Origin of the sequence: Micromonospora salmantinae (genome assembly GCF_022230905.1) — a bacterium.
Lineage (GTDB): Bacteria > Actinomycetota > Actinomycetes > Mycobacteriales > Micromonosporaceae > Micromonospora > Micromonospora salmantinae.
The window spans coordinates 1-56,155 of the sequence record NZ_JAKKFG010000043.1; the positions used below are offsets into that span (position 1 = coordinate 1).

A 56,155-nucleotide genomic window follows, 5' to 3' on the forward strand; every position below is an offset into this window, starting at 1 on the left:
CCAGACCCAGACCCAGACCCAGGCCCGGGGCCGGGGCGTGATGCCGCAAACGATTCAGCTCCAAAGGGGTCGAGGGAGTGGGTCATCCACCGGTGGGCGAGGTTGTCCACAGCGTTATCCACAGCTCCGCGCAGGGTGTTGATAGCACGCCGACCAGCCGGGAACATCGGTCCGTGACCGAGGTGAGTGACCACACCGACGAGGCCGGCGGAGCCGATCTCGGGCGGGCGCTCCGCGCGCTGCGTCGGCGGGCCGATCTGAGTCAGCGGCAGTTGGCCGAGAAATCCGGGGTGCCACAGCCGACGCTTGCCCGGATCGAGTCGGGGCGGGCGCTCGATCCCCGATTCCGGACAGTGGAACGTCTCGTCCAGGCCGCCGGCGGGACGTTGGCCGTTGGCGTCCCACCAGCCATCTCCGGCGTCACCGCACCCACACCGGTTCCGCACGACGACATGCGCGACGAGGCGGGCCGCCGATACCCGGCTCACCTGGACGTCTGGCCGGTGCACGAGCCGCGGGACTGGCCCGGTGCCTGGTGGGCGGAGTGGTACCGGTTGCCGCCCGAGCGGTATCCGCTCCCGCTGCCACCGGCCGCGTACGAGCTGAACCGGCGCTATCGCGACAATCGGCGGTGGGCTGCCGAGGTCCGGCGGACTGCGCGGGTGCGTCGGGTGATCAGTAGCGACCTGCCGGCTACCTGCTGGCGATACGTCGCCGAGCTTCCCGACGGCAAGCTGGTTGGTGAGCTGCGGGCCCATGAGCGGAGCCCATTCCTGGAGTACGGGGAGTGGCATCCGCACCTGCCGGAGCGGGAGATGGTGCTCGACGGCGTGCTTGTCGACGCGCGGTACCGGCGGTTGGGGCTCGGGCGACGGCTGGTCACCGCGCTGGTGACCGGGATGCGCGAGGCGGGCATCGACGACGCGGCCGCCATCGCCGAGGGATCCGGCACCGACCTGCTGCTGGCGTGCGGCTTCGAGTTCGAGGCACGCCGCCCGGCCGCACTGCGCCTGGGCCACCCGGGTAAACGCTCCTTCTCCTGAGCGTCGCCCGGGTCAGCGCAATGCAGGTTGAGCGCAGCGCCGGGTCAGCGCAGCTCAGCGCAGCTCAGCGCAATGCCAGCTCAGCGCAGTGCTGGGGCTGCTGCGGTCAGGGCGGCCAGGGCTTCGCGCAGCCGCCAGGCGTCCCGGTCGCGGGGGCCGATCGGGTTGGAGATGGTGCGCAGTTCGGCGAAGGGCACCCCGGCCTGCGCCGCGGCGACCGCCACGCCGTACCCCTCCATGGCTTCGGCGACCGCTTCCGGATGCCTCCGGCGCAGCTCGTCGGCGCTGGTCGTGGTGCCGGTGACGGTGCTGACCGTGAGCACCGGGCCGGCCGTGGCCGTCGGGAGGGCGGCTCGCAGTGCCGCCAGCAGGCCCTGGTCCGCCGGCACCCTGCTGCCCGCACCGAGCAGCGCGGGCGGCATGCCCAGCTCGTCGACCGGGATGAAGCCATCGGGCGACTCGGCGCCCAGGTCGGCGGCGATGCTGGCGGTGCCGAGCACCGTGTCGCCGACCTCGGCCCGCCCGGTGAAGCCGCCGGCCACGCCGGCGCTGACCACCGCACGGTACGGGCGGCCGGCGGCCTCGGCCAGCGCCAGCAGCCGGGCGGTGGCGGCACCGGCGACGGCCGGACCCACACCGATCGGGGTGACGGTCACGCTGTGGTCGGTCAGCCCGGCGCGGACCGCGTCCGCCTCGGCGGGAACCGCCGTCACCACCAGCAGACCGGTCACGAGAGTGAGCCGGGGGACTCGCGGCGGGTTTCGTCGTCGGCCCCGCCACCCGGGCCGCCGACGGCCGACGACGGGCGGTAGATGTGGTAGCCCGGCGGGGCGAGGCTCGGGTCGTCGTACTGCGGTGAGCTGTTTTGGGCCGGCGCCGGCGAGGTTGGTGTGGGGTCGCCTGGCTCGTCCGCCTGCTCGTCCTCGGTCAGCTCGTCGTCACCGAGCGGTCGGCCGGCCAGCTTCTCGCCGCGCAGCCGGGCGGCGGCCAGCACACCCCGGATCGCGGCCAGTACGCCGACCCCGGCGGCCACGGCGATGCCCATCCGGCCATCGAACGGCACCAGCCCGAGCCCGCCGCCGGCGACGAAGGCGAGCATCAGCACCGTCTCGGAGTGGGCGAAGGAGCTGGCCCGCAACCGTTCCGGGATGCGCTCCTGGATCGAGGCGTCCACGGCCAGCTTCGCTATTCCGCTGGCCATGGCGGCGACCAGGCAGAGCAGGGCGACCATCAGCAGCGAGAACTGGATGACGGCGAGCACCGCCACCCCGGCCACGATGATCATGCTGCTGGACTGGATGGCGGTCGGCCGGTGGATGCGCAGTCTGGTGCCGATGGCGGTGGCCAGGAAGGTGCCGACCGCGAGCGCGCCGCCGACCACGCCCAACGCCCACTCGGCGCCCAGATCCCGGCCGAACACCACCGTGGTCAGGTCGCCCTTCTTGATCGCGAAGGCGAGGAAGAGCAGCAGGAAGCCGTAGAGCGCGCGTAGCGTCGCCGCGCCGATCAGGGTGGCGATCACCAGTCGGCCGGACGGTCGGCCCCGACCCAGCGGCCGGTCGCCACGGCGGCGGCCCAGCGCGCGCAGTGGCCGGGGAACCCGCTCGGGTGGCTCCGAGTCGGCCTTCGGCGGCAGCCGCAGCGAGATCACCATGCCGACCAGGAAGATCAACGATGCGACCCGGAGCGGCCACTGCGGCCCGAACCAGAACGCGGCCAACCCGATCGGCGCCACCAGCGCGCCCGCGACAGTGCCGTAGACGCTGGCCCGGGCACCCACCTGGGACAGGCCGAGGCCCTCCGGCAGCAACCGGGGCACCGCCGCGGAGCGGGCCACGCCGTACGCCCGGGAGAGCGCGAGCACCCCGAACGCGGCCGGGTAGAGCCCGAAGCCGTGGATGTAGTCGGAGATCAACCAGGCCAGGAAGGCGCGGCCGAGCATCGTCGCGGCCAGGGCGTACCGCCTGCCGTGCCGGAAGTGATCCAGCAGCGGGCCCACCACCGGGGCGAGCATCGCGAACGGCACCATGGTCACCAGCAGGTAGAGCGCGACCTTGCTGCGGGCCTCGCCGAGCGGCACGTTGAAGAAGATCGTGCCGGCCAGACCGATGGCGATCAGGGTGTCACCGGCGCAGGAGAGCGCGTGCAGGTCGAACAGGCGAACCATGCCGACCTCGCCGCCGGCACCCCGGGCGCGGGCCCGACCGGCCCGGCGGGTCACCCAGCGGCCGCTGCCCACCGAACCGCGCAACAGCAGACGGATGGCGCGAATGCCGGTGCCGACGGTCCGCCCGAGGACGGAACGCCCGGAGCGGGAGTACGACGGCATGTGCACCATCCTCGCCCATCTGATCCGGGTACGCCGCACCACCGCTGGGAAAGGTTCCCCGGGAGTCCCTGTCACCCCTGCGGGGCGCATGGGGAACAATGGTCGGGTGACCAGGCCCGCCTCCACCCGTGCCGCCCGTCTCGACCAGGTCTGCGCCGCCGCCGTCGAGGTGGCCCGCGCCGGCATTACCGAGGTGGACGCCGACGATGTCGGCGACCACCTGCAGGTCGTCGCCGAGGGTGATCGGCTGGTCACCCACTACTTCGAATGTCGCCTCGCCGGCTACAACGGCTGGCGCTGGGCGGTCACCGTCACGCGGGTGCCGCGCAGCAAGACGGTGACCATCTGCGAGACGGTGTTGCTGCCCGGCCCGGACGCGCTGCTCGCGCCCGGCTGGTTGCCCTGGCAGGAGCGGCTCAAGCCGGGCGACCTGGGGCCGGGTGACCTGCTCCCGACCTCGCCCGACGACGATCGACTGGTCCCCGGTTACCTGCTCTCCGACGACCCGGCGGTCGAGGAGACGGCATGGGAGTTGGGCCTCGGGCGCGCCCGCGTGCTCTCCCGGGAGGGCCGCATCGAAACGGCGCAGCGCTGGTACGAAGGTGACCACGGCCCCGCCGCGGCCATCTCGTCCGCCGCTCCGGCCGCCGCCCGCTGCGGCACCTGCGGCTTCTACCTGCCGTTGGCAGGTGCGATGCGGCAGGCCTTCGGGGCCTGTGGCAACTTCTACGCCCCCGACGACGGCCGGGTGGTGAGCGCCGACCACGGTTGCGGCGCCCACTCCGAGACGTTGATCGAGGCGGCCGAGACCGCTGTCGACGAACTTCCCACGGTGTACGACGACAGCGCGGTGGAGGCCATGTCGGTCAGCCGGGCTCCGGGCTCGGTGGAGGCCGCTGAGCCGGCGGAGCCGTACGGGCACTCCTGATCGTCCGCGCCGCAGTGCTCCGGTGCGGTGGCCAGCTCACCTCGCGCGGCGGCGGCGTCGGTTGGCGTCGTGCCGCAACATCACGGCGAGGCCCGGGAAGCCCCACAGGAAACCGGCGAGGCAGGTCCAGAGCCAGTTCTGATGACCGTTGTCGGTCAGCCAGCCCCGGAAGAAGATCAGCAGGACCAGCCCGGCCACCGCCCACGCGATCAACCCGGCGAGGGCGAACGGCACCATCGGCGGATCGAGTGGTGCGGGCCGCGGTGGCTGCTCGTTCGGCATTCGGCAAGCGTACGGGATCTACTTCCCCTGCCCACCGACGATCTGGGACGATGCGCGCGACAACTGGAAGATCACCTGCGAGGACCTGATGGCCGTAGCGCCGCCCGAGAACGGCACACCTTCCAACCCCGCTCATCCGCGTAACGGTTTCGACCGGTTCTTCGAGATCTCCGCCCGTGGCTCGACGTTGAGCCGTGAGGTACGCGGTGGCCTGGCGACCTTCTTCACGATGGCGTACATCGTGGTGCTCAACCCGCTGATCCTGGGCGGCGCCGTCGACGGTGACGGCAAGAGCCTTCCGATTCCGGCGCTGGCCGCCGCGACCGCGTTGGTCGCCGGCCTGATGACCATCCTGATGGGTGTGGTCGGCCGGTTCCCGCTGGCGCTCGCCGCCGGTCTGGGTGTCAACGCCCTGGTGGCGTACGAGATCGCACCCGAGATGACCTGGGCAGACGCGATGGGTCTGGTGGTGATCGAGGGTCTGATCATCACGGTGCTGGTGCTGACCGGTTTGCGGACCGCTGTGTTCCGCTCGGTGCCGACCCAGATGAAGAGCGCGATCGGGGTCGGCATCGGTCTGTTCCTGACCATCATCGGCCTGGTGGACGCCGGCTTCGTCCGGCGCATCCCGGATGATGCCAACACCACAGTTCCGGTCGGCCTGGGCATCGGCGGCAAGCTGGTGAGCTGGCCGATGCTGGTCTTCGTGGTGGGCCTGCTGATCACGCTGGTGCTGGTGGTCCGTCGGGTGAAGGGCGCGATCCTGATCGGCATCCTCGCCTCGACGGTGCTGGCGGTGATCGTGGAGGCGGTCGGCAACATCGGCCCGTCGTTCGTCAACGGTCAGCCGAACCCCAAGGGCTGGTCGCTGAACGTGCCGGAGCTGCCGAAGTCGGTGGTCGACCTGCCGGACCTGTCGCTGCTCGGCAAGTTCAACGTGCTGGACTCGTGGGGCCGGGCAGGTTGGCTGGTCGTGCTGATGTTCATCTTCACGCTGTTGATCACGGACTTCTTCGACACCATGGGCACGATGGTCGCGGTCGGCCAGGAGGGCGGTCTGCTCGACGAGCAGGGCACCCCGCCGAAGGCCAAGGAGATCCTGCTGGTCGACTCGATCGCGGCGGCGGCCGGCGGTGCGGCCAGTACCTCCAGCAACACGTCGTACATCGAGAGCGCGGCAGGTGTCGCGGAGGGTGCGCGGACCGGCGTGGCCAACCTGGTCACCGGCGCGCTCTTCCTGCTCGCGATGTTCCTGGCGCCGCTGGTCGTGATCGTGCCGTTCGAGGCGGCGTCGACGGCCCTGGTGGTGGTCGGGTTCCTGATGATGACCGCGGTGCGGACCATCGACTGGTCCGACTACGAGATCGCCATTCCGGCGTTCCTCACCATCGTGCTGATGCCGTTCACCTACTCGATCTCCAACGGGATCGGCGCCGGCCTGATCACCTTCGTGGTGGTCAAGCTGGCGCGGGGCAAGGCCCGGGAGATCCACCCGTTGCTGTACGGGGTGGCCGCGCTCTTCGTGCTGTACTTCCTGCGTGGGCCGATCGAGTCCCTGGTGCTCTGAGCCGTCCGGGCGGGGAGTCGATCGGGATTCCCCGCCCGTACCATCTGAATCCCCTCGTGAGCCTGGTCATAACGGATGTCGTTAGCCATGCTCATTAGTTAAGCTAACTACTGTGACGGAGCGGACGGTGACGGCGGAACGCGTGCCACCGGCGCAGCTGGCTCCCCAGCTGCGTGATGCGATCACCCGACTCAACCGGCGGGTCCGACAGGCCCGACCGGTCGGCGACCTCACGGTCACCCAGGTCTCCGCGCTCACCAGCCTGCGGCTGGCGGGCGCGATGACACCCCGGGAGCTGGCCGACGTTGAGCGGGTGCAGCCGCCGACGATGACCAAGATCGTCGGAAAGTTGGAGGACCGCGGCCTCGTGCGGCGGACACCCCATCCGACCGACGGGCGGCAGGTCATCCTTGCGGCGACCGAAGGAGGGCAGGCCGTGCTCGACCAGTTCGAGCGGGCCCGCGACGAGTGGCTGTCCCACCGGCTGGCCGCACTCGACGAGGACGAACGGGAGACCCTGCAGAGGGCCGCCGAGATTCTTCAGCAGCTCGCTCGCGCCTGAGCCGCACCCGCGCCACCGGGTCCGTGCCGTCACCTGTCGATGACGCGTACGTCCGGAGGAGGCGCACCAAGAGTGCAGGCGAAGCTGAGCACGATGTTCCAGTCCCTACAGGTCCGCAACTACCGCCTCTTCGCATCCGGGCAGTTGATCAAGTTGATCGGCGTCTGGATGATGTTCATCGCCCAGGACTGGCTCGTCCTCGAGCTCTCCAACAACTCGGCGACAGCGCTCGGCGTGGTCACCGCCTGCCAGTTCACCCCGGTGCTCCTGCTCACCCTGCTCTCCGGTCGGCTCGCCGACCGGTACGACAAGCGGGTGCTGCTCTTCGCCGCCAACGCCTTCTGGAGCCTGCTGGCGCTCGGCATGGCGGTGCTGGTCCTCACCGACCTGGTGCAGCTCTGGCACGTCTTCGCCTTCGCCGCGCTGCTCGGCACGGCCAACGCGGTGGAGACCCCGGTCCGGCAGGCGTTCGTCTCCGAACTGGTCGGCACGCCGCTGCTGCCCAACGCGCTGTCGCTCAACGCCGCCGTGTTCAACTCCGCCCGGATCGTCGGCCCGGCAGTGGCCGGCCTGGCCATCGCCGCGTTCGACGTCGGCCCGGTCTTCCTCTTCACCGCCCTCAGCTCGGTAGCGCCCCTGGTCAACGTGGTCCGGATGCGGACGACCGACCTGCACCGCGACGCCCTGCTGCCCCGTGACGAGCGGGCGTCCGCCCGGGTCGTCGACGGGCTGCGGTACGTGTGGCGCCGCCCCGACCTGCTGCTGCCGATGGCGATCATGTCGGTGATCGGCATGTCGCTGTTCAACTTCCAGCTCACCCTCGCCGCGTTGGCGAAGACGGTCTTCCACACCGGCGCCGCCTCCTTCGGCCTGTTCAGCACGGCACTGGCCGTCGGCGCGCTCGGCGGCGCGCTCAGCGGCACCGGTCGCCGTAGCCGCCCATCGGTGTGGCTGGTGCTCGGCGCGGCGATCGCCTGCGCCAGCTTCGGCACCCTGGTCGGTCTCTCCACGGCGTACTGGCTGGTCGTGGCGCTGCTGGTGCCGACCGGCTTCTGCATGGTCTTCTTCGCCCAGGCCGCCAACCAGCGGATCCAGATGGGCGTCGACGCGGCCTTCCGGGGACGGGTGATGGCCCTGTGGGTGCTGGTGTTCCTGGGCACCAACCCGGTCGGCGCGCCGCTGATCGGCTGGGTCGCGGAGCACTACGGTGCCGGTGCCAGCATCTGGATGGGTGGGCTCATCTCGCTGGCCGCCGCGGTGATCGCCCTCACCTGGCAGCTCCGCCACTCCGGTGCCCGGCTGCGGTTCCGGGTGCTGCCGATGCCCCGTTTCTACGTCACCTCCACCGACTGCTGAGGGTTTACCACCGGCGCCGGCCGCGTCCGGTTGCGCGGATCGCGCGGATGCGGCGAAACCGGTGGCGGGGTGGCACGGTGGGGCTTAGCGTCGATACGTGGGAGTCGGACGCGCGCTGATGCTGGCCCTGGCGTTCCTCGCCGTGGCCACTCTGCCGGCGGCGTTCGCCCTGCTCTTCTGCTACGACGAGATTCTCGACCGGGTGGTCTGCGGCTGGTCGGAGTGGCGTGACCGCCGCCGGGAGAAACGCACGATCGCCCGTCTCGACCGTGCCATCGAGGCCGACGCGCTGACCCGAGACATCGACCTCAGTGAGTTCGACAGCGCTGACCGCCGGCCGCTGGAACAGCTCGCCGCCGACCTGCGCCGTCTTGGCGGTCAGCGGGTCGGCGGCAGCGGTCGCTCGATGGTCTGGCACAGCGCGCTGCTCCAGGCGTACGACGACCGGCTTCGCCTCGCCTGCCGCGCCCTCGGCATCGCCGAACACCTCGCCGAGCTGGACGGCGTCGATCAGGAGATCGAGCGGGTCCGGGTGGAGGGCGTGCTGCACGCCGCCGGGCTGGCCCTGCCGGCGGCCCGGGCGGGGCTTCGGCAGCGGCACCGCTGAACGACCGCACGCTGTGCGACTCTTCGTCTCGGCCCGCCCGTCCGCCGAGGCGCTCAATCACCTCGGCGCGCAGGTCGCCCGTCTGCGCGTCGCGGCGTCGGAGCTGCTGCTGGTGCGCAGCAACCTCGGCGGCCGACCGCGCTACGAACGGATCGCCGCCTGGTCGCTGTGACCCGGCGGCACGTCGCTGGTCGCTGTGGAAGGCCTGCTGCGGAGAACCTCGCGGGCCTGTTCGGCGGCGCGGGTGATGCTCTCGCTGATGAAGTCGAGGAAGCGGGCGATGTTCTCCAGTCGGGCGGCGGCCGGGGTGTGCGCGCCGAGGAGGGCGACACCCTGGCGTGCGAGCGCGACGAGATGGTCGTTGGCCCGAGCGCTGGCGATCGTCGCCTGATAGAAGAGCTCGTCGTCGACGACGTAGCGGTCGCGGCGGCGTTCGTCGCGTTCGCGACGGACGAGGCTCTGGCTCTCCAGGAAGGTGATCGCCTTGGAGATCGACGCCGGGCTGACCTGGAGGCGCTGGGCGAGCTCGGACGCGGTGAGACTGCCCGAGTCGGTGAGGAACAGGTTGGTCAGCACTCGGGCCGCCATCTTGTTCAGACCGGAGGCCATGAGGACTGTGGTGAACGCCTCCTCGTAGTCGACCACGGCCTGGGCGTCGCGTCCGTCTGGTCGGCGGGCCGCCTCGGCCCCACCGGAGGGGGCGGGCTTGCGCCGGTGGGCGCGACGCTCGGTCGCATGGTGGGCCAGATCGGCGCGGTAGCCGGTGGGGCCGCCGTTGCGCATCACCTCGCGCGTGACAGTCGAGGTGGGACGGTCGAGGCGTCGGGCGATCTCGGCGTAGGGGAGGCTGTCGGCCAGCCCCAGCGCGATCTGCTGGCGTTCCTGCTGGCTGAGCCTGCCTCCCGGCATCGCGATCTCCCCTCGTGGTGCGCAGGGCGGCGGCCCTCGACCCCGTCACCATAGCGTTAACCCACACACCAATGCAACGACTACGGGCATGGCGTTGCATTAGATTCAGGCCCGTTGCAACAAGTTCGCATAGCTGAGCAGCTAAAACACTGGTTTGATGCAACAAGGGTGTTGCAAAAATCGGAAAGCAACGTAGCGTTTCCCACATAAGAAACAAGCGCCGACCTGGGAGAGCACGATGCAGACGTTCGACACACCCGCCCCCATCTCCGCCGTCCTGGACATCCCTGCCGGACGCATCCAGCTCATCGCCGCGGACCGCGCCGACACCACAGTCGAGATCCTCCCGGCCGACCCCGCCAAGAGCAGCGACACCACTGCCGCCGAGCAGACCACCGTCGCCTACGCCGACGGCGTCCTGCGAATCACGACCGCACCTCCCGTCAACAAGCTCTTCGGCCCCTCCGGCTCCCTGGAGGTCACCGTCCGGGTGCCCGCCGGCTCCCACGTCGAGGCCAGGGCCGCCAGCGCCGAGCTTCGGGGCGTCGGCCGCCTCGGTGACGTCGCCTTCGACGGGGCGTACCAGAAGATCAAGATTGACGAGGCCGCGAGTGTCCGCCTCACCGCGATCGACGGCGACGTCGAGGTCGGCCGGCTCAACGGCCCCGCCGAGATCAGCACCGCCCGGGGTGACATCACTGTCGCCGAGGCCACGCGCGGCACTGTCGTCCTCCGTACCCAGTCCGGCGACATCTCGATCGCGGCGGCGGCCGGTGTCTCGGCCGCCCTCGACGCCGGCACCGGCCACGGCCGCGTCAGCAACGCCCTCAAGAACGACGGCACCGTCGAGCTCGACATCCACGCCAGCACCCTGCAGGGCGACATCCACGCCCGCAGCCTCTGAAAGGGACGGATCGAGATGACCAACAACAGCATGTCCTCGACCAGTTCGGCCTGGACCGGCATGGTGCCGGTCGACGACACCGCCCTGGCCGTCACCGACACCGGCGGCCCCGGCATCCCGCTGGTCTACCTCAACGGCCAGTTCGCCACCCAGGGCTACTGGCGGCGGGTCATCGCCGAGTTGGGTACCGAATTCCGGCACATCACCTACGACGAGCGGGCTCGCGGCAGGAAGTCGAAGCGCTCAGCCGACTACTCGTTCGAAGCGGCCGTCCGGGACGTCGACGCCGTTCTCGCCGCCCGGGGGGTGGCCCGGGCGGTGCTGGTGGGCTGGTCCTACGGAGCGGTGGTCGGGGCCCACTGGGCCAACCGGAACCCGGAGCGTGCCCTGGGCGCGGTCCTGGTCGACGGCGCGTTCCCGCACGACTGGCTCGACGAGGCCATGGCGCAGCGGATCCGCAAGATGTTCCGACGGATGAACCTGTTCATGCCGCTGCTGCGCCCGACCGGCCTGACCCCACGGATGAACGCCGACCAGATGGCGGACAGCAACATCGAACTCGGCGAACTCTCCCGCGAGCGCCAACTGGGCCCGGTCCTGGACGCCATCACCGTCCCGGTGCGGTACGTGGTCGCCTCGGGAGCGTCCCTCGGCAGTCGCGGGGACGAGCAGGAGCAGATCCGTGCCAGCCTCGACGCGGTGACCGTCCGCAACCCGCACATCACCATCGGGGCGAAGGTCGCCAGCAACCACGGTGCGATCCTCAAGAAGGACTTCCGCGCCGTCGCCGAGGCAGTACGCGGGGTCGCCGCCCCTCATCGGGAAGACGCCGGAGCCATTCGGTGAGGTCCGAACGCACGCGTTGACGGGTGACGGTGCGTCACCCGTCAACGCGAAGCGTCAGGAAGACTCGCGGGCGGCCGGGCCGCTGCCGAAGAGCACGTCGTCCCAGCTCGGCAACCGCTTGCGCGGCTTGCCGTTGGCGTCGGTGGACTCGCCGGAGGCCGCCGCGGCGGCCGTCCTTCGGGGTCGCAGCACCGCGAGCGACGGCACGGCCGGCACCTCCTTGGGCGCGTCCGAGTCGTCCTCGAAGGCCGACCCCTGGCCGCCACCGAGCAGCGCGGCGGCACCCCCGCCGACGGGCCGCTGTCGAGGAGCGTCCGACCCGGCCAGAGCAGCCGGGGTACGCGGCTCCAGGCCACGACCCGACGAACCGCCGAGCGGGCGGTCCAGTGAGGCGAGCAGCGCGTCCCGGCCAGCCCGGATCGGATCGCGGCCGGGGCGCGGGTGCTCGGACGCGGCAGGCAACCCGTGCCCACCACGGCTCGGCTCGCCACGCGACGGACCGGGCAGGGCGTGCCCGGTCCGCTCCGGTGCCGGCTCCTGGCCGAGGATCGGCGTGGGCCGCTCGGCGCACAGGTACTGCGCCATGTCGTCGTGCGGCGTGACCACCTGCCGGGCCTTGTCCATGTCCCAGATGGCCTGCGCGGTGGCCTTCCCCGACGGCCAGGTGGCGATGATCCGCCAGGTGCCGTCGTCACGCCGGTACGCGTCCCAGGAAATCTTCTCGGTGTCGATGCCGTGCTGGCTCAGCCGACCGTTGACCACCTCGGCGAGCGGGGTGGGCTTCTCCGCGCCCTTGAGGCGGGTGCGGCGGGCGTGCTGGGCGAGCATCGCCCGCTCCTGCAACACCGGGCCGGCATAGCGCAGCACGCGGTCGACCGGAACCCCGGCGATCCGGGCGACATCCTCCGCGGACTCACCGGAGCGGATGCGGGCCTGAATGTCCCGAGGAGACAGTGAGGGAATCGGATCGACGGTGCTCGGTGCCACAGCGAGCGGCGGTGCACCCGGCTCGGGGTGCATCACGCCGGCGATGCGTTCGTCGATCGGCAGGGCGAGGAGCCGCCCCACCTCGTCGGCGAGCACCAGGGCCTGGCCGTCCTCGGAGAGGGCGACGAAGCGTACTGGGCGCATAGCGTTGCCTCCGTCCCGCTTCGCTGGCCGCACGCCACGAGTCGGCCACCCAGGCGTCTCGGACCACCGTACGCGCATCTGCCTCGGGGTGGGGGAAGCGACACCCCGCATGTCGTGACTGAGCTGCGGCAATGATCACGGTCGGTGTCCGTGGAGGCCCCAACGGACACCGACCGTGACGAACGTCAGAGTCGCTCGACCACGTAGTCGATGGACGCGGTGAGCGCCTCGACATCGGCCGGCTCGACGGCCGGGAACAGCGCCACCCGCAGCTGGTTGCGACCGAGCTTGCGGTAGGGCTCGGTGTCCACGATGCCGTTGGCGCGCAGCGCCTTGGCGATCGCAGTGGCGTCCACCCCGTCGGCGAAGTCGATGGTGGCGACCACGTTGGAGCGCAGCGCCGGGTCGGTGACGAACGGGGTGGCCACGCTGGACCGCTCGGCCCAGCCGTAGACCGCGGCGGCGCTCTCGGCGGTGCGCTTCGCCGCCCAGGACAGGCCGCCCTGCGCGTTCATCCAGTCGGTCTGCTCGGCGGCCAGGAAGATGGTGGCCAGCGCCGGGGTGTTGTAGGTCTGCTCCAGCCGCGAGTTGTCGATCGCGGTGACCAGGTCGAGGAAGGCGGGGATGTAACGCCCGGACGCCTTGATCTCGGCGGCTCGGTCCAGTGCCGCCGGGGACATCAGAGCCAGCCAGAGACCACCGTCGGAGCCGAAGCACTTCTGCGGGGCGAAGTAGTAGACGTCGGTCTCACCGACGTTGACCTCCAGGCCACCCGCGCCGGAGGTCGCGTCGACCAGCAGCAGTGCGCCCTCGTCGGCTCCGGCCACCCGGCTGATCGGCACGGCCACACCGGTCGAGGTCTCGTTCTGCGGCGTCGCGTAGGCGTCCACGCCGGACTCGGCGACCAGCGTCGGCGCGCTGCCCGCGTCGGACTTGCGGACGGTCGGCTCACCCAGGAAGGGGGCGTCCTTGACCGACTTGGCGAACTTGGCGCCGAACTCGCCGAAGCTGGCGAACTGGGCCCGGTCGCGAATCAGGCCGAAGGTGGCGACCTCCCAGAACGCGGTGGTGCCGCCGTTGCCGATGATCACCTCGTAGCCCTCGGGCAGCGAGAAGAACTCGGCGATGCCGGAGCGCAGCCGGGCCACCTGGTCACGGACCGTCTTCTGCCGGTGCGAGGTGCCGAGGTAGGTGGTCGCGACCTCGGCGAGAGCGGACACCGCCGCCGGGCGGACCTTGGACGGGCCGCAGCCGAAGCGTCCGTCGGCGGGCTTGATCTCATCGGGAATCCGGATGATCGGTGCGTCAGCCACGGTCTTGAAGATCCTTCCGCAAGGGCGAGGGCGGGCCCGGCGACACTGCCGGCCCTCATCCTCGCACCCGGACCGAACGGCGATGGGCGGGGTCCCGGCGGTCGGTCTGAGTCCTTCGCCACAGTCGGCCCCGGTAACCAACGAGAAGGACCCCTCCTCGACGCCTGACGTCGAGGAGGGACCCTTGCCTACCAGCTCAGACGCCGTGCGGGATGGCGGCCCAGCCCTCGACGTCGGACGGCTTGCGAGTCTCCGGGCCCATGTAGAGGGCGGACGGGCGGACCAGCCGCTGCAGGCGCTTCTGCTCCAGGATGTGCGCGCTCCAGCCGCCCATCCGCGCGCAGGTGAACATCGAGGTGAACATGTGCGCCGGCACCTCGGCGAAGTCCAGCACCACGGCCGACCAGAACTCGACGTTGGTGGCCAGTACCCGGTCCGGGCGGCGGGCCTGAAGCTCGGCGAGGGCGGCCTTCTCCAGTGCCTCGGCGATCTCGAAGCGCGGCGCGCCCAGCTCCTTGGCCGTACGCCGGAGCACTCGGGCGCGCGGGTCCTCGGCACGGTAGACGCGGTGGCCGAAGCCCATCAACCGCTCGCCGCGGTCGAGGACGCCCTTGACGTAGCCCTCCGCGTCGCCGCTGCGCTCCACCGCCTCCAGCATGCTGAGCACCCGGGACGGGGCGCCGCCGTGCAGCGGGCCGGAGAGGGCCCCGATGCCCGACGAGATGCAGGCAGCCGCGTCCGCCCCGGTGGAGGCGACGATGCGAGCGGTGAAGGTGGACGCGTTCAGGCCGTGCTCGGCGGCCGAGATGAAGTACGCGTCGACGGCCTTGACGTGCCGCGGGTCGGGCTCGCCGCGCCAGCGCTTCATGAACCGCTCGACGATGGTCTGCGCCTTGTCGATCTCCTTCTGCGGCACCGCCGGCAGGCCGAGGCCGCGGGCGGACTGGGCGACGAAGGAGAGCGCGGTCACCGAGACCCGGGCGAGATCCTCACGGGCCTGCTCGTCGGAGATGTCCAGCAGTTGGTTGAGACCCCAGTACGGGGCCAGCATGGCGACCGCGGACTGCACGTCGACGCGGATGTCACCGGAGTGCACCGGCACCGGGAACGGCTCCGCCGGCGGCAGGCCCGGCCCGAACCGGCCGTCGACAAGCAGTGCCCACACGTTGCCGAACGACACCTGGCCGATCAGATCCTCGATGTCGACTCCGCGATAGCGCAGCGCACCGCCCTCACGGTCAGGTTCGGCGATCTCGGTCTCGAAGGCGACGACGCCCTCCAGCCCGGGTTTGAAATCGGCCATGTCGCTCTCCTGGATCTGGTCGGTGCGCCCGATCGCTCATCCGGCCCGATCGGCCGAGCGCCTTAGGCGACCCTCAGGGATGTGTTCGGAACATACTGCCTGCTGAGTAAGGGATACGCGACCCGCTGCGACTGTGCTGCACGCGACATCCCCGGACGCGCATTCTCCGCGCGGCTCAGTGAGACTGGGCAGGGCGGGCTGGTCAGCGCGGGAGGGTGCTGGCGGGGCCCCCGAAAAGGAGTGGGGACGTGACGGGTGACACACCCGCCCCGGCCGCGATGCGTAACGAGTACGCCGCGGACCTGGGCCTGACCGAGGCTGACCTGGCCGTCGACTGGCACACCCAGTTCGACAGCTGGTTCGCCGACGCGGTGGCCTTCGGGCTGCCCGAACCGAACGCCATGGTGGTGGGCACCGCCGACTCGGCCGGCCGGCCGAGCGGGCGGACGGTGCTGCTGAAGGGGTACGACCCGGAGGGCTTCGTCTTCTTCACCAACCATCTGTCGCGCAAGGGCGTCGAGGCGACCGCCAACCCGTACGCCAGCCTGGTCTTTCCGTGGTTTCCCATGCAGCGTCAGGTGGTGGTCGCCGGACGGGTCGCGCCGGTCGACCGCGCCACCAGCGAGGCGTACTTCGCCAGCCGGCCGCGCGGCTCCCAACTGGGTGCCTGGGCCAGCCCACAGTCGCAGGTGGTGTCGGGTCGGGCGGCGCTGGAGCAGCGGTACCAGGAGGTGGCCGAGCGGTTCGCCGACCAGGCCGAGATCCCGGCTCCGTCGCACTGGGGCGGGCTGCGGGTCCAACCCGAGTCGGTGGAGTTCTGGCAGGGCCGGGCCGGCCGGTTGCACGACCGGCTCCGCTTCCGTCGCCTTGATCAGGGTGACTGGATCGTCGAGCGGTTGGCGCCGTGACGGGTGTGCGGGAGACCCGGCCGCGCGCAGCGCGCCGCTGGGCGATCGACGTACGTCCGCTGCGGGTTCCGGCGTACCGCCGGCTCTGGCTCGGCAACACGGTGGCGATGTTCGGCTTCCAGTTCACCGCCGTCGCGGTGCCGGTGGAGATGTACGCCCTGACCCGGGACTCGTTCTGGGTGGGGTTGCTGGGCGTGGCCGCCTTCGTACCGTTGCTGGTCTTCGGGCTCTGGGGCGGCGCGGTCGCCGACGCCCGTGACCGGCGTGCGGTGCTGCTCGGCGGCTCATTGTTGCTCTGGGCATCCACTCTCGGGCTGCTGCTCCAGGCGGTGCTCGACGTGGGCAGCCCGGTGCTGCTGCTGGCGTTGATGGCGTTGCAGTCGGTGGCCTTCGCGATCAGCTCGCCGGCCCGCAGCGCCATGCTGCCCCGGCTGGTGCCGGACGACCTGGTGGCGTCCGCCACCACGCTGAACTACACGACCTTCACCGCCGCCTCGGTCGCCGGCCCGCTCGCCGCCGGCCTGATCCTCTCCGCCTCGCCGGACACCACTGTGGTCCTGCCGATCGCCTACGGGCTGGACGCGGTGCTGTTCACAGCGATGCTCTGGGCCGCGCTGCGGCTGCCCTCGCTCCCGCCCGAGCCCACCGCCGACGGCCAGGCCCGGCGTGCCGGTCTGGCCAGCGTCGTCGACGGGTTCCGCTACCTGGCCACCACCCCGGTCCTGCTGCTGTCCTTCGGGGTCGACCTGATCGCGATGATCCTCGCCATGCCACGGGCCCTCTTTCCGGAGATCGCGCACGAGCGGTTCGGCGGCGGTGGCTCGGTCGGTCTGCTCTACAGCGCCATCGCGATCGGCTCGATGATCGGTGGGTTGACCTCCGGCTGGATCGGCCGGCTCCGCCGCCAGGGGCTCGGCCTGGTGCTCGCGGTGGTCGGCTGGGGCCTGGCGATCGCCGCGGCCGGGTTGGCCCACCAGCTCTGGCTGATGGTCGTGCTGCTCGCCGTGGCCGGCGCCGCCGACCTGATCAGCGCGGTACTGCGTCAGTCGATGCTGCTGGTCTACGCACCGGACCGGATGCGCGGCCGGCTCCAGGGCGTGAACACCGTAGTGGTGGCGGGTGGCCCACGCCTGGGCGATCTGCGCGCCGGCACCATGGCCGCCGGGTTCGGTGGCGGGGTGGCCTGGGTGGCCGGTGGGCTCGCCTCCGCGGTGCTCGTGGTGGTGCTGGCTGTCGCGTTCCCGGCGCTGCTGCGTTACCGGGCGGCGACGGCGTCGAGCGACAACCGGACCTGACCGGTTAGTGTCGCCGGCATGGAAAGCCCCGATCAGCGCCCGTTCTCCGGCGCCCAGTGGACCATCTCCGCCGCCGGCCACGAGGCCGTCATCGTGGAGGTCGGCGGTGGGCTCCGGACGTACCGGCACGACGGTGTCGACCTGCTCGACGGGTACCAGACCGACGAGGTCTGCCCCGGTTGCACCGGGCAGGTGCTGGCACCCTGGCCGAACCGGATCCGCGATGGTCGCTACTCGTTCGACGGGCGGACGCACCAGCTTTCGCTGACCGAGCCGGAGCGGCACGTGGCCATCCACGGGCTGGTCAACTGGGTGCCGTGGCAGTTGCTGGAGCAGTCGGCGGACGCCGTGACGGTCGGCTACGACCTGCCGCCGCAGCCCGGCTACCCGTGGCCGCTGCGGCTGCGCAGCCGGTGGAGCGTCGACGCGGACGGGCTGCGCGCCGAGCACGAGGTGACGAACATCGGTGGGGAACTGGCCCCGTTCGGCTTATCCGTGCACCCGTACCTGCAACTGCCGGGCGTCGCTGTGGACGACCTGGTGTTGCGGCTGCCCACCCGGAGCCGGGTGCTGGTGGACGGTCGGCTGCTGCCGGTGGGGGTGACCCCGGTGGCCGGCACCGAGTACGACTGGACCAGCCCTCGCCGGATCGGCGCGGCCGTGCTGGACTCCTGCTTCGGCGAGGTGATCCGGGACGCCGACGGCGGTTCGTCGGTGAGCCTCGCCGCGCCGGACGGTTCGGCCGCTGTGAGCATCTGGGCGGACGCCGAGTTCGGCTGGTGGCAGGTGTTCACCGGGGACGCCCTCACCGGCGATCGGTACCGCCGCTCGGTGGCGGTCGAGCCGATGACCTGCCCACCGGACGCGTTCCGGTCGGGCAAGGACCTGCTCACCCTCAAGCCCGGCACTACCTGGCGAGGTGCCTGGGGCATCCGCCCCGGCGCCTGATGGAGTTCGCCGAGGTCGTCCGCCGACGGCGGATGGTGCGCAACTACGACCCGGACCGCCCCGTCCCGCCCGACGTGGTGGACCGGTTGCTCGACCATGCGGTCCGCGCGCCGTCGGCCGGCTTCGCCCAGGGCTGGGGTTTCCTGGTGTTGGAGGAGCTGGCCGATCGGGACCGGTTCTGGGCCGCCACCACCCCCGATGGCGGTGGGCGGGAGCGCTGGCTCGCGGGCATGCGCCGGGCACCCCTGATCGTGGTGCCGCACGCCAACGAGTCGGCCTACCTGCGGCGGTACGCGGAGCCGGACAAGGGCTGGACGGATCAGTCCACGGACCGGTGGCCGGTGCCGTACTGGCACGTGGACGCCGGATTCGCGGCGTTGCTGATGTTGCTCACCGCTGTGGACGAGGGGCTGGGGGCGTGCTTCTTCGGCATTCCGCCGCAGCGGCTCGCCGCCTACCGGGACGCGTTCGGCGTGCCGGCGGAGTATCAACCCATCGGCGCCGTCACAATCGGTTACCGTGCAGCCGACCATCGGTCACCATCGTTGCGCCGTGGACGTCGCCCGATGGACGAGGTCGTGCGGCGCGGCCGGTGGAACTGACACGGACGTCCCGTTCGTCCGGTTGAGGATCGGACGAGCGATAGCGAAACTGACATCAGGGAGCAGAACGTAGCGTGCGCTGGGCGGCTAGGCTGGCACGGTCATCGGTGCCGCGCCGCGCGGTGCCCGCCGCGGCCCGGCTCGGCGCCGTCGGTCGGCCCGGCCACGGGGAGGGGAGCGTGCCGTCGTGATCTTCAGAGCGGTCCGGGACGGGCGTCCCTATCCGGAGCACAATCTGACGCTCAAGCAGTGGGCGGAGATCCCGCCGAGGCCACTGCGCCTGGATCAGATGATCACCACCAAGCGCGAGTTGGCGCTGGACAAGCTCCTCGCCGAGGATTCCACCTTCTACGGTGACCTCTTTCCGCACGTCGTGCAGTGGAACGGCGGGCTCTACCTGGAGGACGGGCTGCACCGGGCGCTGCGCGCCGCCCTCCAGCAGCGCAACCAGATCCACGCGCGAGTGCTGGTGCTCTCCGAGCCCATCGAGTGACGAGCCCTTCTTTCCCGCGCTGAACCTTCGTTAGGGTGGCGTCCATGACCGCTGCGCTGGACCTGCTCGACCTGGACCCGTCGCTCAGCGAGGAGGAGCGGCAGATCCGCGACGTCGTCCGTCAACTCGTCGACGACCGGGTGCGACCCCACGTCGCCGACTGGTACGAGGACGGCAAGGTGCCCGCCCGGGAGTTGGCCCGCGAGTTCGGCAAGCTCGGCCTGCTCGGCATGCACCTGACCGGCTACGGCTGCGCCGGTGCCTCCGCGGTCGCCTACGGGCTGGCCTGCCAGGAGTTGGAAGCCGGCGACTCCGGCCTCCGCTCCCTGGTCTCCGTGCAGGGATCGCTTGCCATGTACGCCATCTGGCGCTACGGCAGCGAGGAGCAGAAGCGACGGTGGCTGCCGTCGATGGCCACCGGTGAGGCGATCGGCTGCTTCGGCCTCACCGAGCCTGATCACGGCTCCGACCCCGCCTCGATGGCCACCCGGGCCCGCCGCGACGGCGACGACTGGGTGCTCACCGGCGGCAAGATGTGGATCACCAACGCCCCGATCGCGGACGTCGCGGTGATCTGGGCGCGCACCGACGAGGGCGTACGGGGTTTCGCCGTACCCATTGACACTCCCGGCGTCACGGCCCGGGAGATCCGCCGCAAGATGTCGCTGCGCGCGTCGGTGACCGGCGAGATCGTGCTCGACGACGTCCGGCTGCCGGCCGACGCCCAACTGCCCGAGGCGGTCGGGCTCAAGGCGCCGCTGAGCTGCCTCACCGAGGCCCGCTACGGCATCGTCTGGGGCGCGGTCGGCGCGGCCCGCGACTGCCTGGAAACCACACTGGCGTACGCGACCAACCGCACCCAGTTCGGTCGCCCACTGGCCGGCTTCCAACTCACCCAGGCGAAGCTCGCCGACATGGCAGTCGAGTTGGTGAAGGGGCAACTGCTCGCGCTGCACCTGGGCCGGCTCGCCGACGCCCGGCGGCTGCGGCCCGAGCAGGTCAGCGTGGGCAAGCTGAACAACGTGCGGGAGGCCCTGGCCATCGCCCGGCAGTGTCGCACCATCCTCGGCGCCAACGGCGTCTCCGGTGAGTACCCGGTGATGCGGCACGCCAACAACCTGGAGAGCGTGCTGACCTACGAGGGCACCTCCGAGATCCACCAACTGGTCATCGGGCAGCGGCTCACCGGGCTCTCCGCGTTCGCCTGACCTGCCCGTTCGTCACTTCCTGGCGCTCGCCGCGCGACTGTCGTATCGGGGCCGTACCGTCATTGACAGACGACTTGTCTGACGAGGACGGTGAGCGTGATGGCCCGCGACGCTGGCAGCAACGAGCCCACGAGGGAGTTCCCCGGTTACCCGACCGGTGACGATCTCAAGGCGCGGTCGACCGCGACACCCGAGTGGATCGCTGATACGCCGGGTGGCCCCGGCGAGCCGGCCGGTCCCGGTGGGCCTGTTGGCCCCGGTGGCCCGCCGAGCGATGGCGATGGCCCCGTCGGTGGCGGTGGCGGTGGGGCGGCCCGCGGTCTGCTCCTGCTGCTCGGCGCCGCCGCGCTGGCCGTGGTCGTGCTGCTCGGCATTCAGGCGACCGGGATCCTGCCGGAGTTCCGCAACCCGTTCGCGAAGGAGCAGACCGACCGCAGTCAGCCACCGCTGCTGAAGTCGATCCAGGACCTCAGCCGCTACGTGGCCGCGGAAGGCAACTTCCAGGTGGTGGTCGACACGCAGAACGACCGGCGCAACGTTCCGGACTTCCTGCTCAACGAGCGCACCCTGTTCGTCGGGGCCGGCAGCGTCGAGGCGTACGTCGACTTCACCAAGATCGGTGAGGGTGCCGTCGTCCAGTCCGCCGACGGCAAGTCCGTCGAGATCAAGCTGCCCGCGCCGCAGCTCGGTGAGACCAACCTCGACATGGAGAAGAGCTACGTCTTCGCCGAGCAGCGTGGTCTGCTCAACCGACTCGGTGACCTGGTCGGCAACGACCCCAACCGGCAGCAGCAGGTCTACCAGCTCGCCGAGGACCGGATCACCGCCGCCGCCCGGGACAGCGGGCTCTCCGCCCGAGCCGAGGAGAACACCCGCAAGATGCTGGAGGGGCTGCTCCGCTCCCTCGGCTACCAGCAGATCACTGTCACCTACATAGCCCCCTGACCTGCGTCCCGTACGCCGAAGCGCCCGCACCGACTTCCGTCGGAGCGGGCGCTTCCGTGTGGTGCCCCGCGTTAGTTGCTAACGGAAACTGTCCAAGATCTGCGATTACGTCAGGTGCGCGGGGCGGGATCAGTGGCCGGTGGAGGCCAGGTAGCGGTCCTCGTTCGGCATCAGCACCCACAGGATCAGGTAGACGATCACCTGCGTGCCGGGCAGCAGCAGCGACAGCAGGAACAGCAGCCGGACCATTCCGGCCGACATGCCGAACCGCCGCCCGAGGCCGGCGCAGACACCGGCGAGCATGCGCCCCTCGCGGGGCCGGACCAGTTTGCGACTCATCGTCGTACTCCCACTCTGCGGCGGTGCGCCGCGTCTGCAATCCACGGTAGAAGGGGATGGCCACCTCGCCCTCGGTCCCGAGGATGAGCGGCAACCCGTGGACCCGTAGGTGCTTTACCCGGGCAGCCCCCCGCTGACGCCTCCCCGCCCCGCCCACCGCACGCCGCCGTCGGGCGGGAGACGGTGGTCCGGTGTTCACGTCCCGGACCGGGTGGGCGGTGAGCTGGGCGGGTAGGCTGGCTGATCGGCCTTCCACACCCCGGAGGGCCGGCACCCCATACCCCGGACGGTCACGAGCGGGGCCGCCAGACCGGCGGTCACGACCCGGCCGGGTCCCGTACGCCGGGACGACGGCGAGGAAGCAGCCATGATCAGTGTTTTCGACCTCTTCAGCGTCGGTATCGGGCCGTCCAGCTCACACACTGTGGGGCCGATGCGGGCCGCGCGGACGTTCGTTGGTGGGCTGAAGGCCGACGGGCTGCTCAGCGACACGGCGCGGGTGCAGGCCGAGCTGTTCGGCTCGCTGGGTGCCACCGGGCACGGTCACGGCAGCGGTCCGGCGGTGCTGCTCGGGTTGGCCGGTGAGTCGCCGGAGACCGTCGACACGGACACCGTCGGGCCTCGGGTCGAGCGGATCCGGGCCGAACGGCGGCTCAACATCCTCGACGCGCACGAGATCGACTTTGACCCGGATCGGGACCTGACGCTGCACCGCCGCCGGTCGTTGCCGTACCACCCGAACGGGATGACCTTCGTGGCGTACGACCGGGCCGGTGCTGTGCTGCGCAGCCGCACCTACTACTCCGTCGGTGGCGGGTTCGTGGTGGACGAGGAGGCGGCGGGGGCGGACCGGATCAAGCCGGACAGCACGGTGGTGCGGTACCCGTTCCTGACCGGGGCGCAACTGCTCGACGTCACCACCCGCACCGGGCTGTCGATCAGCGAGGTGATGCTGGCCAACGAGCTTTCCTGGCGCAGCGAGGCGGACATCCGGGCGGGTCTGCTGGAGATCTGGCGGGTGATGCAGGAGTGCGTGCAGCGCGGCTGCGAGCGGGACGGCGTACTCCCTGGGGGGTTGAAGGTTCGGCGGCGCGCGGCGGAGCTGCGGCGCGGCCTGGAGGCGGAGGCCGGGTCGGCCGACCCGCTGCACGTGATGGACTGGGTGACGCTGTTCGCGCTCGCGGTCAACGAGGAGAACGCCGCGGGCGGCCGGGTGGTCACCGCGCCGACCAACGGCGCGGCCGGGATCATTCCGGCGGTGCTGCACTACTACACCCGGTTCGTGCCGGACGCCGATGACGAGGGTGTGGTGCGGTTCCTGCTGACGGCGGGGGCGATCGGTGTGCTGTTCAAGGAGAACGCGTCGATCTCGGGCGCCGAGGTGGGCTGCCAGGGTGAGGTCGGTTCGGCGTGCTCGATGGCGGCGGCGGGGTTGGCCGAGGCGCTCGGTGGCACCCCGGAGCAGGTGGAGAACGCCGCCGAGATCGGGATGGAGCACAACCTCGGGTTGACCTGTGACCCGGTGGGTGGCCTGGTGCAGATCCCCTGCATCGAGCGGAACGCGGTGGCTAGCATCAAGGCGATCACGGCCGCCCGGCTGGCGCTGCGCGGCGACGGGGTGCACAAGGTGTCGCTGGACAAGGTCATCAAGACCATGCGGGAGACGGGCGCCGACATGAAGGTCAAGTACAAGGAGACGGCGCGTGGCGGTTTGGCCGTCAACGTGATCGAGTGCTGAGTCCGGTCGATTCGGGGCAATCGTTCACCGACTGCTAACCTGTCGTCCGTTTCAGGAGGCGGGAGGCTGCGGTGACCTCTGGCGTCGCGGCGTTGTGGTCGCACCGCAACTCGCTGCGCATCCTGGTCAGGCGGGATCTCGCGGTCAAGTACCAGCAGTCGGTGCTGGGCTACTTCTGGTCGTTGATCGAGCCGCTCGGTATGGGCGCCATCTACTGGTTCGTCTTCGGGGTGCTCTACTCCCGGGACACCGGTCGGCACCTCGGTGAGGCGGCCGGGTCGTACCCGTTGTTCCTGATCACCGGCATCTTCGCCTGGATGTGGACCAGCTCGGCGCTGAGCGAGGCGACGAACGCGCTGACCGGCCAGTCCCGGCTGATCACCACGATGAACGTGCCGCGTCAGGTCTTTCCGATCGGCCGGGTCACCGGCCGGTTCGCCGAGTACGCGGCCGGCCTGCCGATCCTGATCGCCATCGCGGTGATCTACGCAGTGCATGGTCGAATCCACCCCGGTTGGTCGCTGCTCTCCCTGCCGCTGGCGGTGGCCGTCCAGGCCGTCCTGTTGACCGGGCTCGCCCTGCTGCTGTCCGCGTGGAACGTGCTGATGCGCGACGTGGAACGGCTGATGCGGCTGATCATCCGGGTGCTCTTCTACGCCACGCCGATCATCTATCCGCTCAGCCTGGTCCGGGAGTCCGGGCTGCCCGGCTGGTTGAAGGTGGTGTACGAGCTGAACCCGCTGGTCGGGATCTTCCAGCTGCACCACGCGATCTGGTATCCGGACGAGTTCCCGGACGCCCGGCTGCTCGCCACCACGATCGTCGGCAGCGTGCTGGTGCTGGCCGCCGGTTGGTGGTCGTTCCGCCGGTTGGAGCCCGCCGTGCTCAAGGAGCTCTGAGGTGGCCGCGCCGATCATCGAGGCCGACGGCCTGGGCATTCGGTTCGTCCGCAACCGTCGCCGCCAGCTGCGGCTGCGCGAGTTGTTCATCCACCGGGGCGCCCGTGGCGCGCTGCCCGGCCAGTTCTGGCCGCTGCGGGACGTGTCGTTCAGCATCGAGCCGGGCGAGACCGTCGGGGTGATCGGGCGCAACGGCACCGGCAAGAGCACACTGCTGCGGCTGATCGCCGGGGTGCTCATTCCGGACGAGGGCGGCATCCGGGTGCACGGCGCGGTGGCGCCGTTGCTGGAGTTGTCCGCCGGTTTCTCCAACGACCTGACCGGGCGGGAGAACCTGCACCTGGTCGGTGGGCTGCACGGACTGTCGACGAGCTACCTGAAGCGGCACTTCGACGAGATCGTCGAGTTCGCCGGTGAGCAGGTGGAACGGGCCATCGACACGTCGGTGCGGCACTACTCGTCGGGGATGAAGGTGCGGCTGGGCTTCGCGATCATCTCGCACCTGCCGCACCCGATCCTGCTGATGGACGAGGTGACAGCGGTCGGGGACGCGGAGTTCCGCAAGAAGTGTTACGCGACTATTGATCGTCTGCTCGGGGAGGGGCGCACGCTGGTGCTGGTGTCACACAACGAAAAGGACCTGACCCGGTTCTGCCGTCGGGGGTTGTACCTCGACGCGGGCCGGTTGACGCTCGACGGCACCATCGCCGAGGCGCTCGACGCGTACCACGCCGCGGTCCCGCGGTGACGCTCGCGATCGTGCTCGCCGCCGGGACACCCGCGGCGGGCCTGAACACCGCGACCGGTGAGCCGCTGGCCGACCGGCTGGCCGCCCAGTTGCGCCTGGCCGGGGCGGACGAGGTGCGCTTCGCCGCCAACCTCGACGAGCTGTCCGACCTGGTCAGCACCGCGACCGCCCCGGTGCTGGTCACCGGCACGGACCTGGTCGCGCACACCGCCGTACTGCGGCACCTGGCCACCAGCCCGGTGGGCCCCACCGTGGCGCTGGTCCTCGGTGACCCGCCGGTGCCCGGTCGGACCGCAGTGCGCGAGGAACGCGGCCAGGTGGTCGACGCCGGCGCGTTGGACGCCCTCGACGGGGCCGCCACCGGCGTGTTCGGCGGCGCGCTGCGGGTCGGCGTGGACGACCTGCCGACCCTCGCGGCCGCCGCCCGGGCCGCCGCGTCCGGGATGCTCCCCGTCGCCGCCCCGATCGGCCCGGCCGGCGACGTGGCGCCGCTGCCGGCGACCGGCGGGTCCGGGTCCGGGGGGTCGGTCGCGGCCGGTGGCCCCGGGTCCGCCGTGGACCGGCTCTTCGCGGGCCTCGCGGCGCTCGGCACCCTGATCTTCGCCCAGCGGGTACGCCTGCTCGTCGCCCACCGGGTCGAGGACCCGGCCGGGCTGACCGCTGCCGAGGCGGCGGTGACAGCTGTCGACGAGGACCGGGCCGAGCTGCGGCTGTCGGTGAAGGAGAAGGACGACTTCTTCTCCACCTACTTCGTCAGCACCTGGTCGCCGTACGTGGTCCGGCTCTCGGCCCGGCTCCGGCTCACCCCGACCGGGGTGACGGTCATCTCGGTGCTCTTCGCGTTGGGCGCGGCGGTGCTGTTCGGGGTCGGTGGGCGGCCCGCGCTGGTCGGTGGCGCGGTGCTGCTCTACCTGGGCTTCGTGCTGGACTGCGTGGACGGCCAACTGGCCCGCTACACCCGGCACTTCAGCGCCTGGGGCGGCTGGCTGGACACGATGGCGGACCGGGCCAAGGAGTACCTGGTCTACGCCGGGCTGGGCTTCGGGGTGAGCCACGCCGGGCTGGGCAACGGGTGGGCGCTCGCGATCGCCGCGATGACGTTGCAGACCGTCCGGCACATGACCGACACCTGGTACGGGGTGCTGCACGACGAGGCGGCCCGTCGCCCGCGTACGGCGACGAACGCCAGCGGCGGGATCGGTGACCGGCTCAACGCGGCGTCGACAAGGGTGCAGGCGGACACCGGGTCGGTGTCGTACTGGCTGAAGCGGACAGTGGTCTTCCCGATCGGTGAGCGGTGGGCGTTGATCGCGCTGACGGTGGCGCTGTTCAACCCGCTGGTCAGCCTGATCGCCGTGCTGGTCTGGGGGGTGCTGGCGTTCGCGTACACCGGGGCGCTGCGGACGCTGCGGGCCCGCTGGATGTGGGTGCCGGTGCTGGACACGGTCGACGCCACCCTGCACCGCGACGACGGGCCGCTGGCCCGCTGGTTGCCGGTGGTCCGCCCGATGGGGCCGCTGACCCTGGCGGTGATCGCCGCGCTCGGCCCGGCGGTGCTGCTGGTCGGGGCGCTGCTGAGCGACGCGCCCGAGGGGCTGCGCTGGGCGGTGCCGGTGGCGCTGCTGGTGCTGCTGGTCGGCGGCCTGGGTGCCGGGGCGGCGCACAACGGTCCGTTGGACTGGCTGGTGCCCGCGGCGTTGCGGGCCGCCGAGTACCTGTTCGCCATCGCGGTCGGGGTGGTCGGTGCGGCGCCCGGCTGGCTGATCTTCGGGTACGTCTTCGTGCTCACCGTGCACCACTACGACCTGACCGCCCGGCTGGAGAAGCGGCAGGCGGCACCGCCCCTGCACGCGGCGACGCTGGGCTGGGAGGGGCGCTCGGTGCTGCTGGCCCTCGCGGCGATCGCCGGTATTGCGGGTATCGGACTGGCTACACTCGGTTCGTACCTTCTCGTGGTTTTCGTGGTGAGCGTCGTCCTGGCCTGGTTCGTGCGACCGGCCCGTAGCGCGCGGGCGTCGGTGGCGCCGGCGGGCGCTGGAGGTGCCGCGCCGCGCTGACGGAGGGCGGCCGGATGACTCTGATCAGCTTCGTGGTGCCGGCCTTCCGGGTGCAGGGATACCTGCGGGAGTGCCTGGACTCCATCCTCGGTCAGCCGGAGACCGACATCGAGGTGATCGCGGTCGACGACTGCTCGCCGGACGCCAGCGGCGACATCATCGACGAGTACGCGGCCCGCGACCAGCGGGTCCACTCGGTCCGGCTGTCGGAGAACGTCGGCCTCGGTCCGGCCCGGAACATCGGGCTGGACCGGGCCGTCGGCGAGTACGTGTGGTTCCTCGACGGCGACGACTGGCTGGCTCCGGAGTGCCTGACCGAGGTCGCCGAACGGTTGCGGGTCACCCGCCCGGACGTCCTACTGGTCGACCACGTCCGCACCCACTGGAACGACACCGCCACCCGCAGCGCCATGGCGGAGGTGTTTCCGGAGTCGCCCGACTCGGGCACCTTCCGCCTGCGGGACCGGCCGCAGGCGATGCACCTGCTGCACACCGCGTGGAACCGGCTGGTCCGTCGGGAGTTCCTCGCCGATCTGGGGCTGCGCTTCGCGCCCGGCTGGTACGAGGACGTCTCGTTCAGCTACCCGGTGCTGATGGCCGCGCACCGGATCGGCGTACTGGACCGGGTCTGCGTCAACTACCGCCAGCGCCGCGCCGGCGCGATCACCCGGACCCGGGGTGACCGGCACTTCGAGGTCTTCCCGCAGTGGCACCGGGTCTTCCACCTGATGGATTCGTGGGGGTCGGCGACGGAGGCCCTGCGACCGGCGGTCTTCGAACGGATGATCTGGCACTACCTGACAGTGCTCGGCAACGGTCAGCGGATCGCGCCGGAGTTGCGGGAGGCGTTCTTCGCGCAGATCACCGCGGACTACGAGCGCTGGCTGCCGGCCGGCGGCTACCCGGTACCGGACGGGGTCGAGGGGATCAAGCACAAGCTGGTCGCCTCCGGCCGGTGGCGCACCTTCAGCGCGTTGCGGGCCGCCAGCCGGGCCCGTGACGCCGCCCGCCGGCGGGCCCGCACGGCACGGCGCACTGTCGGCCCGGTCGCCCGGCGCGGTGCCCGGCTGACCAGGGACGGTCTGCTGCGCGAGTACTACCGGGCCGAGTTGCGGCGGCCGGTCGACCCGACTCTCGCGGTGTACGCGGCGTACTGGTACCGGGGTTACTCCTGCAACCCGGCGGCCATCTACGAGGTCGCCCGCCGGGTGGCGCCGGGGGTGCGCGGGGTGTGGGTGGTGCGCCGGGACCGGGTGGAGACCGTGCCGGCCGGAGTGGAGTACGTGGTGGCCGGCACGCCGGCGTACTACCGGGTGCTCGCCCGCGCCCGATGGCTGGTCAACAACGTCAACTTTCCGGACTTCGTCCGCAAGCGACCGGAACAGGTGCACGTGCAGACCCACCACGGCACGCCGGTCAAGGTGATGGGGCTGGATCAGCAGCGCTACCCGATCGGCGCGGGCCGGATGGACTTCGCCGGGCTGTTGCGCCGGGTGGACCGCTGGGACTACAGCGTCAGCGCCAACAGCTTCTCCACCCAGATGTGGGACCGGGCGTACCCGGCGACGTACACCACGCTGGAGGTGGGGTACCCGCGCAACGACCGCCTGGTCACCGCCAGCCCGGACGAGGTGCGCCGACTCCGCGCGGAGTTCGGCCTCGACCCCGACGAGCCTGTCGTCCTGTACGCCCCGACGCACCGCGAGCACCTGCCCGGCTACCGCCCGCCGTTCGACCCGGACCGGTTCGTCCAGGCGTTGGGTGACTCGGGCCGGTTGCTGATGCGCAGCCACTACTTCCACGACCGTGATCGACGCCCCGGCCAGCCGAGGGACTGGGAGCGGGTTCGTGACGTCAGCGGCCATCAACGGGTGGAGGATCTCTACCTGGTGGCGGACGTGCTGGTCACCGACTACTCGTCGGCCATGTTCGACTATGCCGTGTTGGACCGGCCGATGGTGCTCTACACCCCGGACTGGGAGGCGTACCGGCTGGCTCGGGGGGTCTACTTCGACGTCACCGCCGAACCGCCGGGCGCGGTAGCCTCCACTTTCGCCGATCTGCTCGACCTGTTCCGTACCGGCGGGGTGCGCTCGGACGCGGCGACCAAGGCCCGCGAGCACTTCCGGGCCCGGTTCTGCACGTTGGACGACGGGCGCGCGGCGGAGCGGGTGGTGCGGCGGGTGTTCCTCGGGGAGCCGGGCGCGCGGTCCACGCGGTGCTGATCGCGGCTTCTGTCGTGTAATAGCAGCGTCATCGATCGAACATGAGACGTTTACCCGATGTCACAAACCCATGATCCTGGTCACAGTCTTGTGGGGTTCGGCCGACGCGCGCTGGGGGGGAAGACGGTGAGCACCGTCACGCTCAAGGATGTGACCAAGGTTTTCCGGGATGGCACGCTGGCCGTCGACAGCATCAATTTGGACGTGAACGACGGCGAGTTCATGGTGCTGCTTGGGCCGTCCGGGTGCGGCAAGTCGACGGTGCTGCGGATGATCGCCGGGTTGGAGGAGCCGACCACCGGCGCGGTCATGCTCGACGGGGAGGTGGCCAACGACCTGCCCCCACGGGACCGCAGGATCGCCATGGTCTTCCAGGACTTCGCCCTCTACCCGCACATGACCGTTGGCGACAACATCGCGTTTCCGCTGCGGCTGGCCGGGGTCGAGCCCGAGCCGCGGGGCGAGCGGGTCAGCGACGTGGCGAGCGCGCTGGGCATCGGCGACGTGCTGGCCCGCAAGCCGGGTCAGCTCTCCGGCGGGCAGCGGCAGCGGGTGGCGATGGGGCGCGCGATCGTCCGCCGGCCGGGCCTGTTCCTGATGGACGAGCCGCTGTCCAACCTGGACAGCGGCCTGCGGGCCGAGTTGCGCGCGGAGATCTCCGGCCTGACCCGCGAGCTGGGCGTCACCACCGTCTACGTCACGCACGACCAGGCCGAGGCGCTCACCATGGCCGACCGGGTGGCCATCATGCGCCGCGGCGTGCTCCAGGACGTGGGCACACCGACCCAGGTGTACGGCCGGCCGGCGACGCTCTACGTGGCGGCGTTCCTGGGCAGCCCACGGATGAACCTGCTGGAGGCGTCGGTCTACGTCCATCTCGACCGGTACGTCACGCTCAACCTCGGTGACCAGTCGCTCTACCTGCCCTGGAACGACATCCGCAGTCGGGCGGTGGCGCACTACCACGGTGAGCGGATCGTGGTCGGCATGCGGGCCGAGGCGCTCACCCCGGTCGCACCGGACAGCCCCGGCGACGTGCTGCGTGGGCGGATCCGTTACCTGGAGCACCACGGGCACGAGTCGTTGGCGTTCCTCGACATCGGCGCGACAGCGATCGTTGTCGACGAGATGGGTGCCCCGCTCGAACCGCCGCCGGTCGGCCAGCGCGGCCTGCGCCGCTTCGGCTCGGTGATGCAGCGGCTCACCGGCAAGCCGGTGGAGGCGCAGGAGGCACCGCCCAGTGGCGTCCAGACCAGCGTGCTTCCCGATCCGGGCCGGCACCACCGCCGCCCGGCGGAGCTGGCGGTGCGGCTGGCGCCGTACCCGGCGGTCAGCGCCGGTCACCCGCTCGCCGTCTCGGTACGGATGGACGCGCTGCACTTCTTCGACGAGCGCGGCGACCGGATCGACGTGGGTTGGCGCTGACGACGTGCCCGGACGGGGTGGCGGTCCCGCCACCCGCTGCCCTACCGTCTGCCCACCAGTCCACTGTGAAAGACCACCGAGAGGGGTGCACCCGTGTCGGGTGACCGTCCCAGCCCGCTCGTCATCGAGCGCATCCTGCGGGATCGCGAGAGCATCTGGCAGCAGATCGTGGCCGAGCGTGACCTCAACGCCCTCACCGGGCGGATGTTGACCAGCTCCGCCATCGCGTTGGCCTGCTACGGGGCGGTGCTGGGCTTCTTCCACAGCCCGCTGATGGCGCTGACCTCGGCGCTGAAGCTGCCGCTGCTGTTCCTGGTCACCCTGGTCATCTGCCTGCCCACGCTCTACCTGTTCAACCTGGTGTTCGGCGCTCGACTCTCGGTGCGGCAGTCGTTGGCGCTGGTGATGGTGGCGATCACTGTCACCTCGATGCTCGCGGTGGCGTTCGCGCCGATCAGCCTCTTCTTCCTGATCACCGCCAACGACTACGGGTTCTTCAAGCTGCTCAACGTGTCGATCCTGACCCTGTCGGCGCTGGTCGGGTTGCGCTTCCTGACCAGCGGGATGCAGGTGCTCAACGACCATGGCCTGCTCGCGCCCGAGGCTGCCAACGCCACTGTCGACGAGCGGGCCGGCGCACCGGCGCCGGTCCAGGCCGTGCCGGCCGCGGTGCCTGCCGGGCCGACGCCGGTTGCCGCGCCGGTCGCCGGCCAGAGCGCCGAGCCGGTCGCCGTGCCGGCCGGGGCCGCCGTGGCCGAGTCGACCGCGAACGGTGCCGTGGCCACCGCGACGGCCCCGGCCCAGGTTCCGGCGCAGTGGGCCGGGCAGCCGGCCGGTGCCTCGTTGCCGCCCGGCATGCTGCCGCCCGGCTACGTGGCGCAACGCCCGTGGGACGGCCGTACGGCCCGACGCGGGGAGCCGACGCAGCGGCCGGCCAGCATGACCCTGCTCTACATCTGGATCCTGCTCTTCGGTTTTGTCGGCACCCAGCTGGCTTGGACGTTGCGGCCGTTCTTTGGCGACCCGGGGCAGGATTTCTCGTTCTTCCGCAGCATCGACGGCAACTTCTATGCGGAGATCCTGCGCATCATCGGCAACCTCTGACCGTGCCCTGACGGCGAATTCGCTGGTTGCCGGCCTGGTTACCGGTTAGTAACGTCAGGCCATGACTATCGACTCCCGCCAGGTGGCGGCCGGCATGCTGGAAGCGGTGCCGTTCGCTCGTACGCTCGGTATCGAGTTCGTCGAGGTGGCACCCGAGGCGGAGGGTGGCGTACGGGCAGTCGTCCGGCTGCCCGACTCGCCGGCCACCCACAACCACATCGGGGGCCCGCACGCCGGCGCCATGTTCACCCTCGGCGAGACGGCCTCCGGCGCAGTCGTGCTGGCCGCCTTCGGGCAGCTGCTCGACCGGGCCGTGCCGTTGGCCGTCCGGGCTGAGATCGCCTACCGGAAACTCGCCATGGGTCCGGTGCTGGCCACCGCGCGACTCGGCCGGCCGGCCGCCGAGGTGGCCGAGGAACTGGCCGCCGGTCGACGCCCGGAATTCCCCGTCGCGGTCCAGATCGCCACCGAGGACGGCAAGCCGACCTCGGAGATGACGGTGATCTGGACGCTGCGACCGAACTGAAACGCCCCAGGGCGGCCGAAACGGGTTTGCCGGCCCAGCAGGGTGGATAGATTCGTACCGTGCTGGGCCTACCTGCTCACGTGACCGCCTGTCTCTTCGATCTGGACGGTGTGCTGACGCAGACCGCCCGCGTACACAACGCCGCCTGGACGCAGACGTTCGACGAATTTCTCCGCCAGCGCGCCACGGCCTCCGGCGAACCGTTCCAACCGTTCGACCCGGGCCCGGACTACAACCGCTATGTCGACGGCCGCCCCCGGGCCGACGGCGTCCGGTCGTTCCTCGCCTCCCGCGGCATCGTGCTTCCCGAGGGCAGCCCGGACGACCCGCCGGAGGCGGAGACCGTCAACGGCCTGGGCAACCGCAAGAACGTCCTGCTGCTGCACCGTCTGCGTACCGCCGGCGTCGAGGTCTACCCGGGCTCGGTGCGGTATCTGAAGGCGGCGACCGCCGCCGGGCTCCGCCGAGCCGTGGTCACCGCCAGCGCGAACGGGGGTGAGGTGATCGCCGTCGCCGGGTTCGAGCCGCTGCTGGAGGCTCGGGTGGACGGGCTGGTCGCCCGTGCGCAGGGGCTGCGCGGCAAACCACACCCCGACACGTTCCTCGCCGGGGCCAGAGTGCTCGGCGTCGACCCGACACAGGCTGCCGTCTTCGAGGACGCGCTCTCCGGGGTGGCGGCCGGCCGCGCCGGCGGCTTCGGCTACGTGGTCGGCGTCGACCGCGTCGGGCAGGCCGACGAGTTGCTCGCCCACGGCGCCGACATCGTGGTGACGGACCTCGCCGACCTTCTCGACCGCGCGGACCCGCCGGTGCCGCACCGCACCGCGACCGACCCGCTCGCTGCCGAACGAGGCTCCGGATGATTCGGGAGCGCGCCTATCCGGTAGAGCCGTGGCACGTCCGGGAGACCCGGCTGGACATGGACGTGCTGGCCCAGTCGGAGTCGGTCTTCGCGCTCTCCAACGGGCACGTCGGCCTGCGGGGCAACCTCGACGAGGGCGAACCGCACGGCCTGCCCGGCACCTACCTCAACTCGTTCTACGAACTGCGTCCGTTGCCGTACGCGGAGGCGGGCTACGGCTTCCCCGAGTCCGGGCAGACCATCGTCAACGTCACCAACGGCAAACTGATCCGGCTGCTGGTCGACGACGAACCGCTCGACGTGCGTTACGGCGAGCTGATCGCCCACGAGCGGATCCTCGACCTGCGGGCCGGCACGCTGCACCGGGAGCTGCACTGGCGCTCGCCCGCCGGTCGGGAGGTAAAGGTCCGCAGCACCCGTCTCGTCTCGTTCACCCAGCGGTCCGTGGCCGCCATCAGCTACGAGGTGGAGGCCGTCGACGGCCCGCTGCGGCTGATCGTGCAGTCCGAGTTGGTGGCGAACGAGTCACTGCCCGCGCAGAGCAAGGACCCCCGGGTCGCGGCGGTGCTGGAGTCGCCGCTCCAGGCCGAGGAGGAGTTGACCACCCCCGACGGCGGCCAGTTGATCCACCGCACCAAGGTCTCCGGTCTGCGGGTCGCCGCAGCCATGGAGCACGAGGTGCACGGCCCGGACCACACCACGATCGAGTCCGAGGGATACCAGGACTGGGTACGTACCACCATCGCCTGCGTACTCCAGCCCGGCGAGAAGCTACGGGTGATCAAGTACCTGACGTACAGCTGGTCCAGTCGCCGGTCCCTGCCGGCGCTGCGCGACCAGGTCGGCGCGGCACTGGCCGGTGCCCGGCTCGACGGATGGGACGGGCTGCACCGGGAGCAGCGCAACTACCTCGACGCCTTCTGGGACGCCTCCGACGTGCTGGTCGAGGGCGACCCGGAGGTGCAGCAGGCGGTCCGGTTCGGGCTCTTCCACGTGTTGCAGGCCGGCGCGCGGGCCGAGCAGCGGCCGATCTCGGCGAAAGGGCTGACCGGTCCCGGTTACGACGGTCACGCATTCTGGGACACCGAGATGTTCGTCCTGCCGGTGCTCACGTACACCCAGCCGAGCGCGGTGCGCAGCGCGTTGCAGTGGCGACACAGCACGCTGGACTCGGCGCGGGAACGCGCCGAGACGCTCAGCCTCCGGGGCGCCGCCTTCCCCTGGCGGACCATCGAAGGCCCGGAATCATCCGGATACTGGCCGGCCGGGACGGCAGCCTTCCACATCGCCGCCGACATCGCCGACGCCGTGCGCCGCTACGTGATGGTCACCGGGGACACCCAGTTGGAACGGGAGATCGGGCTGGAGCTGCTGGTGGAGACCGCCCGGCTGTGGCGCTCGATCGGCCACCACGACCGGCACGGGCAGTTCCACATCGATGGTGTCACCGGCCCGGACGAGTACACCGCCGTGAAGAACGACAACGTCTACACCAACCTGATGGCGCAGCGGAACCTGCTCGCCGCCGCCGACGTGGTCATGCGCTACCGGGACGAGGCGTTCCACCTCGGCGTCACCGACGAGGAGGCCGCGAGCTGGCGGGACGCCGCCGCCTCCATGCACATCCCGTACGACGAGGAGCTCGAGGTCCACCAGCAGGTGGAGGACTTCACCCGGCTCCAGGAATGGGACTTCACGCACACACCGGCGGAAAAGTACCCGTTGCTGCTGCACTACCCGTACTTCGAGCTGTACCGCAAGCAGGTGGTGAAACAGGCCGACCTCGTCCTCGCCATGCACTGGCGGGGGGACGCCTTCACCCCAGAGGAGAAGGTACGCAACTTCCTCTACTACGAGCGCCGCACCGTCCGTGACTCGTCATTGTCGGCGTGCACCCAGTCCGTGCTCGCCGCCGAGGTGGGCCACCCCGAACTCGCGCACACCTACCTGCGTGAGGCCGCGCTGATGGACCTGCACGACCTCAACGAGAACACCCGCGACGGCGTACACATGGCGTCGTTGGCCGGCGCGTGGCTCGCACTGGTCGGCGGGTTCGGCGGTCTACGGGACCACGACGGCCAGCTGTCCTTCGCCCCCCGGCTCTCCAGCCGACTCAGCCGGTTGGAGTTCTCACTCCAGTGGCGGGGGTTGGCGCTGCGGGTGGATGTCCGGCCGCACCAGACGACGTACTCGCTGCGCCACGGCGGTCCGGACGACGTGGTGGAGTTGCGCCACCACGACCAGATGCTGCGGGTGACCTGCGACGAGCCGGTGACGGTGCCGGTGCCGCCGGCCGAACCGTCCGGCCCGCCGCCCGAGCAGCCACCGGGCCGGTCTCCGCTGCTGCGGTTGCCCGAACGCGAACAGTGACGGGCGGGGCGGGAAGACTCCCGCCCCGCCCGCCCGCGCTGTTGCTCAGACCGGCTCGCCGGCCAAGGTTGTTCAGACCGGCTCGCCGGTCGACGGACGCCCGATGGCGTCCCGGGGCGCCGCCGCCTTCGGGTCGTCGGGCAGCCGGGCCGAAGCGGCCTGGTCTCCGAAATCCTGGTCCCCGACGTCCTGGTTACGCTCGGCGTCCTGTTCACGCTGGGTTCGCTCGGTCAGCTGCTGCTGCCGGGAAATCTGCTGCTTGGCCATGGCGATCCTCGCGATCCGTCGGGGCGCGGCTGCGCCGACACGGTCTGCGGTCGCTCGTCGCGTACCCGACGCCCCAGCGGGCAAACGCGGCCCGGCGGCGGGCCCACGGCCCGGGGTGACGTCGTCGCGGCGGGCGTGCCCGGCGGCGGGCGGGGTACCCGGACCACCGGCGAGTACGCGGAGGTGGGGGCATGGACGAGCAGCGCAGCGTGACCATTCCGATCGGGGACGCTCAACTCTCCGCCGACCTGACGCTGCCCGCCCAGCCGGTCGGCGTGGTGCTGTTCGCGCACGGCAGCGGCAGTTCCCGGCACAGCCCGCGCAACGTGGCGGTGGCCCGGACGCTGAACGGCCGTGGGCTCGGCACGGTCCTGGCGGACCTGCTCACCCCGGCCGAGGACGAGGTGGACGCGCGAACAGCCGAACTGCGCTTCGACATCGGGCTGCTGGCCAGCCGACTGGCCGGGATCGTCGACTGGCTGGCCGTCGAGCGTCCCGCCGGCGATGTGCCGATCGGTCTTTTCGGGGCCAGCACGGGTGCTGCCGCTGCTCTGGTCGCGGCGTCGTCCCGCGCCGATCGGGTGGCCGCCGTGGTCAGCCGGGGTGGTCGGCCGGACCTGGCCGGGAACGCGCTGGCCCAGGTGCGTACCCCGACGTTGCTCCTGGTCGGCGGGCTCGACGAAGAGGTGATCACGCTCAACGAGCGGGCGCTGGCCGAGTTGGGGGAGGTCGGCGAGCTGCGGGTGATCCCCGGCGCCACCCATCTCTTCGAGGAGCCCGGCACCCTTGAGCAGGTCGCCGATCAGGCTGGCACCTGGTTCACCACGCACCTCGGTCGGTGATCAGTCCGAGGGCAGGAGAGCCGAGGTCGAGCGGCGTTGTTGGACGGTGTCGATGACGCGCCAGAGGACCGCGGTGATCGGGACGCTGACGAAGGCGCCAGCGATGCCCGCGATCAACGTGCCCGCGGTGACCGCCACCAGGATCACCGCCGGATGCAGTCGGACCTGCCGCTTCATGACCAGCGGCTCCAACAGGTTGCCCTCGATCTGCTGCACGGCGATCACCGCCGCGAGGGTGAGCAGCGCGGTGGTGGGACCGTTCGCGGCCAGCGCCACCAGCACCGCCACCGCACCGGCCACCGTCGCCCCGATGATCGGCACGAACCCGCCGAGGAACGTGATCAACGCCAGCGGCAGGGCGAGTGGCACCCGCAGCACCACGAGAGCAAGCCCGATGCCCAGCGCGTCGATCGCGGCGATGAGCATGGTGCCCCGGCTGTACGCACCCAACGTCTGCCAACCGGCCCGGCCGGCCTCGGCCAGCACGGGTTGGTTCGGGCCGGACACTCGGGACAGCACCCAGTGCCACATGGACCGGCCGTCCTTGAGCAGGAAGAAGAGCAGCACCAGAGCCAGCAGCGCGGAGCCGAAGACCTCGGTGGCGGTCCGGGCGCCGGCCACCGGGTCCGGTGAGGTGCCACTGAGCCCCTCCCGGGCCTGGTCGACCAGCCGGTCCAGCTGTGCCTCGCTGACCGGCAGGGTGGACGTCACGAAGTCCCGGCTGCGTTCGACCCCCTGCGTCAACTCCTGGCTGAGCTGATCGAACTGGCTGGCGGTCAGGTTCCACACCAGGGCGCCGACGCCGACCAGGATGCCGAGCAGCAGCAGTACCGTGCAGAGCGCTGCCAGCGCCGCCGGCAGGCGCAACCGGCGCAGCAGCAGCAGGACCGGATCGAGCAGCGCGGTGAGGAAGATGGTGGCGGCCAGCGCGATGGCCAGCGGCGCCAACAGCACGGCGATCCGGCCGAGCAGGTAGAGCCCCGCGGCGATCACCACCAGGCAGGCGCTCCACAACACAGCGGTCCGGACCAGCCACGGCAGCGCCGCCCAGGTCTGGCGCGGCCCGGGGCCGCCTGTCGGTCCGGGTTCCTCTGCGGGCATGTCGGTCCTCCTCGATGTCGACGAGGTCGGTACCCGGTCAGTCGTGCCCCGACACCCGAATCGCTGGCCGTCGCCCGCGCGGATCGTACGTCGGCCGGAGTGACGTGGGTGGGTGTTCGCGAATCACGTCCGGAGCGGCGGCGTTTGCGTGGTCCGGCCGAGGGAACGCGAAGGGGACGGACCGGACTGAGGAGGAACGCCGTGGGTGACTTCATGGACAAGGCCAAGGACTTCACGGACAAGCATGACAAGCAGGTCGACCAGGGTGCGGAGAAGGCCGGCGACATGGCCGACAAGCGCACCGGCGGCAAGTACGGCGATCAGATCGACAAGGGCGTGGACCAGGCCCAGGCGCGCACCGGTGAGGGCGACCAGGTCCGCTGACCCGCCGCGCTCCTCCCGGGCCGCCGAGCCGTCGGCGACCCGGGAGTGCCGGGTCCGGGTGACGCGCGGGTCAGCGCTGTTGCTTGTCGCGTAGCTCGTCCATCGAGGTGGGCCGGCCGCTCAACGCGTCGCGCAACCGGTCGACCAGACCGAGGCCGGGGGCGAGCAGCTTGTTCGCCGGCGGGCGCTCCGGGCTCCCGGGATGTGGCCGGGTCGGCCCGATCTCCTTGATCGCCGTCACCTGGGCAGCGATCTCGACCAGCTCCTCGCGGGCCGTCGCGGCGCGCAGCCGGGGAAAGAGCTCCTTCTCCTCGTCCGCCACGTGGAGTCGGACGGTGCTGGTCAGTTGGGCGAGCAGCTCGTCGAAGCGGGGGTCGGACGGGTCGACGGACTCCAACTCCTTCATGGTCCGCTCGGCGTCAGCGTGCTCCGCGATCTCCCGGTCGGCGATCTCGTTGCCGTCGGGCAGCACCTTCCGGGCGACCGGATACACGTACGCCTCCTCGGCCGCCGAGTGGCGGACGAGTTCGGCGATCACCACGTCGGCGAGGCGCCGGCGGTGCTCGGGGGTGCCCTGTCGGGTCGCCAACTCGACGAGCACCGCCTCGATCTCACGATGATCGGAGACCAGGACGTCGACGGCATCGTGGTCGTCGGTGGTCGATGGATTGGTCATGTCACGGCCCCTTACCGGTTGCGGATCGGTGGGAGGTGTGTGGCTCTGGTACCCCCACGGGGCTGCGCCAACCTACGGTTGACGATGCGTCCGACGGTGTCGATGGTGCTCGCGGTGGCGGTGGTGCCCGGCCGCCGCGATTGCCCTGCCGCCGCCGGGGTAACCGCCGCCATGGCCGACGACCGCCCAACCGCCGACCGCGATCAGTCGCGGTTCGACGAGACCGCCGAGCGGACGGTCCGGCGGGTGCGGCACCGTGGTGGGCAGGCCGGCCGGGTCCGGGCCCGGCAGTGGGAGGTCACCCTGGTGATCTCCATCCAGGCCGGGCTGGCCGCGGCCATCGCCGCCCTGCTCGCCAAGAACCTGCTCGGCCCCGGATCGCACGTCTTCGCTCCCGCCGCCGCCGTCGGTACGATCGCCACCGCCATCGGGCAGCGGGCCCGCCGGACCTTCGAGCTGTTGGGCGGCGTGGCCCTGGGCATCGTCATCGGGGACACGCTGCGATTCCTGCTCGGCTCGGGCCCGTGGCAGACGGGCGTGGTGGTCGCGCTGGCCATCGCCGCCGCGTTGCTGGTGGCGGGGAAGGGCGGTCCGCTTGTCGGTCAGGCCGGCGGTACCGCCGTGCTGATCGCCACGCTGGCCCCGATGGAGCATGGCCTGGAGGTGCCCCGGATCTTCGACGCGCTCGTCGGTGGGGCGGTCGGCCTGGTGGTGGTCGCGCTCCTGTTGCCGATCAACCCGATGCGGGTGCTGGACCGCGCCGCGGCACCGATCTTCACGATCCTCTGTGAGCAGCTCGCCGAGCTGGCGCGGGCGCTGCGCGAGCGTGACGGCGCCGGGACCATGGGCGTCCTGGAGCGGCTCCGCGGCACCGACGACGACCTGGGCCGGTTGCACGATGCGCTCAGCGGCGCAGAGGAGGTGGTGACGATCGCCCCGGTGCGCTGGCACCGTCGGCAGCAGTACCACCGTTACGCCCGCAGCGCGGGTCACCTGGAGCGGCTGCTGCTGGACACCCGCGCCATGGCCCGCTGGTCGACCACCGCGTTGCAGTACGACGAGCCGATTCCGCCGGAGCTGCCGGATGCGATGGCCCGGTTGGGTCAGGCGGTGGCGGAGATGCGGGTGGAGTGCAGGGTCGGTGACGACCCCCGACGCACCCGCCAGTTGATCGAGGAGTGCGCAGAGTTGGCCGGGCGGGCCTCCGCGACCGGCGTCAAGCCGTTCGGCGAATCCCTCGTCACCGGACTGCGTACCGCGGCCAGCGACCTGCTCCGGGCCGCCGGTTCCGAACCCGAGGACGCCAACCGCATCGTGCGCCGGGCGGCCGGAGCCGGCGAGGCGGAGATCCACCCGCCGCTCCGCCGACAACTGCACCGGGCCCGACCGACGCGGGCCGCCCGAGCCCGTCGACGCGCGCACCTCGCCGCCCGGGCCCGTGACGACGGACGGGCCGGCCTCCCCGCACGGGAGAGGCCGGCCCGGTGAACCGTCATGCTCAGGAGGAGTAGCCGCGCTCGGCGATCCAGTTGGCGACCTTCGGCAGGCTCATCCAGTACTCACCCAACGCCGGGTCGGCCGGGTCGGCGACCCGGATCATGTCACCACCGTCGCGGTAGCCGACGAGGGTCAGATAGTGGCCACCCTCGTACGAGTGCGGGTTGCCGTCGGTGTCCACTGTCGTGCCCTTGATGTTGGCCACCACCGGGCGACCGGCGTCCACAGCGGCCAGCACGTCACGGCGCAGCTGCTCGACCTGGTCGGGACGGGCCACCGAATCACGGATCTCGGTGGTCCGGTACTTGCCACCGGTCAGCTCGTTCAGCACCCGGGTGGTGTCCAGGGCCGAGGGGGTACCCGCCTCGGTGGTGCCGAGCAGCCGGGCCACCTCGTCCTGGGAGAGCGCCTTGCCCTGGGCGGACAACGCGATCCGGGTCGCCGCCGGGCCGCAGTAGTAGAAGTTCGGCTGGGCCTGGTAGTCGACGCCGAGGATCCGCTCGGCGTGCCGGTCGGTCTGGCTCGACGAGGCCGGTGCGGCCTGAGCCGGGGCGGCCTGCGCGGCCACCGCCGGGCCGAGGGCGCAACCGCCGGCGACCAGCAGGCCGACGACGGACAGACCGCTCTTCTGGACGATCGGGTTCATGGTCGAGTCTCCGTTCGGGGGGTTGGCGCCTCCGGCCAGCGGAGGGCGGCAGCACCGGGAATGGCGCTCGGCGCAACACGGGGGCCGACCATCGGTGGTCTCGGCCCTGGGCGTACCGAGGGCGTAACCGCTCTGCTCCACGGAGAATTCCGCCGGCTGCGCGCACCGGCGTCGCGCGGCATCCCTGCCCGACCCGAACCGGTCATCGGGGACACACTGTCAGCTCAGAGGCTGCCCAACAGCCTGGTCACGGTGATCTCGATGACCACCCGCTCCGGATTCGGGCGGGGTGTCCGATACCGCTCGGCGTACCGCCGCTCCGCCTCCGCCACGGCGGCCGGATCTGACCGCAGCACCGCGCGACCCTCGATGGTCAACCAGCGGCGGCCATCCACGTGGCAGACGGCCACCGCCGCGCCCGCCGCGCCGGCCGCCGCCACCTGACGGGCCTTTCGGGAGGCGCCGGAGGTGATGACGCGGGCCAGGCCGGCCGCCGGGTCCAGAGTCACCCCGACCGGTACGACGTGCGGAGTGCCGTCCGCCCGAAGGGTGGTCAGCGTCGCCAGGTGCCGTTCGGCGCAGAAGGCGACAACCCGCTCATCGTGCACGTCAAACCGATGATCGCCCGTCATGCCCGTCCCCTGTCCGCCGAACCGACCCCGATCATGGCACGCGGCGGCGCACCTGGCCCCGATCCGGCGGGGCGTCCGGCTGACCGGGCAGCTGGCGACCCGCCGCCCGACGTTGGTGCACCAGCCGGGTCAGGTAGAGCAGCGCGGCGGCCAGGACCCCCATGTCATCCAGGTAGATCGGGTCCGGCAGCACGTCGACCGGGAAGATCGTGTAGATCAGCGCCCCGTAGAAGGCGACCTTGCCGCCCGCGCCCAGCCCGGTCAGCAGCCGCCGGGTACGCACCACCCGCACCGCCAGCACCACGGCACCGACCAGTGTGGCGAGCGCCAGGATGCTGGCGATCACCACGAGGACCCACGCCTGTCGGGACATGCCGTCACGCTAACCCACCCGGGCCCGCGCGGCTCAGAACGCGGGCACCGTCGCCCGCCCGCGCGCGGTCACCTTGTTCTCCCGGGTCTGCTCGACGTTCTCCCGGGGCTGCGCGCCCACCGGTCGGGCAACCTCGCTCAGCGGCAGCACCGACGCGGACTCGGCGACCCGTCGTCCGGTCGCGGCGTGCGCCTCCTCGCGCAGACTGCGAGCCGCGGCCACCGCCAACTCCGCCGCCCGCCACGCGGTCTGCTCCCGCTCGCGGGCTGCGGCGTGCCGGGCGGCCAGGTTGTCCCGGATCGCCCGCTGGAGCACCAGCTCCTGCTCGACCGGGTGCAGTCGCGGGTCCCAGCCGTCGCGGTGCGCGAAGACGTCGCTGAGCTGCTCCACCGACAGCTCCCGACGCCAGTACGCATCCAGCGCCGCCCGGTGCAGGTAGCGCTCGCGGTCCGCGTACTCGGCGGGGGTGCGTGCGGTGTGCGGCAGCGGCATCGCGGCTGCCGCGTCGAGCCGCCGTACGCCAGCCTCGGCCGCCTCGTACGCCAGCCAGGCCGCCTCGACCGCCTCCTGCGCGGCCACCCACTCCGCCCGGCGGCGCCGCACTGTGGTGGTCGCCCGCTCCGCGGCCACCGCTACCTCCTGCGCGTAGCGGCTCTGCTCCCGCTCCTCTTGCGCCTGCTCAAGTTGGCTCGGCATGGCGGCGCGGCGGATCCGGGAGCCCGGGTCGAAGCGGAGCCGGCCGGGCCGCAGCAGGAGAGCGGAGACAGCGACGGCTACCACGCCGAGCAGGCTCAGCCAGATGACGGCGGCCCGGGAGAGGTCTGGCAGGACGGCGGAGAGGATGGTTTGCATGATCAGCACCTCGCGGTCGAAGGCGGGTATCGACGGGCGGCAGGAAGGCGCGGCAGCACCGGTCGGCCCGGTGGCCGGATGATCCCGTCGACGGCGAACTCAGGTGCCGTGCGGGAGGATCAGCCGGGATCGGGCCCCGGGGATCGCCGGGCCGGGCTCAGCGGGCGGGTGGGCCGCGTCGTGCAGGAGAGCCACGGCCGGGATCGATGGCCGGGACGTGCACCGGGCCCGCCGCGACCGGACCGTTCGCCGTGGCGGTATCAGCCGTGGCGGTTTCGCGCGTGCCAGCCGGCGGGGCGACAGCGGGCTTTCCGGCCCGCTCGATGGCCGGGCCGGCGTCGGGGCGGACACTTGCCACCCGGCTGCTCACGGCACTGGGCCGCAGTTGCGTGGGGGCGGGCGGTGGGGTCGCGGCGAGAGCGGCACCGAGGCCGACCGCGAGCACCAGCGCGGTGACCGCCAGACGGGTCAGTTCCCGCAGTGACCGCAGCACAGCCCACCTGGCTGGGCGGACGAACGCTGCGGATGACACCCGACCAACCTATCGCCCGTTCCTGCCCACCGCAGCACGGCGACGTCCGGCGCGGGCGTGACCGCCACCACCATGTGCACTGTGGACGCCGCCGACCAGGGCCTGGAACGGCAGTGCCCCCGATCGGATCGGGTCCGATCGGGGGCACCGCACATCGTCCTGGTGGCTCCGCCGGTGGTGGTGCGTGCGTGCCGGCGGTAGCCGTGATCAGTCGCCGGTGCCGAGCACCGGAGGCGCGGCCTTGTCGTCGCCCTGCCACACCATCTCGTCCTCGGTCAACCAGGTCAGCCGCTCGTCGGAGTCGTCGTCCTGCGCTCGACCCTGCCCGCCGAGCACGCCGGGCCGGCCGCCGCCGGTCATGGCCGGGCGTCCGCCGCTTCCACCGCGCTGGCCGTCGATGCTGCGCCCGACCCCGTTGGCGGCGCGGGTCTCCGCCGGGGCCGCACCACCGCCGGTCGGTCGGGCCGAGGCGGGGGGCGCGTTGCCCGAGCCCGCGAGCGCGCCGCTGCGCAACACCCCGCCGGCCGGTGACCCGCCCTGTGCTCCGTAGAGCAGGCCGGGACCGGTGCTCGCCGCAGCGGGTGCACCGGCCGGCCCGGACAGCCCGACCAGCCCGGCGGCACCACCGCCGAGCAGCGCGCCGCCGACCATTGGGTCGGCTCCGGCGAGGGAGGTGCCGCGGTCACCGAGGTCGCTGCCAGCGCCGATCGGCGCGGCGCCGACAGCCGGGCTGCCACCGCTGCCCGAGCCGACCTCACCCGGAGTCGAACCGTCGCCCGGCAGTTGGGCAACGCGGTCGGGCGACGAGATGGTCGCGTCGCCGGTGCGCGCGGTGTCAGCGCCGGTGGTGGGGCCGCCGGACACCCTGGCGATGGCCGAGACACTCTGTGGCGTCGCCGGATCCTTGCGGGCGGTGGTCGGAGTATCCGGGTCGGGCGGGGGCGGTTCGACCACCCGGTCGTAGGCGGAGATCTCGTAACTGTTGGCCAGGCCGGCCACCAGGTTCACCATCCGCTGGTGGGCCTTCTCCTGCTCTGCCTTGTCCTGTTGGTGACCCGCGATGCCCCCGACGATCAGACCGGTCAGACCGAAGACCGCGCCACCCTTGATCGCACCGCCGATCGCCTTGTCGTTGTCGTCGGTCTCCTCCGGGCTCTCGGCCTGCTTGTGGGCGGCGCGCAGATGATCGGCCATCATGGTCAACCCCTGCTTGATGCCGGCCATCCCTTCGCCCAACGCGTCGGTGTGGGCGACGATCAGGCTGAGTCGCCGATGGAACTCCCGACCCGCCGAACCCGTCCACGTGTTGCTCAGCTTGTCGAGGTCGCCGCTCAGATCCCGGCCGAGGCCGTCGAGGATGCCCTTGAGCTCGGCCCACTGGGTGGCCACGCCCTCGATCTGCTCCGGCTTGCCCGCCATCAGGCCGTCGTACAGCTGCTGGTGGCTGTTGCCCTGGTAGCGCTGGGTGTATTCAGACACGCCCGTCCTCCTTCGGCTGAAACGCCCGGTCGACCGGGGTCAGCGCGGCGGTGACATCGTCGGCGTTGGCCGCGTTACGCGCCTCGGCGGTGCGGTAGTTGCTCAGGATCGTGCTGGTTGCCTGCTGCGCCGCCAGCACCGCCTGCCGGATCCGTTCGGCCTGGTCGACATAGGACTGGTGCACCTCGCTGTAGCGACGCGCCTTGTCGGTGGCGTCGAAGAACGAGCCCAGCGCCGGAGGACTGCACTGCATCTCGGTGTTGAGCTTGCGCAGCACCGACTCGGCCTGGCTCAACCGCGACGCCAGGTGCTCGTGGAAGTCCTCAAGGGACAACAGGTCGACTTCCGTACGCCCGGCCATGGCAACATCCCCGTCGTTCTGGTTGACAACCGTCAGCGGCATCCAGGTTAGTCCACCGGTGCGACTCCGGGCGACCCGTCGAAGCTGCTCAGCCGTCGGCGCCGGTCGATTCCGTGGACCCCCCGCCGGTCCCGCCGCTCGACGGTGTCGACCCCGACGGTGGCGCCGCGGACGACGATCCCGACGGTGGCGTTGCGGACGGCGCGCCCGAGGGCGGCGCCGCGGATGGCGAGCCCGACCTCGGCGCGGCCGACGGTGGTGCGGACGGCGCCGGACCGTCGGCAGTGAAGACGGCGAACGCGTCCTCGCGGTCCAGCGTCGGCCCGGTCGGGATCAGCGCGAGCAGGGAGCCGGGCACCGCCAGCGGGGTGATCCCGCCGTAGCCGAGCACGTCCAGTGTCTCCGCCGAGCCGAGCGGATACCGGATGCCCTGCGGGCTGATCAGGTAGATCGTCGACCCGGCGGCGCCGGACCCGCTGGTCCCGGCACCGGGCGAGGCCTGCGCGATGACGCCCTTGCCGCCGGGCAGCAGCACCGCCTCGGCGGTGCGTACGGCGTCGCGCCTGGTCTGGCGCACCGGCACCAGGCCCGGATCACTGTCGGTCAACTCGCTCGGCACCCGGTCGAAGACCTCCAGGGTGGTGGACGGCGGGCCGCCAGCGCTGCCCTTGCGGTACGTCGCGCACAGCGTGGTCTGACCGGGCTGGGCCGGGTAGAGGGCGGGCATCGTCGGGGGCACCCCCTCCTCCTCGATCCGCCGCTCCTCGAACGCCTCGCTTGCCTGGTTCGGGGTGATGTCGGTGATCCGACCGCCGCTGCTGACGAGCAGCAGAGCGGTGATCTCACTGATCGAGACGAGAGCGTCCCGGGTCAGCACGTAGTGCCGCCCGGCGGCCTTGAACACCGAACCGACGTCGTGCCTCTGCCCGGCCACCGTGCGACTGCTGGGCTCGCCCTCACCGGGCAGCGACGGCCGGCGCAGCGGTGGCCCGGCCGGCACGGCGTTGAGCAGTTGCTGCCCGACCTGGAGTCGCTCGGTGCCGGCCATCCGCAGCGCCGTGATCGTGCGGGACGGGTCGAGCAGTTGGAGTCGGGTGTTGTTGGTGACCAGGTACCGCTGGTCGTTCACCGAGACCAGCACCGCCCGGTCACCCAACGGCGTGCCGCCGGGCAGCGCCCGGTCGATCACCAGCCGGGTGCTGGACCGCTGCCGGTCGACCGGGTCGGGCACGTCGCAGACCGACCAGGGCAGGCCGGTCAGCGACTTGCGGTCCGGCAGGGCGTCCGGTGCCCCGACGATGCCGACGGTGACGCCACGGGGCCGGTCCCGCAGCGACGCCTGAGACATCGTCCGCACCTGGGCACTCGCGTCGTTCACGATGAGGCGCGCCGAGGTGTAGTTGAGCGTCGGGTGCAGCTTGCCCTCGATGAACACGTACGTGGCGCCGGTCTCCCGTTCGATGACCAGGGTCTGGTCGTCCAGCGGCGCCGCGCCACCGGTCAACTGGCCGTAGGCGCCCACCCCGCCGAGCACGATGGCCGCGGTGAGGACACTGCCGAAAACAGCCATGCCGAGCCGTCGCATCGGCAGGTTGGTGGTCTCCGGGTCGCCCGACAGCAAGGCGGAGACGATGCGGCGGGTGACGAAGCGGTACGCCTGCACCTGATCGCGGCGGGTCCGCATGACTTACCTCCGGCGGGGTGGATCCGCGACGATCAGGGTCGGGGTGCCGTCGCGGGCTTCCCTACGATAAGGGTCCGACGGTGGTTCCTTGGGACCACCGCTCGTGGCCGGCACCGGAGGAGACCCGGCGCAGAGTCGTACCGTGCAGGAGGGACAGTCAGCGATGACGCAGGTTCAGGCGCCACCCGCCCGAGCGGTCACGGACCCTGTCGACGTTCCGACCCGGCCGGTGCCCCCGGCCGAGCGGCCCGGCCGTGGGCGGGTCGGCCCCGTGCTGGTCGGGCAGCTCGTCGTACTCGAGTTGTGCGTGGTCGGCGTCTGGGCCGCCACGGCCGGACCCAGCTGGGTGCTCGCCGCGGCGGCTGCCGCGGCGCTGCTGGTGGTCCTGGCCGCCTTCGCCCGTCGGGGTGGCCGCTGGTGGTTCGAGGACCTGCTGCTGCGCCAGCGGTTGCGGCGACGCGGTGAGCGGGCGTCGGCCGCGCTGGCCAGCGGTACGGCGACCGACCCGAGGTTGGCTGCGCTCGCTCCTGAGCTGAGCGTCATCGAGCTGACCGACCGAGGCACCCGGCTCGGCATCGGGCGTGACGACCAGGGCTGGTTCGCCGCCGTCGCCCTGCAGTCCGCGACCGGTGCGGCGGTCGGCTCCGTCGACGCCGCCGCTGTGGACCGCGCGCTGCGGGTGCTCGCGGACTTCAGCGCCCCGGTCTCCCGGGCTCAGGTCGTCGCGCACACGTTGGTCTGGTACCCGGCGCCCGGTGCGCCGCCGGCGGCCCACCGGACCGTGTGGGTGGCGGTGCGGCTCACCGTCCGGGACGCCCGGGTCGAGGCGGTGAGCCGGGGCGGCGGGTTGACCGGCGTACACCGGACGGTGGCGGCCGGGATCGGCCGGCTCGGCAAGGCGCTGACCTCGGCGGGGTTGGCACATCGCCCGTTGGGCCGGGAGGAGCTACGGGCCGCCATCGTCTCGGCCGCCGGTCTGGACCTGGTGCCCGAGGCGCCGGCGGAGAGTTGGCGTGGGTTGCGCGGCGGCGGCTGGACGCACCGCTGCATGGCCCTGCGGGGCCGCTTCGACGCGCCGCTCGGTCCGCTCGTGGACGCGATCACCGCGACCTCGGCGCCGTCGCACACGGTGGCCGTGACAGTCTCGTCGGACGGTCGGGTGGCGGCACCGCTGCTGCGGGTGGCGGCGATGGACAACCACGTCGAGGCCCTGGTCAAGGTGGTTCGCGAGGTCGCCGGCCGGGTGGGCGCGTCCACCCGGCCGATGGACGGGCAGCATGCCCCGGGCGTCTACGCCACCGCTCCGGTCGCGTCGGCGCTGGGCGTCTCCACCGGTCCGCGACAGCGCTGACCGGTGCGGCGGCCCACGGTCAGGGTCGGAGGTTGACGATCCAGCCGTAGAGGCCGCAGACCCAGAAGGCGAGCGGCACCAGCGAGATGATGAGCAGGATTTCGGCGATGTCGAGCAGGCGGCCCCAGACCGGCGAGATGCGCTTGCCGGCGACGGTCAGACCGTAGATCAGGCTGATCACCGCGGCGAGCACCAGACCGCCCAGGATCAGGCCGAGCCGGACCGGCAGCGACCCACCGGCGAAGGTGGTCGCGGCGGCCAGGCCCAGACCCACTGTGCCGGCCAGCAGCACCGGGGTGCGCTGGGCCCGGCCCAGGAGGGGGCGGGCCCGCAGCAGCGCCAGCAGGGCCAGCACCAGGCACAGCAGCACCGCGGGCAGGCGCCCGTCCAGAGCCAGCACGAGTTGCGCGCCCAGCACCAGCAGCGACACCGTCCACAACAGACCGGTGAGGAACTGGTCGGCGCGCTCACTCTGCTGGAGCACCTGCCGGCCGTCCACCGACTCGCTGTCGGTCTTCAGGTCCTCCGGACCGGTCGGGATCGACGGCACCGGCAGCCGGGCCAGCCGGTAGGCCATCATCGGCAGCGCCGGCACCACGCCGAACGCGACTGCCGCGACCACCGCGGCGGAGGCCGCCGCGTCGAGGCCGAGGGCCAGGCAGAGCACCGCGCCCAGGCCGGTCGCGGCCGCGACCCCGATCGCGGCGAAGAAGAGGGGGTACCGGTCGCCGACCGCCAGCACGGCCACCGCGCCGGCCACCACCGCGGCGGTCGCCGCGAGCAGGACATGCGGACTGGCCAGGTCGCTCAGCGATCGATCGCCGGCGAGCAGCAGCAGGCCGCCGGTGGCCGCGTGCACCAGGGCGACCAGGGCCAGCACCGCGCCGATGCCACTGTCACCGGCGGCCCTGGACAGCACCGCCGCGCCCACCAGCAGCGCCACCGCGACCAGCAGCGCGGCCAGCGCGCCGGGCAGGTGCGGTGGACCGGCGAAGAGGGCGGCCAGCGCGCCGGCGCCGAACGCCGCCGCCGCGAAGACCACAGCGAAGGAGCGGGTCGCGCCCACCTGCCAGGCGCCGGGGCGCTGGTTGGTCGCGGTGGCGACCGCGTCCACCACGTCGTCGAAGACGATCTCCGGTGCGGCGTCGGAGCGGGGGTTGAAGTAGAGCACCTCACCGTCGCGGACGCTGAGCTGCGCCACTGTACGACCACCGTCGAGGGGTGCTCCGCCCAACCGGGACAGTGCCCAGCCACCGTGCCGCGCACCCTCGTCGGCCATGTCCTCACCGGCGTAGCGCAGCAGGGTGGGCAGCAGGTCGGCCAACGGCACGTCCGAGGGCAGCGCCAGATCCATCCGGGTACGCGGAGCCACGATGGTGATCCGGCTCAGACCACCGGTCGCCGTCTTCGTCGCCACAGTGGCCTCCAGGTGTGCGTCTGTGATCGGCTGGCTGGAATGCTGCGGTCCGGGTCCACCGCGCACACGGCAGATTACCTACGATGACGGCACGTACGATGCCCACCCGCGGGCGGTGTTCCGCGGGCCGCACGTCATCAGGGCCGCTTCTGGGGAGGAGACAGCCGTGAGCACTGTGGTGTTCCGCCGGCTCCCGCGTCAGCCGGGGCCGGCCTTACCGCGCGGCGAGGTGCTGCTGGAGTCGCCTCCCGAGCTACCCGAGCCGACACCCCGCGGGATGGGGCAGCTGCTCATGATCCTGCCGATGTTCTGCGGGGTCGGCGCCATGGCGTTCCTCTACGCCGGCAAGGGCGGCGGCATGATGACCTACGTCGCCGGCGGTCTGTTCGGTGTCTCGATGCTCGGCATGGCGATCGGCTCGCTGGCCAACAGCGGTGGCAAGGACAAGGCAGAGCTGAACGCCGATCGCCGCGACTACATGCGTTACCTGGCGCAGATGCGCAAGCGCACCCGGCGTGCCGCCGAGCAGCAGCGGGCCGCGATGGCCTGGCGGCACCCGGAGCCCGACGCGCTCTGGTCGATCGCCGCGTCCCGGCGACTCTGGGAGCGGCGGATCACCGAGGACGACTTCGGCGAGACCCGGATCGCCCTCGGCCCGCAGCGGCTCGCCGTGGAGATCGTCCCACCGGAGACGAAGCCGGTGGAGGACCTGGAGCCGATGAGCGCCATCGCGCTTCGCCGGTTCGTCCGGGCACACTCCACCGTGCCCGACCTGCCGACGGCGCTGTCGGTGCGCGCGTTCAGCCGGGTGGTGCTGCGCGGCGACCGCGAGCCGGTGCTCGACCTGACCCGGGCGGCGCTGGGGCAGCTGGCCACCTTCCACGCACCGGACGACCTGGTGGTCGCGGTGGTCGCCGCACCCGACCGGCAGTCGTCCTGGGGCTGGGTGAAGTGGCTGCCACACGCCCACCACAGCGGTCGTACGGACGCGGCCGGCGCGCGCCGGCTGGTCTTCGCCAGCCTGGCCGAGGCCGAGGCCTCGCTCGCCGCCGAGCTGGCCGGGCGACCTCGGTTCGCGCCGGAGGCCAAGCCGCTGACCACCGCCCCGCACCTGGTCGTGGTGATCGACGGCGGCGAGATCTCGCCGACCTGCCAGCTGGTTGGTCCGGGTCTGCTCGGCGCCACCGTGATCGACCTCTCCGGGACGGTGCCGCGCGACGCCGGCCGCTGGCTGCTCTGCCTCGACGTGAATGACGGAGGCTCACTCGACCTGGTCCGGGGCAGTTCGTCGTCGACGCTGGGTCGGCCCGACCGGCTCAGCGCCGAGGCCGCCGAGGGGCTGGCCCGACAGATCGCCCCCTTCCGGCTCTCCCAGCAGCAGACCGGCGGCGACGAACCGCTGGCCCGCAGCACGGAGCTGCCGGACCTGCTCGGCGTCGGTGACGCCGCAGCGGTGGACGTGCAGAACACCTGGCGCCCGCGCGGGCACCGCGACCGGCTGCGCATCCCGCTCGGCGTCGGCCCGGACGGCAACGTGGTCGAGCTCGACTTCAAGGAGTCGGCGCACGAGGGCATGGGCCCGCACGGTCTGGTGATCGGTGCGACCGGCTCCGGCAAGAGCGAGCTGCTGCGTACGGTGGTGGCCGCGTTGGCGGTGACCCACTCGTCGGAGGAACTGAACTTCGTCCTGGTCGACTTCAAGGGCGGCGCTACCTTCGCCTCGCTGGAGGCGCTGCCGCACACCAGCGCGGTGATCACCAACCTGGCCGACGAGCTGCCGCTTGTCGACCGGATGCGCGACGCGCTCGCCGGCGAGATGGTGCGCCGGCAGGAGCTGCTGCGGGCGGCCGGCAACTACGTCTCCCGCTTCGAGTACGAGAAGGCCCGTTCGGCCGGTGAGCCGCTGGCGCCGATGCCCAGTCTGTTGATCATCTGTGACGAGTTCAGCGAACTGCTCGCCGCCAAACCGGACTTCATCGACCTGTTTGTGATGATCGGCCGGTTGGGTCGGTCCCTCGGCGTGCACCTGCTGCTGGCCAGCCAGCGCCTCGAAGAGGGCAAGCTGCGGGGCCTCGACACGCACCTGTCGTACCGGATCGGTCTGCGGACGTTCTCCGCCGTGGAGAGCCGGATCGTGCTCGGCGTACCGGACGCGTACGAGCTGCCGAACGCGCCGGGCCACGGCTACCTGAAGACGGACACCAGCACCATGCTGCGGTTCCGGGCCGCGTACGTGTCGGGGGCGTACCGGGCGCCGGGGCAGCAGGCCTCCGCCTCGCAGGCGCTGGTGCAGCGCCGGATCGTTCCGTACGGCCTCGACTTCGTTCCGGTGCAGGTCCCGCAGGCGCCGGTGGCCACCGCCCCGGAGCCGGAGCAGCCGGCCGACGGCAAGGCCGTGGCGATGCTCGACGTGCTGATCGACCAGCTCAAGGGTCGGGGCCGGCCGGCGCACCAGGTGTGGCTGCCGCCGCTTGCCGACCCGCCGGGCCTGGGTGAGCTGCTCGGCCCGCTGGCGGTCGACCCGACCTATGGGCTGTGCACCGCCTCCTGGCCCGGGCGCGGGCGACTGACAGTGCCGGTCGGCGTGGTGGACCGGCCCTACGAGCAGCGCCGGGACCCGATGATGGTCGAGCTGGCCGGGGCTGGCGGCAACGTGGTCATCGTCGGTCGGTCGATGAGTGGCAAGAGCACGATGCTGCGTACGCTGCTGGCCTCGCTGGCGCTCACGCACACTCCGCGGGAGGTGCAGTTCTTCTGCCTGGACTTCGGCGGGGGCGCGCTGCGCAGCATGGAGCGGTTGCCGCACCTGGCCGGGGTGGCCGGTCGACGCGACGTCGAGGCGGTCCGCCGGACGGTGGCCGAGGTCGTCGCCGTCCTGGACGAGCGGGAGGCTCGTTTCGCCCAGCACGGCATCGACTCGGTGGCGAGTTACCGCCGTCGCCGTGCCGCCGGCGAGTTCGCCGACGACCCGTTCGGCGACGTGTTCCTGGTGGTGGACGGGTGGAACACCCTGCGCCAGGAGTACGAGGAGCTGGAGCAGACCATCACCACGTTGGCCAACCGGGGCCTCGGCTTCGGTGTGCACGTGGTGCTCACCGCCGTACGGTGGGCGGAGATCCGGATCAACATGCGGGATCTGCTCGGCACCAAGTTGGAGCTGCGCCTCGGCGACGCGTCGGAGTCCGAGATCGACCGTCGGGCGGCGAACAACGTGCCGGAGAAGTCGCCCGGTCGTGGCCTGACCCGCGACAAGCTGCACTTCCTCACCGCCATCTCGCGGATCGACGGCCGTCGCGACATCGACGATCTGAGCGAGGCGTCGCTGTCCCTGGCCGGGCACGTGGCGGCGAACTGGCCGGGGCGTCCGGCGCCGAAGGTGCGGTTGCTTCCGCGCCGGCTGCCGGTGGCGGAGCTGGCCCGGATCATCGACCGGTCGGCACCCGGTCTCCCGATCGGTGTCAACGAGTCGGCACTCGCGCCGGTCTACCTGGACCTGGCCAACGAGCCGCACCTGACGGTCTTCGGCGACGCGGAGTGCGGCAAGACCAACCTGCTGCGCCTGATCGCCCGGGGGATCACCGAGCGGTACACGCCGGCGCAGGCCCGGCTGGTGATCGCCGACTACCGGCGTGGCCTGCTGGGGGCGGTGGAGGGTGACCACCTGCTCGACTACGCCCCGTCGAACCAGGCGTTCGCCCAGGGGCTCGGGTCGATCCGCAGCGCGCTCTCCAACCGACTGCCCGGCCCGGACGTGACGACCGCCCAGCTGCGTGATCGGAGCTGGTGGAAGGGTCCGGACCTGTACATCCTGGTGGACGACTACGACCTGGTGGCCTCGGGCGGCAGCAATCCGCTGAGCGCCCTGCACGAGCTGTTGCCGCAGGCCCGCGACATCGGTCTGCACCTGATCGTCACGCGCCGGGTCGGTGGTGTGTCCAGGGCGCTGTACGAGCCGGTGCTGCAACGACTGCGCGAGTTGGACTCGCCGGGCCTGCTGATGTCCGGAAACCGGGAGGAGGGCGCGGTCTTCGGCACGTTGCGGCCGAGCCCGCAACCGCCCGGCCGTGGCACCCTGGTCCGCCGTCGTGACGGCCAGCAGCTGATTCAGACCGCCTGGTCCGAACCAACCTGAGCGCTGTCGGTCGTTCGGCAGGGGGGTGGTGGGCCGTTCCGGCCCGATTCACCATCATCCATCGAACGTCGCCGGTCAGGGCTGCGAGGGCTGGACACGTTCCGCTACGGTCTTCACAGGAGTGTCCGTCGGTGGGGTGTTGCTGCCTTGCCGCGGGGGAGGGGTGCGGCGAAGCCGCCACCACAACAGACGGAAGGGTGTGAAGCATGGCGTTCGAGGTCGAAGCTGCGACTCTGCATACCGCCGCGAGTGACGTGCGGTCCACGCGCAGCGAGGTCGACGGCGAGCTGAAGAAGCTGTGGAACGTCGTCGATGACCTGGCCATCGCGTGGAAGGGTCAGGCGTCCACGGGCTTCCAGTCGCTGATGACGCGCTGGAACGAGGACACCGTCAAACTGCTGACGGCGATGGACAGCATCGCTGACCTGCTCGACAAGTCGGGTACGACGCACCAGGTCAACGACGAAGAGCAGCAGCAGATGCTGGACAAGTTCCACTCTGCTCTCAACCCGTGATCCGTAGCCGGCAGAGGAGGAAATCGTGACGATCAAAGTTGACTATGCGGTCCTCGAGAGCAGCAACCAGCAGATGCAGGCCATCTCGAAGACCCTCGAGGAAAAGCTTGACACGCTGCGCTCGATGCTGACCAAGCTGCACTGGGACGGCGAGGACCGGGTTGCCTACGAGCAGCACCAGGCGAAGTGGGACGCGGCGGTCCGGGACATCAACCGGATCCTGAACGAGATCGGCGGTGCCGTGGGCATCGCCCGCGAAAACTACCTCACCACGGAGATGAGCAACTCCAAGGTGTGGAGCTGAGGCATTCGCACGAGCGGCTCCGGTCCGGTTCGTCCGGCCCGGAGCCGCACTGTGTCTGGCGTTGGCTGCCGTAGGCGCCGGGACCGGGCTGCGGTGCGCCGCTCAGCCGGCAGTTGGCGCGTCGGTGCGTCGGCCGGGGCGCCAGTCGCGTCGGCGGCCGAGGGCCGTGATCGGTCGCGCGACCAGCAGCAACCCGGCGAGTAGCCCGCCGATGACCGCCGCCCAGATCGCGATGGGGCGCTGCCAGCTCAGCGGGTCGTCCCGTACGGCGGGTGCCGGGAGCGCGCCGGCCGGCGGGTTCGACCGGGTGCCGAGCAGGCTCGACACCGCCCGGTACGGGTTGACCATCCCGTGCCCGATGTCGGCGTTCTGACCCTCGGGTGGGTTGTCCGCGGTGCGTTTCAGCCGATCCGCGACCTGCTGCGGGTCGAGGCTGGGGTAGGCGGCCCGGACCAGCGCGGCCACTCCTGACACGTACGCGGCGGCGTAGCTGGTGCCGCCCTCCGGCACGGTGCGGTAGCCGCTGTTTCCGGGTGCCGGCCCGACGATGTTCATCCCGGGTGCGGCGATGTCGACGTAGTCGCCGCTGATCGAGGTGCCGACGTGGCCGCCCTGCTCGTCCACCCCGCCGACCGCGATCACCCCGGGGTACGCGGCCGGGTAACCCGGCAGGTTCTGCGAGTCTTCCGACCGGTTGCCCGCGGCGGCGACCAGCACCACCCCTTTGGCCAGCGCGCGCTCGACGGCCGCCGTCAGTTCGGGGCGGGGAATTGTGGTCAGGGACAGGTTGATCACGTCGGCGCCCTGCTCGACCGCCCAGTCGATGGCTGCGGCGATCTGCGCGGGGAGTTGCGGGTTGTTGACCGCGCCGAGCTGCGGCAGAACCCGGATCGGCAGGATGCGGGCGGCCGGGGCGATGCCACTGAAGGGGACGACGGTGCCCTCCCGGCCTGCGATGATGCCGGCGATCAGCGTGCCGTGCCCGGCCTCGTCGCACTGGCCCTGGCGGGCCGGCAGACCGTTGAAGTCGCGACCCTCGAGCACCTGCCCCTTGAGGAGCGGGTGGGCGGCGGAGACTCCGGAGTCGATCACGGCCACCGTGATCCCGGCGCCCCGGGACAGCGGCCACGCCGCGGACGGCTCCAGCCGGCGGAGCGCCCACGGCACCTGGGTCAGGCTGTCGGTGCCGCTGGGACCGCAGAGGGGCGGCGCGGCGGTCGCGGGGGAGGGTGCCACCAGGCCGGCGCCGAGCAGGACCGCCAGCGTTCCACTGAGGACGCCGCGAAGGGCACGGCGGGACGGGGTCGCGCTCAACGGCGGGCATTCGCGCACCCGCAA

General features: G+C 71.6%; 53 protein-coding genes and 1 pseudogene. 33 read left to right on the forward strand and 21 right to left on the reverse strand.

The genetic code is table 11. The features are described 5' to 3' along the window. Positions 1 to 173: 173 nt before the first annotated feature. Positions 174 to 1,043, forward strand: a complete 870-nt coding sequence (locus tag PSH03_RS26095) for a helix-turn-helix domain-containing protein (protein ID WP_238690698.1) — start codon at positions 174 to 176, stop codon at positions 1,041 to 1,043. Between the two features lie 80 nt (positions 1,044 to 1,123). Here PSH03_RS26095 and PSH03_RS26100 read toward each other — a convergent pair whose 3' ends face one another. Both PSH03_RS26100 and PSH03_RS26105 read right to left on the reverse strand, forming a co-directional pair. Then, positions 1,124 to 1,774, reverse strand: a complete 651-nt coding sequence (locus tag PSH03_RS26100) for a futalosine hydrolase (RefSeq protein WP_238690699.1) — start codon at positions 1,772 to 1,774, stop codon at positions 1,124 to 1,126. Further along, positions 1,771 to 3,372, reverse strand: a complete 1,602-nt coding sequence (locus PSH03_RS26105; protein ID WP_210782796.1) for an MFS transporter — start codon at positions 3,370 to 3,372, stop codon at positions 1,771 to 1,773. Before PSH03_RS26105 ends, PSH03_RS26100 begins: the two co-directional genes overlap by 4 nt. A gap of 88 nt (positions 3,373 to 3,460) precedes the next feature. On the opposite strand from PSH03_RS26105, the gene PSH03_RS26110 reads away from it, so the two are divergent. After that, on the forward strand, positions 3,461 to 4,300 hold the full coding sequence (locus tag PSH03_RS26110) for a DUF3027 domain-containing protein (RefSeq protein ID WP_238690700.1): 840 nt from the start codon (positions 3,461 to 3,463) through the stop codon (positions 4,298 to 4,300). Between the two features lie 36 nt (positions 4,301 to 4,336). Here PSH03_RS26110 and PSH03_RS26115 read toward each other — a convergent pair whose 3' ends face one another. Further along, positions 4,337 to 4,582 carry a DUF2530 domain-containing protein gene (locus PSH03_RS26115; RefSeq protein WP_210782798.1) on the reverse strand — a complete coding sequence of 82 codons (246 nt, stop codon included), beginning with the start codon at positions 4,580 to 4,582 and terminating at the stop codon, positions 4,337 to 4,339. 88 nt (positions 4,583 to 4,670) lie between these two features. On the opposite strand from PSH03_RS26115, the gene PSH03_RS26120 reads away from it, so the two are divergent. The 5 genes from PSH03_RS26120 to PSH03_RS26140 all read left to right on the forward strand — a co-directional run bounded on the left by PSH03_RS26120 (position 4,671) and on the right by PSH03_RS26140 (position 8,846). Continuing rightward, positions 4,671 to 6,149 (forward strand): NCS2 family permease, encoded by a 1,479-nt coding sequence (locus PSH03_RS26120; RefSeq protein ID WP_238690701.1) that lies wholly within the window; start codon positions 4,671 to 4,673, stop codon positions 6,147 to 6,149. Between the two features lie 112 nt (positions 6,150 to 6,261). Next, on the forward strand, positions 6,262 to 6,711 hold the full coding sequence (locus PSH03_RS26125; protein ID WP_210782802.1) for a MarR family winged helix-turn-helix transcriptional regulator: 450 nt from the start codon (positions 6,262 to 6,264) through the stop codon (positions 6,709 to 6,711). A gap of 72 nt (positions 6,712 to 6,783) precedes the next feature. Continuing rightward, entirely contained in the window at positions 6,784 to 8,067 is a 1,284-nt protein-coding gene (locus tag PSH03_RS26130) for an MFS transporter (protein WP_203120305.1), read from the forward strand. Between the two features lie 97 nt (positions 8,068 to 8,164). Beyond that, positions 8,165 to 8,674, forward strand: a complete 510-nt coding sequence (locus PSH03_RS26135) for a hypothetical protein (protein ID WP_210782803.1) — start codon at positions 8,165 to 8,167, stop codon at positions 8,672 to 8,674. A gap of 13 nt (positions 8,675 to 8,687) precedes the next feature. Beyond that, positions 8,688 to 8,846: a hypothetical protein gene (locus PSH03_RS26140; RefSeq protein ID WP_210782804.1), complete on the forward strand. Its 159-nt coding sequence runs from the start codon at positions 8,688 to 8,690 to the stop codon at positions 8,844 to 8,846. Here PSH03_RS26140 and PSH03_RS26145 read toward each other — a convergent pair. Next, positions 8,816 to 9,583 carry a GbsR/MarR family transcriptional regulator gene (locus PSH03_RS26145; protein ID WP_238690702.1) on the reverse strand — a complete coding sequence of 256 codons (768 nt, stop codon included), beginning with the start codon at positions 9,581 to 9,583 and terminating at the stop codon, positions 8,816 to 8,818. The two genes, PSH03_RS26140 and PSH03_RS26145, sit on opposite strands and share 31 nt — an antisense overlap. Before the next feature lie 238 nt (positions 9,584 to 9,821). Between PSH03_RS26145 and PSH03_RS26150 the strand changes: the two genes are divergently transcribed. Continuing rightward, positions 9,822 to 10,487: a DUF4097 family beta strand repeat-containing protein gene (locus tag PSH03_RS26150; protein WP_210782808.1), complete on the forward strand. Its 666-nt coding sequence runs from the start codon at positions 9,822 to 9,824 to the stop codon at positions 10,485 to 10,487. Between the two features lie 15 nt (positions 10,488 to 10,502). After that, a complete protein-coding gene (locus PSH03_RS26155; RefSeq protein WP_238690703.1) occupies positions 10,503 to 11,333 on the forward strand; it encodes an alpha/beta fold hydrolase in 831 nt (276 codons plus the stop codon). 54 nt (positions 11,334 to 11,387) lie between these two features. Here PSH03_RS26155 and sepH read toward each other — a convergent pair whose 3' ends face one another. The 3 genes from sepH to PSH03_RS26170 form a co-directional block, all read right to left on the reverse strand. After that, positions 11,388 to 12,464, reverse strand: coding sequence for a septation protein SepH (gene sepH / locus PSH03_RS26160; RefSeq protein ID WP_210782811.1), 1,077 nt, complete (start codon positions 12,462 to 12,464; stop codon positions 11,388 to 11,390). A 185-nt stretch (positions 12,465 to 12,649) separates the two neighbouring features. After that, the gene (gene serC / locus PSH03_RS26165) at positions 12,650 to 13,777 is read right to left on the reverse strand and encodes a phosphoserine transaminase (RefSeq protein ID WP_238690704.1); all 1,128 of its coding nucleotides are present in this window, start codon (positions 13,775 to 13,777) and stop codon (positions 12,650 to 12,652) included. Positions 13,778 to 13,973: 196 nt separating this feature from the next. Further along, positions 13,974 to 15,080: a citrate synthase 2 gene (locus tag PSH03_RS26170; RefSeq protein WP_210782815.1), complete on the reverse strand. Its 1,107-nt coding sequence runs from the start codon at positions 15,078 to 15,080 to the stop codon at positions 13,974 to 13,976. 278 nt (positions 15,081 to 15,358) lie between these two features. On the opposite strand from PSH03_RS26170, the gene pdxH reads away from it, so the two are divergent. From pdxH to PSH03_RS26205, 7 genes are all read left to right on the forward strand, one after another. After that, on the forward strand, positions 15,359 to 15,988 hold the full coding sequence (gene pdxH, locus PSH03_RS26175) for a pyridoxamine 5'-phosphate oxidase (protein ID WP_210782939.1): 630 nt from the start codon (positions 15,359 to 15,361) through the stop codon (positions 15,986 to 15,988). Then, entirely contained in the window at positions 15,985 to 17,283 is a 1,299-nt protein-coding gene (locus tag PSH03_RS26180) for an MFS transporter (RefSeq protein ID WP_210782817.1), read from the forward strand. Before pdxH ends, PSH03_RS26180 begins: the two co-directional genes overlap by 4 nt. An 18-nt stretch (positions 17,284 to 17,301) precedes the next feature. Then, positions 17,302 to 18,231 (forward strand): aldose 1-epimerase family protein, encoded by a 930-nt coding sequence (locus PSH03_RS26185; protein ID WP_238690705.1) that lies wholly within the window; start codon positions 17,302 to 17,304, stop codon positions 18,229 to 18,231. After that, the gene (locus PSH03_RS26190; RefSeq protein ID WP_091395235.1) at positions 18,231 to 18,833 is read left to right on the forward strand and encodes a nitroreductase family protein; all 603 of its coding nucleotides are present in this window, start codon (positions 18,231 to 18,233) and stop codon (positions 18,831 to 18,833) included. The genes PSH03_RS26185 and PSH03_RS26190 overlap by 1 nt, the downstream gene beginning before the upstream one ends. Before the next feature lie 187 nt (positions 18,834 to 19,020). Continuing rightward, positions 19,021 to 19,326 (forward strand): type II toxin-antitoxin system VapB family antitoxin, encoded by a 306-nt coding sequence (locus PSH03_RS26195; RefSeq protein ID WP_030329612.1) that lies wholly within the window; start codon positions 19,021 to 19,023, stop codon positions 19,324 to 19,326. Positions 19,327 to 19,370: 44 nt separating this feature from the next. Continuing rightward, positions 19,371 to 20,534 carry an acyl-CoA dehydrogenase family protein gene (locus tag PSH03_RS26200; RefSeq protein WP_238690706.1) on the forward strand — a complete coding sequence of 388 codons (1,164 nt, stop codon included), beginning with the start codon at positions 19,371 to 19,373 and terminating at the stop codon, positions 20,532 to 20,534. A gap of 99 nt (positions 20,535 to 20,633) precedes the next feature. Continuing rightward, positions 20,634 to 21,479: a DUF4230 domain-containing protein gene (locus PSH03_RS26205; protein WP_210782823.1), complete on the forward strand. Its 846-nt coding sequence runs from the start codon at positions 20,634 to 20,636 to the stop codon at positions 21,477 to 21,479. Between the two features lie 129 nt (positions 21,480 to 21,608). Here the strand turns inward: PSH03_RS26205 and PSH03_RS26210 are convergent, their stop codons facing one another. After that, positions 21,609 to 21,818 carry a PspC domain-containing protein gene (locus tag PSH03_RS26210; RefSeq protein WP_030329606.1) on the reverse strand — a complete coding sequence of 70 codons (210 nt, stop codon included), beginning with the start codon at positions 21,816 to 21,818 and terminating at the stop codon, positions 21,609 to 21,611. A gap of 367 nt (positions 21,819 to 22,185) precedes the next feature. On the opposite strand from PSH03_RS26210, the gene PSH03_RS26215 reads away from it, so the two are divergent. The 10 genes and pseudogenes from PSH03_RS26215 to PSH03_RS26260 all read left to right on the forward strand — a co-directional run bounded on the left by PSH03_RS26215 (position 22,186) and on the right by PSH03_RS26260 (position 35,772). Beyond that, positions 22,186 to 23,556, forward strand: coding sequence for an L-serine ammonia-lyase (locus PSH03_RS26215; RefSeq protein ID WP_238690707.1), 1,371 nt, complete (start codon positions 22,186 to 22,188; stop codon positions 23,554 to 23,556). A gap of 71 nt (positions 23,557 to 23,627) precedes the next feature. Continuing rightward, a complete protein-coding gene (locus PSH03_RS26220; protein ID WP_091395221.1) occupies positions 23,628 to 24,455 on the forward strand; it encodes an ABC transporter permease in 828 nt (275 codons plus the stop codon). A gap of 142 nt (positions 24,456 to 24,597) precedes the next feature. After that, positions 24,598 to 25,203, forward strand: a pseudogene (locus tag PSH03_RS26225) (ABC transporter ATP-binding protein); the annotation flags it as partial. Next, on the forward strand, positions 25,200 to 27,260 hold the full coding sequence (locus PSH03_RS26230) for a DUF5941 domain-containing protein (protein ID WP_210782829.1): 2,061 nt from the start codon (positions 25,200 to 25,202) through the stop codon (positions 27,258 to 27,260). The pseudogene PSH03_RS26225 and the gene PSH03_RS26230, both read left to right, overlap by 4 nt. Positions 27,261 to 27,274: 14 nt before the next feature. Next, complete coding sequence (locus PSH03_RS26235; protein ID WP_238690708.1) at positions 27,275 to 29,485, forward strand: bifunctional glycosyltransferase/CDP-glycerol:glycerophosphate glycerophosphotransferase; 2,211 nt, start codon at positions 27,275 to 27,277, stop codon at positions 29,483 to 29,485. Between the two features lie 126 nt (positions 29,486 to 29,611). After that, positions 29,612 to 30,910, forward strand: a complete 1,299-nt coding sequence (locus PSH03_RS26240) for an ABC transporter ATP-binding protein (protein WP_210782833.1) — start codon at positions 29,612 to 29,614, stop codon at positions 30,908 to 30,910. Between the two features lie 93 nt (positions 30,911 to 31,003). Continuing rightward, positions 31,004 to 32,014 (forward strand): hypothetical protein, encoded by a 1,011-nt coding sequence (locus PSH03_RS26245; protein ID WP_238690709.1) that lies wholly within the window; start codon positions 31,004 to 31,006, stop codon positions 32,012 to 32,014. A 61-nt stretch (positions 32,015 to 32,075) separates the two neighbouring features. Next, positions 32,076 to 32,540: a DUF4442 domain-containing protein gene (locus PSH03_RS26250; protein WP_210782836.1), complete on the forward strand. Its 465-nt coding sequence runs from the start codon at positions 32,076 to 32,078 to the stop codon at positions 32,538 to 32,540. A gap of 59 nt (positions 32,541 to 32,599) precedes the next feature. Next, positions 32,600 to 33,403, forward strand: a complete 804-nt coding sequence (locus PSH03_RS26255) for an HAD family hydrolase (protein ID WP_210782838.1) — start codon at positions 32,600 to 32,602, stop codon at positions 33,401 to 33,403. Continuing rightward, complete coding sequence (locus PSH03_RS26260; RefSeq protein ID WP_238690710.1) at positions 33,400 to 35,772, forward strand: glycoside hydrolase family 65 protein; 2,373 nt, start codon at positions 33,400 to 33,402, stop codon at positions 35,770 to 35,772. The genes PSH03_RS26255 and PSH03_RS26260 overlap by 4 nt, the downstream gene beginning before the upstream one ends. 72 nt (positions 35,773 to 35,844) lie before the next feature. On the opposite strand, the gene PSH03_RS26265 is transcribed toward PSH03_RS26260, so the two are convergent. Beyond that, positions 35,845 to 36,039 carry a hypothetical protein gene (locus PSH03_RS26265; protein WP_091395197.1) on the reverse strand — a complete coding sequence of 65 codons (195 nt, stop codon included), beginning with the start codon at positions 36,037 to 36,039 and terminating at the stop codon, positions 35,845 to 35,847. Between the two features lie 191 nt (positions 36,040 to 36,230). Here PSH03_RS26265 and PSH03_RS26270 point away from each other — a divergent pair, with 191 nt between their 5' ends. After that, on the forward strand, positions 36,231 to 36,881 hold the full coding sequence (locus PSH03_RS26270) for a dienelactone hydrolase family protein (protein WP_210782842.1): 651 nt from the start codon (positions 36,231 to 36,233) through the stop codon (positions 36,879 to 36,881). Here PSH03_RS26270 and PSH03_RS26275 read toward each other — a convergent pair whose 3' ends face one another. Further along, positions 36,882 to 37,982, reverse strand: a complete 1,101-nt coding sequence (locus PSH03_RS26275) for an AI-2E family transporter (RefSeq protein WP_210782844.1) — start codon at positions 37,980 to 37,982, stop codon at positions 36,882 to 36,884. It abuts the gene before it with no gap. A gap of 213 nt (positions 37,983 to 38,195) precedes the next feature. Between PSH03_RS26275 and PSH03_RS26280 the strand changes: the two genes are divergently transcribed. Further along, positions 38,196 to 38,366, forward strand: a complete 171-nt coding sequence (locus PSH03_RS26280; protein WP_247669213.1) for an antitoxin — start codon at positions 38,196 to 38,198, stop codon at positions 38,364 to 38,366. A gap of 70 nt (positions 38,367 to 38,436) precedes the next feature. On the opposite strand, the gene PSH03_RS26285 is transcribed toward PSH03_RS26280, so the two are convergent. Beyond that, positions 38,437 to 39,042, reverse strand: a complete 606-nt coding sequence (locus PSH03_RS26285) for a hemerythrin domain-containing protein (protein WP_238690711.1) — start codon at positions 39,040 to 39,042, stop codon at positions 38,437 to 38,439. A gap of 84 nt (positions 39,043 to 39,126) precedes the next feature. On the opposite strand from PSH03_RS26285, the gene PSH03_RS26290 reads away from it, so the two are divergent. Beyond that, positions 39,127 to 40,530 carry an FUSC family protein gene (locus PSH03_RS26290; protein ID WP_238690712.1) on the forward strand — a complete coding sequence of 468 codons (1,404 nt, stop codon included), beginning with the start codon at positions 39,127 to 39,129 and terminating at the stop codon, positions 40,528 to 40,530. 10 nt (positions 40,531 to 40,540) lie between these two features. Here the strand turns inward: PSH03_RS26290 and PSH03_RS26295 are convergent, their stop codons facing one another. From PSH03_RS26295 to eccB, 8 genes are all read right to left on the reverse strand, one after another. Next, the gene (locus tag PSH03_RS26295; RefSeq protein WP_210782848.1) at positions 40,541 to 41,185 is read right to left on the reverse strand and encodes a C39 family peptidase; all 645 of its coding nucleotides are present in this window, start codon (positions 41,183 to 41,185) and stop codon (positions 40,541 to 40,543) included. 224 nt (positions 41,186 to 41,409) lie between these two features. Next, on the reverse strand, positions 41,410 to 41,817 hold the full coding sequence (locus PSH03_RS26300) for a pyridoxamine 5'-phosphate oxidase family protein (RefSeq protein ID WP_238690713.1): 408 nt from the start codon (positions 41,815 to 41,817) through the stop codon (positions 41,410 to 41,412). A 31-nt stretch (positions 41,818 to 41,848) separates the two neighbouring features. Further along, positions 41,849 to 42,190, reverse strand: a complete 342-nt coding sequence (locus PSH03_RS26305) for a YkvA family protein (protein WP_124859157.1) — start codon at positions 42,188 to 42,190, stop codon at positions 41,849 to 41,851. A 33-nt stretch (positions 42,191 to 42,223) separates the two neighbouring features. Continuing rightward, the gene (locus tag PSH03_RS26310) at positions 42,224 to 43,042 is read right to left on the reverse strand and encodes a hypothetical protein (protein WP_210782851.1); all 819 of its coding nucleotides are present in this window, start codon (positions 43,040 to 43,042) and stop codon (positions 42,224 to 42,226) included. A gap of 157 nt (positions 43,043 to 43,199) precedes the next feature. Beyond that, positions 43,200 to 43,574, reverse strand: a complete 375-nt coding sequence (locus PSH03_RS26315; protein WP_238690714.1) for a hypothetical protein — start codon at positions 43,572 to 43,574, stop codon at positions 43,200 to 43,202. Positions 43,575 to 43,781: 207 nt separating this feature from the next. Then, complete coding sequence (locus PSH03_RS26320; RefSeq protein ID WP_238690715.1) at positions 43,782 to 45,053, reverse strand: WXG100 family type VII secretion target; 1,272 nt, start codon at positions 45,051 to 45,053, stop codon at positions 43,782 to 43,784. Beyond that, positions 45,046 to 45,456 (reverse strand): hypothetical protein, encoded by a 411-nt coding sequence (locus PSH03_RS26325; protein WP_238690716.1) that lies wholly within the window; start codon positions 45,454 to 45,456, stop codon positions 45,046 to 45,048. The genes PSH03_RS26320 and PSH03_RS26325 overlap by 8 nt, the downstream gene beginning before the upstream one ends. A gap of 46 nt (positions 45,457 to 45,502) precedes the next feature. Then, complete coding sequence (eccB, locus tag PSH03_RS26330; RefSeq protein ID WP_238690717.1) at positions 45,503 to 47,098, reverse strand: type VII secretion protein EccB; 1,596 nt, start codon at positions 47,096 to 47,098, stop codon at positions 45,503 to 45,505. Between the two features lie 163 nt (positions 47,099 to 47,261). Between eccB and PSH03_RS26335 the strand changes: the two genes are divergently transcribed. Further along, positions 47,262 to 48,449 carry a type VII secretion protein EccE gene (locus tag PSH03_RS26335; protein WP_210782860.1) on the forward strand — a complete coding sequence of 396 codons (1,188 nt, stop codon included), beginning with the start codon at positions 47,262 to 47,264 and terminating at the stop codon, positions 48,447 to 48,449. A 19-nt stretch (positions 48,450 to 48,468) separates the two neighbouring features. Here the strand turns inward: PSH03_RS26335 and eccD are convergent, their stop codons facing one another. Further along, positions 48,469 to 49,866, reverse strand: coding sequence for a type VII secretion integral membrane protein EccD (gene eccD / locus PSH03_RS26340; protein WP_210782862.1), 1,398 nt, complete (start codon positions 49,864 to 49,866; stop codon positions 48,469 to 48,471). A gap of 166 nt (positions 49,867 to 50,032) precedes the next feature. Here eccD and eccCa point away from each other — a divergent pair, with 166 nt between their 5' ends. The 3 genes from eccCa (at position 50,033) to PSH03_RS26355 (ending at position 54,817) form a co-directional block, all read left to right on the forward strand. After that, on the forward strand, positions 50,033 to 53,998 hold the full coding sequence (gene eccCa / locus PSH03_RS26345) for a type VII secretion protein EccCa (protein WP_238690718.1): 3,966 nt from the start codon (positions 50,033 to 50,035) through the stop codon (positions 53,996 to 53,998). A gap of 206 nt (positions 53,999 to 54,204) precedes the next feature. Then, positions 54,205 to 54,513, forward strand: coding sequence for a WXG100 family type VII secretion target (locus tag PSH03_RS26350; RefSeq protein ID WP_030329557.1), 309 nt, complete (start codon positions 54,205 to 54,207; stop codon positions 54,511 to 54,513). Between the two features lie 25 nt (positions 54,514 to 54,538). Next, positions 54,539 to 54,817, forward strand: a complete 279-nt coding sequence (locus tag PSH03_RS26355) for a WXG100 family type VII secretion target (RefSeq protein WP_030329555.1) — start codon at positions 54,539 to 54,541, stop codon at positions 54,815 to 54,817. Between the two features lie 102 nt (positions 54,818 to 54,919). On the opposite strand, the gene mycP is transcribed toward PSH03_RS26355, so the two are convergent. After that, complete coding sequence (gene mycP, locus PSH03_RS26360; protein ID WP_238690719.1) at positions 54,920 to 56,149, reverse strand: type VII secretion-associated serine protease mycosin; 1,230 nt, start codon at positions 56,147 to 56,149, stop codon at positions 54,920 to 54,922. Between the last annotated feature and the right edge of the window lie 6 nt (positions 56,150 to 56,155).

Excerpts from the sequence above, each read along its gene's own strand:
- PSH03_RS26105 (WP_210782796.1), bottom strand. The coding sequence starts at position 3,372 with ATGCCGTCGTACTCCCGCTCCGGGCGTTCCGTCCTCGGGCGGACCGTC.
- PSH03_RS26110 (WP_238690700.1), top strand. The coding sequence starts at position 3,461 with ATGGGGAACAATGGTCGGGTGACCAGGCCCGCCTCCACCCGTGCCGCC.
- PSH03_RS26115 (WP_210782798.1), bottom strand. The coding sequence starts at position 4,582 with ATGCCGAACGAGCAGCCACCGCGGCCCGCACCACTCGATCCGCCGATG.
- PSH03_RS26120 (WP_238690701.1), top strand. The coding sequence starts at position 4,671 with ATGGCCGTAGCGCCGCCCGAGAACGGCACACCTTCCAACCCCGCTCAT.
- PSH03_RS26145 (WP_238690702.1), bottom strand. The coding sequence starts at position 9,583 with ATGCCGGGAGGCAGGCTCAGCCAGCAGGAACGCCAGCAGATCGCGCTG.
- PSH03_RS26150 (WP_210782808.1), top strand. The coding sequence starts at position 9,822 with ATGCAGACGTTCGACACACCCGCCCCCATCTCCGCCGTCCTGGACATC.
- PSH03_RS26155 (WP_238690703.1), top strand. The coding sequence starts at position 10,503 with ATGACCAACAACAGCATGTCCTCGACCAGTTCGGCCTGGACCGGCATG.
- sepH (WP_210782811.1), bottom strand. The coding sequence starts at position 12,464 with ATGCGCCCAGTACGCTTCGTCGCCCTCTCCGAGGACGGCCAGGCCCTG.
- PSH03_RS26170 (WP_210782815.1), bottom strand. The coding sequence starts at position 15,080 with ATGGCCGATTTCAAACCCGGGCTGGAGGGCGTCGTCGCCTTCGAGACC.
- pdxH (WP_210782939.1), top strand. The coding sequence starts at position 15,359 with ATGCGTAACGAGTACGCCGCGGACCTGGGCCTGACCGAGGCTGACCTG.
- PSH03_RS26185 (WP_238690705.1), top strand. The coding sequence starts at position 17,302 with ATGGAAAGCCCCGATCAGCGCCCGTTCTCCGGCGCCCAGTGGACCATC.
- PSH03_RS26190 (WP_091395235.1), top strand. The coding sequence starts at position 18,231 with ATGGAGTTCGCCGAGGTCGTCCGCCGACGGCGGATGGTGCGCAACTAC.
- PSH03_RS26200 (WP_238690706.1), top strand. The coding sequence starts at position 19,371 with ATGACCGCTGCGCTGGACCTGCTCGACCTGGACCCGTCGCTCAGCGAG.
- PSH03_RS26205 (WP_210782823.1), top strand. The coding sequence starts at position 20,634 with ATGGCCCGCGACGCTGGCAGCAACGAGCCCACGAGGGAGTTCCCCGGT.
- PSH03_RS26210 (WP_030329606.1), bottom strand. The coding sequence starts at position 21,818 with ATGAGTCGCAAACTGGTCCGGCCCCGCGAGGGGCGCATGCTCGCCGGT.
- PSH03_RS26215 (WP_238690707.1), top strand. The coding sequence starts at position 22,186 with ATGATCAGTGTTTTCGACCTCTTCAGCGTCGGTATCGGGCCGTCCAGC.
- PSH03_RS26235 (WP_238690708.1), top strand. The coding sequence starts at position 27,275 with ATGACTCTGATCAGCTTCGTGGTGCCGGCCTTCCGGGTGCAGGGATAC.
- PSH03_RS26250 (WP_210782836.1), top strand. The coding sequence starts at position 32,076 with ATGACTATCGACTCCCGCCAGGTGGCGGCCGGCATGCTGGAAGCGGTG.
- PSH03_RS26260 (WP_238690710.1), top strand. The coding sequence starts at position 33,400 with ATGATTCGGGAGCGCGCCTATCCGGTAGAGCCGTGGCACGTCCGGGAG.
- PSH03_RS26265 (WP_091395197.1), bottom strand. The coding sequence starts at position 36,039 with ATGGCCAAGCAGCAGATTTCCCGGCAGCAGCAGCTGACCGAGCGAACC.
- PSH03_RS26270 (WP_210782842.1), top strand. The coding sequence starts at position 36,231 with ATGGACGAGCAGCGCAGCGTGACCATTCCGATCGGGGACGCTCAACTC.
- PSH03_RS26275 (WP_210782844.1), bottom strand. The coding sequence starts at position 37,982 with ATGCCCGCAGAGGAACCCGGACCGACAGGCGGCCCCGGGCCGCGCCAG.
- PSH03_RS26280 (WP_247669213.1), top strand. The coding sequence starts at position 38,196 with ATGGACAAGGCCAAGGACTTCACGGACAAGCATGACAAGCAGGTCGAC.
- PSH03_RS26285 (WP_238690711.1), bottom strand. The coding sequence starts at position 39,042 with ATGACCAATCCATCGACCACCGACGACCACGATGCCGTCGACGTCCTG.
- PSH03_RS26290 (WP_238690712.1), top strand. The coding sequence starts at position 39,127 with ATGCGTCCGACGGTGTCGATGGTGCTCGCGGTGGCGGTGGTGCCCGGC.
- PSH03_RS26295 (WP_210782848.1), bottom strand. The coding sequence starts at position 41,185 with ATGAACCCGATCGTCCAGAAGAGCGGTCTGTCCGTCGTCGGCCTGCTG.
- PSH03_RS26300 (WP_238690713.1), bottom strand. The coding sequence starts at position 41,817 with ATGACGGGCGATCATCGGTTTGACGTGCACGATGAGCGGGTTGTCGCC.
- PSH03_RS26305 (WP_124859157.1), bottom strand. The coding sequence starts at position 42,190 with ATGTCCCGACAGGCGTGGGTCCTCGTGGTGATCGCCAGCATCCTGGCG.
- PSH03_RS26310 (WP_210782851.1), bottom strand. The coding sequence starts at position 43,042 with ATGCAAACCATCCTCTCCGCCGTCCTGCCAGACCTCTCCCGGGCCGCC.
- PSH03_RS26325 (WP_238690716.1), bottom strand. The coding sequence starts at position 45,456 with ATGCCGCTGACGGTTGTCAACCAGAACGACGGGGATGTTGCCATGGCC.
- eccB (WP_238690717.1), bottom strand. The coding sequence starts at position 47,098 with ATGCGGACCCGCCGCGATCAGGTGCAGGCGTACCGCTTCGTCACCCGC.
- PSH03_RS26335 (WP_210782860.1), top strand. The coding sequence starts at position 47,262 with ATGACGCAGGTTCAGGCGCCACCCGCCCGAGCGGTCACGGACCCTGTC.
- PSH03_RS26350 (WP_030329557.1), top strand. The coding sequence starts at position 54,205 with ATGGCGTTCGAGGTCGAAGCTGCGACTCTGCATACCGCCGCGAGTGAC.